The organism is Paractinoplanes atraurantiacus (assembly GCF_900215205.1).
In the GTDB taxonomy this organism is placed as follows: domain Bacteria; phylum Actinomycetota; class Actinomycetes; order Mycobacteriales; family Micromonosporaceae; genus Actinoplanes; species Actinoplanes atraurantiacus.
In genome coordinates this window covers 110,173-166,509 of sequence record NZ_OBDY01000021.1, presented here as the reverse complement: position 1 = coordinate 166,509, position 56,337 = coordinate 110,173, and the positions used below count along the sequence as shown (strand labels likewise).

General features: G+C 71.0%; 51 protein-coding genes (1 of these 51 only partly in view). 27 read left to right on the top strand and 24 right to left on the bottom strand.

Features of this window, described 5'->3' with window-relative positions; genetic code table 11:
- Positions 1-84 precede the first annotated feature (84 nt).
- Positions 85-582 carry a DUF456 domain-containing protein gene (locus CRP55_RS35330; RefSeq protein ID WP_097326063.1) on the top strand — a complete coding sequence of 166 codons (498 nt, stop codon included), beginning with the start codon at positions 85-87 and terminating at the stop codon, positions 580-582.
- Here the strand turns inward: CRP55_RS35330 and CRP55_RS35325 are convergent.
- Together CRP55_RS35325 and CRP55_RS35320 are read right to left on the bottom strand one after the other, a co-directional pair.
- Positions 571-1,830, bottom strand: coding sequence for a D-alanyl-D-alanine carboxypeptidase family protein (locus CRP55_RS35325; protein WP_097326113.1), 1,260 nt, complete (start codon positions 1,828-1,830; stop codon positions 571-573). The genes CRP55_RS35330 and CRP55_RS35325 overlap by 12 nt on opposite strands.
- Complete coding sequence (locus tag CRP55_RS35320; protein ID WP_097326061.1) at positions 1,830-2,261, bottom strand: hypothetical protein; 432 nt, start codon at positions 2,259-2,261, stop codon at positions 1,830-1,832. Before CRP55_RS35320 ends, CRP55_RS35325 begins: the two co-directional genes overlap by 1 nt.
- Before the next feature lie 204 nt (positions 2,262-2,465).
- Between CRP55_RS35320 and CRP55_RS35315 the strand changes: the two genes are divergently transcribed.
- Entirely contained in the window at positions 2,466-2,816 is a 351-nt protein-coding gene (locus CRP55_RS35315; protein WP_097326060.1) for a histone-like nucleoid-structuring protein Lsr2, read from the top strand.
- A gap of 17 nt (positions 2,817-2,833) precedes the next feature.
- On the opposite strand, the gene CRP55_RS35310 is transcribed toward CRP55_RS35315, so the two are convergent.
- The 4 genes from CRP55_RS35310 to CRP55_RS35295 all read right to left on the bottom strand — a co-directional run bounded on the left by CRP55_RS35310 (position 2,834) and on the right by CRP55_RS35295 (position 5,945).
- Positions 2,834-3,748: an LLM class flavin-dependent oxidoreductase gene (locus CRP55_RS35310; RefSeq protein WP_097326059.1), complete on the bottom strand. Its 915-nt coding sequence runs from the start codon at positions 3,746-3,748 to the stop codon at positions 2,834-2,836.
- Positions 3,749-3,762: 14 nt separating this feature from the next.
- Positions 3,763-4,230: a MarR family winged helix-turn-helix transcriptional regulator gene (locus tag CRP55_RS35305; protein ID WP_097326057.1), complete on the bottom strand. Its 468-nt coding sequence runs from the start codon at positions 4,228-4,230 to the stop codon at positions 3,763-3,765.
- A gap of 88 nt (positions 4,231-4,318) precedes the next feature.
- Positions 4,319-5,455, bottom strand: coding sequence for a PP2C family protein-serine/threonine phosphatase (locus CRP55_RS35300; protein WP_245923577.1), 1,137 nt, complete (start codon positions 5,453-5,455; stop codon positions 4,319-4,321).
- A 97-nt stretch (positions 5,456-5,552) separates the two neighbouring features.
- On the bottom strand, positions 5,553-5,945 hold the full coding sequence (locus CRP55_RS35295) for an ATP-binding protein (protein WP_097326055.1): 393 nt from the start codon (positions 5,943-5,945) through the stop codon (positions 5,553-5,555).
- Positions 5,946-6,088: 143 nt separating this feature from the next.
- Between CRP55_RS35295 and CRP55_RS35290 the strand changes: the two genes are divergently transcribed.
- Together CRP55_RS35290 and fgd are read left to right on the top strand one after the other, a co-directional pair.
- Positions 6,089-7,927: a sigma-70 family RNA polymerase sigma factor gene (locus CRP55_RS35290; protein ID WP_097326054.1), complete on the top strand. Its 1,839-nt coding sequence runs from the start codon at positions 6,089-6,091 to the stop codon at positions 7,925-7,927.
- 10 nt (positions 7,928-7,937) lie between these two features.
- Positions 7,938-8,939 (top strand): glucose-6-phosphate dehydrogenase (coenzyme-F420), encoded by a 1,002-nt coding sequence (gene fgd / locus CRP55_RS35285; protein WP_097326053.1) that lies wholly within the window; start codon positions 7,938-7,940, stop codon positions 8,937-8,939.
- Here the strand turns inward: fgd and CRP55_RS35280 are convergent.
- Positions 8,926-10,737 (bottom strand): glycosyltransferase, encoded by a 1,812-nt coding sequence (locus CRP55_RS35280; protein ID WP_179855460.1) that lies wholly within the window; start codon positions 10,735-10,737, stop codon positions 8,926-8,928. The two genes, fgd and CRP55_RS35280, sit on opposite strands and share 14 nt — an antisense overlap.
- Before the next feature lie 236 nt (positions 10,738-10,973).
- On the opposite strand from CRP55_RS35280, the gene CRP55_RS35275 reads away from it, so the two are divergent.
- Positions 10,974-11,846 (top strand): LLM class F420-dependent oxidoreductase, encoded by an 873-nt coding sequence (locus CRP55_RS35275; RefSeq protein ID WP_097326051.1) that lies wholly within the window; start codon positions 10,974-10,976, stop codon positions 11,844-11,846.
- Positions 11,843-12,499 carry an HAD family hydrolase gene (locus tag CRP55_RS35270; protein ID WP_097326049.1) on the top strand — a complete coding sequence of 219 codons (657 nt, stop codon included), beginning with the start codon at positions 11,843-11,845 and terminating at the stop codon, positions 12,497-12,499. The genes CRP55_RS35275 and CRP55_RS35270 overlap by 4 nt, the downstream gene beginning before the upstream one ends.
- On the opposite strand, the gene CRP55_RS35265 is transcribed toward CRP55_RS35270, so the two are convergent.
- Positions 12,447-13,610 (bottom strand): FAD-dependent monooxygenase, encoded by a 1,164-nt coding sequence (locus tag CRP55_RS35265; protein WP_097326048.1) that lies wholly within the window; start codon positions 13,608-13,610, stop codon positions 12,447-12,449. The genes CRP55_RS35270 and CRP55_RS35265 overlap by 53 nt on opposite strands.
- 78 nt (positions 13,611-13,688) lie before the next feature.
- Here CRP55_RS35265 and CRP55_RS35260 point away from each other — a divergent pair, with 78 nt between their 5' ends.
- The 4 genes from CRP55_RS35260 (at position 13,689) to CRP55_RS35245 (ending at position 16,702) form a co-directional block, all read left to right on the top strand.
- Complete coding sequence (locus CRP55_RS35260) at positions 13,689-14,339, top strand: TetR/AcrR family transcriptional regulator (protein WP_097326046.1); 651 nt, start codon at positions 13,689-13,691, stop codon at positions 14,337-14,339.
- A 75-nt stretch (positions 14,340-14,414) separates the two neighbouring features.
- On the top strand, positions 14,415-16,085 hold the full coding sequence (locus CRP55_RS35255) for a sodium:solute symporter family protein (RefSeq protein WP_097326045.1): 1,671 nt from the start codon (positions 14,415-14,417) through the stop codon (positions 16,083-16,085).
- Positions 16,086-16,097: 12 nt separating this feature from the next.
- Positions 16,098-16,361, top strand: a complete 264-nt coding sequence (locus tag CRP55_RS35250; RefSeq protein ID WP_097326044.1) for a hypothetical protein — start codon at positions 16,098-16,100, stop codon at positions 16,359-16,361.
- Between the two features lie 89 nt (positions 16,362-16,450).
- Positions 16,451-16,702 (top strand): hypothetical protein, encoded by a 252-nt coding sequence (locus CRP55_RS35245; RefSeq protein WP_097326043.1) that lies wholly within the window; start codon positions 16,451-16,453, stop codon positions 16,700-16,702.
- A 2-nt stretch (positions 16,703-16,704) separates the two neighbouring features.
- Here the strand turns inward: CRP55_RS35245 and CRP55_RS35240 are convergent, their stop codons facing one another.
- Entirely contained in the window at positions 16,705-17,799 is a 1,095-nt protein-coding gene (locus CRP55_RS35240) for a PQQ-dependent sugar dehydrogenase (RefSeq protein ID WP_097326041.1), read from the bottom strand.
- Positions 17,800-17,915: 116 nt separating this feature from the next.
- Between CRP55_RS35240 and CRP55_RS35235 the strand changes: the two genes are divergently transcribed.
- The 6 genes from CRP55_RS35235 (at position 17,916) to CRP55_RS35210 (ending at position 27,353) form a co-directional block, all read left to right on the top strand.
- Entirely contained in the window at positions 17,916-19,391 is a 1,476-nt protein-coding gene (locus CRP55_RS35235; protein WP_097326040.1) for an alpha/beta hydrolase, read from the top strand.
- Between the two features lie 48 nt (positions 19,392-19,439).
- The gene (locus tag CRP55_RS35230) at positions 19,440-20,630 is read left to right on the top strand and encodes an MFS transporter (RefSeq protein ID WP_097326039.1); all 1,191 of its coding nucleotides are present in this window, start codon (positions 19,440-19,442) and stop codon (positions 20,628-20,630) included.
- A gap of 13 nt (positions 20,631-20,643) precedes the next feature.
- Positions 20,644-22,401 carry an ABC transporter ATP-binding protein gene (locus CRP55_RS35225; RefSeq protein WP_097326110.1) on the top strand — a complete coding sequence of 586 codons (1,758 nt, stop codon included), beginning with the start codon at positions 20,644-20,646 and terminating at the stop codon, positions 22,399-22,401.
- Between the two features lie 64 nt (positions 22,402-22,465).
- The gene (locus CRP55_RS35220; RefSeq protein WP_097326037.1) at positions 22,466-24,382 is read left to right on the top strand and encodes an ABC transporter ATP-binding protein; all 1,917 of its coding nucleotides are present in this window, start codon (positions 22,466-22,468) and stop codon (positions 24,380-24,382) included.
- A 326-nt stretch (positions 24,383-24,708) separates the two neighbouring features.
- Positions 24,709-26,526, top strand: a complete 1,818-nt coding sequence (locus CRP55_RS35215) for a gamma-glutamyltransferase family protein (RefSeq protein WP_097326035.1) — start codon at positions 24,709-24,711, stop codon at positions 26,524-26,526.
- Positions 26,527-26,828: 302 nt separating this feature from the next.
- Positions 26,829-27,353 (top strand): peptidase M23, encoded by a 525-nt coding sequence (locus tag CRP55_RS35210; RefSeq protein ID WP_097326033.1) that lies wholly within the window; start codon positions 26,829-26,831, stop codon positions 27,351-27,353.
- A gap of 159 nt (positions 27,354-27,512) precedes the next feature.
- On the opposite strand, the gene CRP55_RS35205 is transcribed toward CRP55_RS35210, so the two are convergent.
- Positions 27,513-28,520 (bottom strand): hypothetical protein, encoded by a 1,008-nt coding sequence (locus tag CRP55_RS35205; RefSeq protein ID WP_143235118.1) that lies wholly within the window; start codon positions 28,518-28,520, stop codon positions 27,513-27,515.
- Positions 28,517-28,858 carry a PadR family transcriptional regulator gene (locus CRP55_RS35200; RefSeq protein ID WP_097326029.1) on the bottom strand — a complete coding sequence of 114 codons (342 nt, stop codon included), beginning with the start codon at positions 28,856-28,858 and terminating at the stop codon, positions 28,517-28,519. The genes CRP55_RS35205 and CRP55_RS35200 overlap by 4 nt, the downstream gene beginning before the upstream one ends.
- An 80-nt stretch (positions 28,859-28,938) precedes the next feature.
- On the opposite strand from CRP55_RS35200, the gene CRP55_RS53430 reads away from it, so the two are divergent.
- Positions 28,939-29,115, top strand: a complete 177-nt coding sequence (locus tag CRP55_RS53430) for a hypothetical protein (RefSeq protein ID WP_179855459.1) — start codon at positions 28,939-28,941, stop codon at positions 29,113-29,115.
- On the opposite strand, the gene CRP55_RS35195 is transcribed toward CRP55_RS53430, so the two are convergent.
- The 5 genes from CRP55_RS35195 to CRP55_RS35170 all read right to left on the bottom strand — a co-directional run bounded on the left by CRP55_RS35195 (position 29,112) and on the right by CRP55_RS35170 (position 34,991).
- Positions 29,112-31,241, bottom strand: a complete 2,130-nt coding sequence (locus CRP55_RS35195) for an ATP-binding protein (RefSeq protein WP_097326027.1) — start codon at positions 31,239-31,241, stop codon at positions 29,112-29,114. The genes CRP55_RS53430 and CRP55_RS35195 overlap by 4 nt on opposite strands.
- Before the next feature lie 96 nt (positions 31,242-31,337).
- Positions 31,338-31,958 carry a tRNA (guanosine(46)-N7)-methyltransferase TrmB gene (gene trmB / locus CRP55_RS35190; RefSeq protein WP_218854779.1) on the bottom strand — a complete coding sequence of 207 codons (621 nt, stop codon included), beginning with the start codon at positions 31,956-31,958 and terminating at the stop codon, positions 31,338-31,340.
- A 60-nt stretch (positions 31,959-32,018) separates the two neighbouring features.
- Positions 32,019-32,417 carry a hypothetical protein gene (locus CRP55_RS35185; protein ID WP_097326023.1) on the bottom strand — a complete coding sequence of 133 codons (399 nt, stop codon included), beginning with the start codon at positions 32,415-32,417 and terminating at the stop codon, positions 32,019-32,021.
- 171 nt (positions 32,418-32,588) lie between these two features.
- Positions 32,589-33,464: a TolB family protein gene (locus CRP55_RS35180; RefSeq protein WP_218854778.1), complete on the bottom strand. Its 876-nt coding sequence runs from the start codon at positions 33,462-33,464 to the stop codon at positions 32,589-32,591.
- A gap of 924 nt (positions 33,465-34,388) precedes the next feature.
- Positions 34,389-34,991, bottom strand: a complete 603-nt coding sequence (locus CRP55_RS35170; RefSeq protein WP_179855461.1) for a hypothetical protein — start codon at positions 34,989-34,991, stop codon at positions 34,389-34,391.
- 193 nt (positions 34,992-35,184) lie between these two features.
- On the opposite strand from CRP55_RS35170, the gene CRP55_RS35165 reads away from it, so the two are divergent.
- Together CRP55_RS35165 and CRP55_RS35160 are read left to right on the top strand one after the other, a co-directional pair.
- Complete coding sequence (locus CRP55_RS35165) at positions 35,185-35,880, top strand: nucleotidyltransferase domain-containing protein (RefSeq protein WP_245923576.1); 696 nt, start codon at positions 35,185-35,187, stop codon at positions 35,878-35,880.
- A complete protein-coding gene (locus CRP55_RS35160; RefSeq protein ID WP_097326019.1) occupies positions 35,871-36,665 on the top strand; it encodes an alpha/beta hydrolase in 795 nt (264 codons plus the stop codon). Before CRP55_RS35165 ends, CRP55_RS35160 begins: the two co-directional genes overlap by 10 nt.
- On the opposite strand, the gene CRP55_RS35155 is transcribed toward CRP55_RS35160, so the two are convergent.
- A complete protein-coding gene (locus CRP55_RS35155) occupies positions 36,598-37,503 on the bottom strand; it encodes a proteasome assembly chaperone family protein (protein ID WP_097326017.1) in 906 nt (301 codons plus the stop codon). The two genes, CRP55_RS35160 and CRP55_RS35155, sit on opposite strands and share 68 nt — an antisense overlap.
- Before the next feature lie 208 nt (positions 37,504-37,711).
- On the opposite strand from CRP55_RS35155, the gene CRP55_RS35150 reads away from it, so the two are divergent.
- Positions 37,712-38,425, top strand: coding sequence for an EcsC family protein (locus CRP55_RS35150; protein ID WP_097326015.1), 714 nt, complete (start codon positions 37,712-37,714; stop codon positions 38,423-38,425).
- Positions 38,426-38,486: 61 nt separating this feature from the next.
- Entirely contained in the window at positions 38,487-39,077 is a 591-nt protein-coding gene (locus tag CRP55_RS35145; RefSeq protein WP_143235116.1) for a fibronectin type III domain-containing protein, read from the top strand.
- On the opposite strand, the gene CRP55_RS35140 is transcribed toward CRP55_RS35145, so the two are convergent.
- The 5 genes from CRP55_RS35140 to CRP55_RS35120 all read right to left on the bottom strand — a co-directional run bounded on the left by CRP55_RS35140 (position 39,061) and on the right by CRP55_RS35120 (position 44,671).
- On the bottom strand, positions 39,061-39,894 hold the full coding sequence (locus tag CRP55_RS35140) for an NAD-dependent epimerase/dehydratase family protein (RefSeq protein ID WP_097326010.1): 834 nt from the start codon (positions 39,892-39,894) through the stop codon (positions 39,061-39,063). The two genes, CRP55_RS35145 and CRP55_RS35140, sit on opposite strands and share 17 nt — an antisense overlap.
- The gene (locus CRP55_RS35135; protein ID WP_179855458.1) at positions 39,891-41,444 is read right to left on the bottom strand and encodes a cytochrome P450; all 1,554 of its coding nucleotides are present in this window, start codon (positions 41,442-41,444) and stop codon (positions 39,891-39,893) included. Before CRP55_RS35135 ends, CRP55_RS35140 begins: the two co-directional genes overlap by 4 nt.
- Positions 41,441-42,853 carry an AMP-binding protein gene (locus tag CRP55_RS35130; RefSeq protein WP_097326008.1) on the bottom strand — a complete coding sequence of 471 codons (1,413 nt, stop codon included), beginning with the start codon at positions 42,851-42,853 and terminating at the stop codon, positions 41,441-41,443. The genes CRP55_RS35135 and CRP55_RS35130 overlap by 4 nt, the downstream gene beginning before the upstream one ends.
- A gap of 103 nt (positions 42,854-42,956) precedes the next feature.
- Positions 42,957-43,691, bottom strand: coding sequence for a glycosyltransferase family A protein (locus CRP55_RS35125; protein WP_097326006.1), 735 nt, complete (start codon positions 43,689-43,691; stop codon positions 42,957-42,959).
- On the bottom strand, positions 43,688-44,671 hold the full coding sequence (locus CRP55_RS35120) for a 3-oxoacyl-ACP synthase III family protein (RefSeq protein WP_097326105.1): 984 nt from the start codon (positions 44,669-44,671) through the stop codon (positions 43,688-43,690). The genes CRP55_RS35125 and CRP55_RS35120 overlap by 4 nt, the downstream gene beginning before the upstream one ends.
- 64 nt (positions 44,672-44,735) lie before the next feature.
- Between CRP55_RS35120 and CRP55_RS35115 the strand changes: the two genes are divergently transcribed.
- From CRP55_RS35115 to CRP55_RS35105, 3 genes are read left to right on the top strand one after another with little or no spacing between them, the layout of a single operon-like run.
- Positions 44,736-46,310, top strand: a complete 1,575-nt coding sequence (locus CRP55_RS35115; RefSeq protein WP_097326004.1) for a Na+/H+ antiporter — start codon at positions 44,736-44,738, stop codon at positions 46,308-46,310.
- Positions 46,307-46,573, top strand: a complete 267-nt coding sequence (locus tag CRP55_RS35110) for a UBP-type zinc finger domain-containing protein (protein ID WP_097326002.1) — start codon at positions 46,307-46,309, stop codon at positions 46,571-46,573. Before CRP55_RS35115 ends, CRP55_RS35110 begins: the two co-directional genes overlap by 4 nt.
- Position 46,574: 1 nt before the next feature.
- On the top strand, positions 46,575-47,480 hold the full coding sequence (locus tag CRP55_RS35105) for a ketopantoate reductase family protein (protein ID WP_097326001.1): 906 nt from the start codon (positions 46,575-46,577) through the stop codon (positions 47,478-47,480).
- On the opposite strand, the gene CRP55_RS35100 is transcribed toward CRP55_RS35105, so the two are convergent.
- Positions 47,463-48,680: a glycosyltransferase family 4 protein gene (locus CRP55_RS35100; RefSeq protein ID WP_097326104.1), complete on the bottom strand. Its 1,218-nt coding sequence runs from the start codon at positions 48,678-48,680 to the stop codon at positions 47,463-47,465. The genes CRP55_RS35105 and CRP55_RS35100 overlap by 18 nt on opposite strands.
- An 11-nt stretch (positions 48,681-48,691) precedes the next feature.
- Positions 48,692-50,542, bottom strand: a complete 1,851-nt coding sequence (locus CRP55_RS35095) for a glycogen debranching enzyme N-terminal domain-containing protein (RefSeq protein ID WP_097325999.1) — start codon at positions 50,540-50,542, stop codon at positions 48,692-48,694.
- Between the two features lie 223 nt (positions 50,543-50,765).
- Here CRP55_RS35095 and glgX point away from each other — a divergent pair, with 223 nt between their 5' ends.
- The 3 genes in view from glgX to treZ are tightly spaced (each overlapping or abutting the next) and all read left to right on the top strand, a layout consistent with a single transcriptional unit that may run on beyond the window.
- On the top strand, positions 50,766-52,877 hold the full coding sequence (glgX, locus tag CRP55_RS35090) for a glycogen debranching protein GlgX (RefSeq protein WP_097325998.1): 2,112 nt from the start codon (positions 50,766-50,768) through the stop codon (positions 52,875-52,877).
- On the top strand, positions 52,877-55,147 hold the full coding sequence (gene treY, locus CRP55_RS35085; RefSeq protein WP_097325996.1) for a malto-oligosyltrehalose synthase: 2,271 nt from the start codon (positions 52,877-52,879) through the stop codon (positions 55,145-55,147). The genes glgX and treY overlap by 1 nt, the downstream gene beginning before the upstream one ends.
- Positions 55,144-56,337, top strand: partial view of a malto-oligosyltrehalose trehalohydrolase gene (gene treZ, locus CRP55_RS35080; protein WP_097325995.1) — the 5' portion only. The gene runs 540 nt beyond the window's last position; 1,194 of the gene's 1,734 nt are visible here — the first part of the coding sequence; its start codon is at positions 55,144-55,146; the stop codon falls past the right edge of the window. Before treY ends, treZ begins: the two co-directional genes overlap by 4 nt.

Below are 56,337 nucleotides of genomic sequence, written 5' to 3'. Positions count from 1 at the left end.
GCCTCGGCCGGTTCCCGGTGCAGTCGTAAAGGGGTGCAGCGTGGTTGCTCTCGCTCACTTGAGGGTTTCTGACACCGTGGGGGCATGGATCTGAGCGACTCCCATGGGGTCATCACGCTGATCTCGGGGCTGGCGATCGCGGTGGGGATCGTCGGCGTGGTGATCCCGGTGCTGCCCGGGCTGCTGCTGAGCTGGGCCGGGGTGCTGCTCTGGGCGCTGCTGGGCTCGGACAGCGCCGGGCGCTGGGTGGTGCTGGCGGTGGCGACGCTGGTGGCGCTGGGCGGGGCGGCGGTCAAATATCTGGTGCCGGGAAAGCGGCTCAAGAGCGTGGGCGTGCCCAATACGGCGCTGTTCGCCGGCGGCGTTCTCGGGGTGATCGGCTTCTTCGTGATCCCGGTGATCGGCATCGTGATCGGCTTCGTGCTCGGCGTCTATCTGGTCGAGCTCCAGCGCCTCGGCCACGAGCGCGCCTGGCCGTCGACCAAGCACGCCCTGGCCGCCGCCGGCATGGCCATGCTGATCGAGTTCACGACCGCCCTGGCCGTCGGCGTCATCTGGGTCTTCGGCCTGCTACTGACGTGACTTCCGAGGTTTTCTTGTACGTCTGCGCTGGGTGAGCAAGAGCAGTAGGGGAGTGGCCGCCAGCAGGAGCGCCACCGAGGCGGCGGCCGCGACCGAGAGAAGCTGCGGTGAGGTCGGGCGGGTGTCGGCGGCCGCGGCGGCCTGGTTGCCGGTGGTGGCCGGCTCGGGGATCGGCGACGGGGCGGCGCTCTTCGCGGCCGTCTCCTCCGGGGTGACCAGCTTGCCGACCGAGGCATCGTCCGGGAGCGAGAAACCCCAGTCGAGCAGCGCGGCGCCCTGGTCGTAGCCGCGCTGCGGCCGCGCCTCGGCGCCGAGCAGGGTCACCACGAGGCGCCGGCCGTTGCGCTGGGCCGCGCCCACGTAGCTGTGCCGGGCGAGCTGGGTGAAGCCGGTCTTGCCGCCGAGCGCGCCCGGGTACTTGTAGATCAGCTTGTTCTCGTTCTGGAACTGGAAGCCGCCCTTCTTCAGCGCCGGCTGCGCCGGCATCTGGGCGACCTTCGTCAGCGCGTACTTGCGGAAGTCGGCGTTGGCGAAACACACGCGGGCGATCAGAGCCAGGTCGTACGCGCTGGTGAACTGCCCTTTGCCGTCGAGACCCGACGGCGTCACGGCGTGGGTCTGGAAAGCGCCGAGGCGCCGGGCGGTGTCGTTCATGGCGGCCACCGTCTTGGCCACGCCGTCCTTGCCGCCGCCACCGGCCAGCCGGGCCAGCGCGTTGGCCGCGTCGTTGCCCGAGTTGAGCAGCAGGCCCAGCCAGAGCGTGGAGATCGTGTACTTGCCGCCGACCACGAGGCCGACGGCCGAGCTGCCCGGCTCGATCTTCAGGTCGTCGGCGGTGACGGTGATCTGCTTCTTCGGGTCGAGCTTGCCGATCGCGGTGGCCGCCAGCAGGGTCTTCTGCACGCTGGCCGGGGTCTGGTAGACGTGCGGGCCGCAGCCGCCGAGTACCTCGCCGGTGTCGAGGTCGGCCACCATCCAGGTGGTCGCGGTGACCGCCGGCGGCTGCTTCACGCCGGCCGGGATCACCAGGCCGTGGGTGGCGAGGGCGTCGCCGCCGATCGCGAAGCCGACCGGGTCGTCGGCCGGCGGCACGGGCCGGGCCGGCACACCGGCCGGCGGCGCCACCTTCGGCTTGGGGCAGGGGATGGCCGGCGCGGCGGCTGCGGCGGCTTGAGCGGCTTCAGCGGGGGACGCCGCGACCGGGATGAGCAGGGCGACGGCCGAGAGGGACGCCAGGATGGAGCGGATCAAGGCCAGGAAACTCCAGCTTCGAGTCGCTTCGTGAGCAACTGGGCGAGGGGCAGCGTCTCGCCGTCGCCGCCACCGGCGCCGACGATCAGGCGGGGGACGCTCGGCGACAGGTCGGCCCCGGCGAACCGGGCCCGCCACGACGCCGGCACGGTGAGCACGTAGTACTCACCGTCCTCGCCGACGGCGACGGAACGATTCGATTTCAGGTACCACCCGCGCACATGAGTTCGGTACGTGGATCGTCCGTCGAAGGTTCGAGCCATCAACGTTTGTGGATGAATATCACGCTCGGCGGCACGCCGCACGAAGTCGGCCAGCAGCGCCGCCGCCTCCCGGGCCTCGGCCGCCCGGCTCTCCTGGATCGCGGCCGCATGACCGGCGACGGCCTGCCGGCGCTTTTCCCGCCAGTCGTCGTCGCGCTCGCTCATGCCAGTGACCCTAAGTGATGCGCCGCCGCGGGGCCAACCGAGCTATCCGCCGCCGATTACCGGTAATGACGGGCCGCCATTTGAATACCGGCCCGGTGTCCGCGTCAAAAGAATGGCGAATTATTCGAGAGAAACAGTTGCGCGGGAACCCGCGGCGAGCAACACTTGCACCGCGGTTGGTCGGATTACTACTCGGGAGTCGTCATGGCGCGGCAAGTAATCACCACTCTGATCGACGATCTGGACGGAAAGAAGGCCGATCGCACGGTCGAGTTCAGTCTGGACGGTATTAACTACACGATCGACCTTTCCGAGGCCAATGCGGGTAAGCTCCGCAAGGCTCTCGACCCGTACATCAGCGCGGGCACCCGGCTCGGCCGTGCCTCGACCGGGCGCATCCCGGCTCGTCGCGGCCCCGGCGGCCGCACCGCCAGCTCCCGCGACGAAAACCGGCTGATCCGCGAGTGGGCCGTCGCCAACGGACACCAGATTTCCGAGCGCGGCCGCATTCCGCAGGGTGTCACCGACGCCTACCGCGCCGCCAACGGCCGCTGATTAGGCCCACCCGCTGATTAGGCTCCGCCCGCGCGGAGCCTCGGCAGCCGGGAAGCGACCGATTCCAGCACCTTTTCGTCGCCGGCGTACCAACTCCGCTCGCGCGGCCAATGGGTGATGACGTCGGTGAAGCCGAGGTCGCCCGCGCGGCCCACCGCGTCGGTGAAGGCCTCCACGCTGCTCATCGAATAGACCGGCGACGAGTCGAGGTTCAGATAGCGCGGGATCGCGTCGCGGGCGCGGCCGGCCTCGTCGAGCGCCTCGTCGAAAGCTGAGGAGAGCCGGGCCACCGACTCCCACCACTTCTCGGCGCTCTCGGGCACGCTGAAGTTGGCGCCGCCGGCCACCCCGGCCACGCCGGTGGTGGCCCAGCCGTCGCCGTGCCGGGCCGCGAGCCGCAGCGCCCGCTTGCCGCCGGCCGCCACGACGAAAGGCGGCCGCGGCCGCTGCACCGGGCCGGGATTGCCGCGGGCGTTCACGGCTGTGTAGTAATCGCCCCGATAATCGACCGGCTCGTCGCCGAGCACGCGGTCGAGCAGATCGAGGAACTCGGCGAAGCGGTCGACGCGCTGCCCGGGGGTGAGCTCGGGCGTACCGATGACCTCGGCGTCGAAGCCGACGCCGCCCGCGCCCAGCCCGAGCATCAGCCGGCCCTGCGAGATGTCGTCGATCGCGGTGACCTCGCGGGCGAAGTGCACCGGGTGCCGGAAGTTGGGCGAGGCGACCCAGGTGCCGAGACGGATCCGCCGGGTCACCATGGCCGCGGCGGTCAGCGTCGGCACGGCGTCGAACCACGGGCCGTCGACGAGGTCGCGCCACCCGAGGTGGTCGTAGGTCCAGGCGTGGTCGAAGCCGTACTCCTCGGCGCGCTGCCAGCGCCGCCCGGCGACGGACCAGCGCTGGTCGGGGAGGATGACGATGCCGATGCGCATCGGACGACGCTATCTCACGCCGTGCGGCGGTCCTGACCGGCTCCCTGGCCGGCGTCGCGGTGCGCCGCCTCGGCGAAAGCCTCCAGGGCCCGCACCAGCTCCTGCTGGGCGGCGGCGTCCATCCGGCCGAGCACCTCGCCCAGCGCCTTGCGCCGGCTCTCCCGCAGCTGGTCGAGGAGCCGGCGGGCGGCCGGGGTGAGCATCAGCCGCACCTCGCGGCGGTCACGCGGGTCGGGCACCCGGCGCAGCAGCCCGGTCGCCTCGAGCCGGTCGCACAGGCGGCTGGCCGAGGAGGGCACCACCTCGAGGGTCTCGGCGAGCCGGCTCATGTTGGTCTGCCGGTTGGCGGAGACGATCATGAGCACCCGCAGCTGTGCCGGCGGCACCGCCGGTGTCTGCGCCAGCCGGGCCGCGTCGAGGACGGACACCAGCGAATCGGCCGTCGACTCGACAGCCGCGGCAACGTCGGTGTGCCGGTCCATGTCGGAACTTCCTCGTTCTGCAGACGTGCTCGGCCGTACGCCCGGGCCTCTACCCGGTGAACGGGTGGATCATGCCGTTTCCTGGCAGCTATCGCAGCCAGTCCAGGCAGACGATCACCGCGTCGTCCTCCGGTTCGACGTCGGCATGGTAATCGCGCAACGCTCTCATGACGGTACCCACTGCCTCGGCCGGTGGCTGCAATCGCGTCCGGCGTAATGCGCTCAACAGGGCGGAAGTGCCGTACTCGGGGCGGCCGGCGGGGGTGGCGGCGTGCACACCGTCACTCACCACGAGCAGGCGGTCGCCCGGTTCGAGCTGGAACTTCTGGGTCTCGTACCGGCCGTCGCCGAACATGCCGAGCGGCAGTTGCTGCTCGAGGTGGACCGTGCGGATGTCGCCCTCGTGCGCGATGAGGGCCCGCGGGGAGCCGGCGTCGACCGCCTCGACCGCGCCGTCGGTCAGGTCGATCTCCAGCAGCAGGGTGGACACGTGCGAGGCGCCGCCGTAGCGGGAGTAGACGGCGTCGGAGGCGAGCTCGGCCTGCTCGACGATGTTGGCGCCGGAACGGCGGGCGTTGCGCATCGCGTTGACCGCGATGGTGGTGAGCAGGGCCGCCTCGATGCCGTCGCCGTGGCCGTTGAGCACGGTCAGGGTCAGCCGGTCGCCGGTGAGGGCCCAGTCGTAGTGGTCGCCGTACATCGCGTACGCCGGCTCGAGCTGGCCGGCCAGTTTGAACCGCTCGCCGCCGAGCGAGCGGCCGGGCAGCAGCGCCCACTGAAGCTCGGCCGCCATGGTGAGGCGCTGCCGGCGGGAGACCTGGTGATACCGGTCGGTGTCCTTCTCGGCGGCGCGCAGCGCGACGGCCAGCTCGTCGGCCGGGCCGGTCAGGTGCTCGACCAGGTCGGGCGCGGCCGGCTGGTCGAGCTCGACCCGCAGCACGCCGAGCCGGTCGCCCCACACCGTCAGCGGCAGCAGCACCTGGCCGGAGGCGGCGTCGGCCAGCGGCAGCTGACTGCCGAACACGCGCTGCTCGAGTCGCCCGCCCGGGGCGCCCTCGGGGTCGATGACCGGCCAGAGCGAGGTCATGGTCAGGTCGCTGAGGAAGATCTCCATCCCCGTCACCGCGGGGAGAGTCGTGCGCAGATGCTCGGCCGCCACCTCGGGCAGGCGATCGGGTGGGGCCGCACGCAGAAGCGAGCCGACATGTGCCGGGCGGGTGGTCACGCGATCGTCCTTCCTGTCAGTGTGCGTGGGAGCCCATGGCAATAGTTGCCGCAGAGCAAGCATCATAGGTGCTTGCCCGCGGCCGTGTGACAAGAGGTCAGGCGAACGACTTCTCGAAATGAATGAGGCTGCCGCGGCGGGGTACCGAGTGCATCCGCACGTTCTCCCCCAGGGCCTTGATCAGCATCAGGCCACGCCCGTGCTCACTCGACGAGGACGGCACACCCGGCGCGTCGGGATCGAACCCCGGGCCGTCGTCGCTCACGTCGATCGAGCACCGGTCGTCGGCCACATCGAGACAGACCTCGAAGGTGTCCGTGCCGCTGGCGTGCCGCACCACGTTCGAACACGCCTCGGTGATCGCGATCTCCAGGTCGTCGGAGTCACGCCGGTTCACGTGCAGGACGTCGAGAGCGGAGCGCAGCAGCCGGCGTACGGCGGGAACGCTGCCCGCCTCACGAGGAAGGGCCAACCGGACTGTCATACGCATGTGGTCCTGTTTTCCCGGCCGGGCCGCACGTTAATCTCATCGGCCCCGAACTCGGCTCATCCGATCCGGCTCGGAAAACGTGTTATCCCAGGAAGACCCGGGCGTCTCCCTTTCCGTACCGACGCCCGACGAAAGGCAGGATCATGGCGGACCAACCCGACATCGCCACCGTTGTCGCCGCACGCGCCGGCGACCCGGTGGCGGTCGACCGCCTGGTGGCCGGCTACCTGCCGCTGGTCTACACGATCGTCGGGCGGGCCCTGGAGGGTCACGCCGACGTCGACGACGTGGTGCAGGACGTGATGTTGCGGGTCCTGCGCAACCTCGGCGACCTGCGCGAGCCCGAGGCGTTCCGGTCCTGGCTGGTCGCGATCACCGTGCGGCAGGTGCGCGAGCGCTTCCGGGCCCGCCGCGGCGCCCCCGAGGCGCTGCTGCACGAAGACCTGCGCGACCCCGGCGCCGACTTCACCGACCTGGCGATCACTCGGCTCGAGCTCTCCGGCCAGCGCCGGGAGACCGCCGAGGCGACCCGCTGGCTCGACGAGGACAACCGTGAGCTGCTCTCGCTGTGGTGGCTCGAGGCCTCCGGCGAGCTGACCCGCGACGAGATCGTCGCCGCCACCGACGTGACCCGCCAGCACGCGGCGGTCCGCGTGCAGCGGATGAAAGGCCAGCTCGAGACGGCCCGGGTGGTGGTACGGGCCCTCGCCGCCACGCCGCCCTGCCCCGACCTCCAGGCGGTCACCGCCGAGTGGGACGGGCGGCCGAGCGCGCTCTGGCGCAAGCGCATCGCCCGGCACACCCGCGACTGCCGCTACTGCTCGCCGTCGTGGAACGGCCTCGTGGCGGCCGAGCGGCTGCTGGCCGGCATGGCCCTCGTCCCGCTGCCGGCCACGCTGCTCGGCAAGGGCCTCACGGCCGGTGCCGGTGCCGGTGGCGCCGCCGCGGCCAAGGCCGGGGTGGGCGCCCACGCTGCTGCCAAGGTCGGTATCGGTCTCTCGCAGAAGGTGCTGACCGCCGCCCTGGCCACCACGGCGGTCGTCGGCGGCGGCGTCGCCGTCGTGGTCACCCAGCAGCCCGACCCGCCGAAAGCCGTCACCGCCGCGGTGGCCGCCCCCGCGCCGGCGCCCACGACGACGCGCCCGGCGCCCACCCCGACCCGTACATCAGCCAAGCCCTCACCCACCCCCTCCAAGACGCCCTCGCTGAAACCGACCAGCGCGGCCCCGATCGTCATCCCGGCCAAGAACAGCAGGAAGAAAGGCGTCGGGGTCTGGAAGTTCACCGGGTCCAAGGCGGCCCTGGCCGACGTCGGCGCCGGCTGGTACTACAACTGGGGCCCGAACAACAACGACGTGCCCGGCCCGTCCGGCGTCGAGTTCGTCCCGATGGTCTGGGGCAAGGCCAACGTCACCGATGCCACCCTGTCCGAGGTCAAGAAGGAGGGCGATGTCCTGCTCGGCTTCAACGAGCCCGACATGGGCGGGCAGGCCAACATGACCGTCGAGGACGCGCTGGCCGCCTGGCCCAAGCTCCAGGCGACCGGCATGCGCCTGGGCAGCCCTTCGGTGGCGTACGGCGGTGACACCCCCGGCGGCTGGCTCGACCGATTCATGAGCGGGGCGAAGGACAAGGGCTACCGCGTCGACTTCATCACCCTGCACTGGTACGGCTCCGACTTCAGCGCGGCCGCGGTCAACCAGTTCCTGGGGTACGTCGACGCGGTGCACAAGCGGTACGGCAAGCCGATCTGGGTCACCGAGTTCGGCCTCATGAATTTCTCCGGTACGCCGAAATATCCGACCCAGGCGCAGCTGGTCACCTTCATCAAGGGCACGACGAAGGGCCTGGAGAGCCGTTCGTGGCTCGAGCGCTACGCCTGGTTCGGATTGCCGGCCGTCGGCGACAGCGTCGACTTCGGCCTTTACAAGGATGGCGACAGTCCCACGGAGGCCGGAGAGGCGTACAAGGCCGCGGGTTAGTCTCAGATTCATGATTCGGTTCGGGTACAAGGCTTCGGCGGAGCAGTTCCCGCCGTCGGAACTCCTCAACTACAGCGTCCTGGCCGAGGAGCTCGGCTTCGACTCCGTCTTCGTCAGCGACCACCTCCAGCCGTGGCGGCACGACGGCGGCCACGCGCCGGCGGCGCTGCCGTGGCTGGGCGCGCTCGCCGCCCGCACCGAGCGGATCCTGATCGGCACGAGCGTGCTCACGCCGTCGTTCCGCTACCACCCGGCCGTGGTGGCCCAGGCCTTCGCCACGCTGGGCTGCCTGGCCCCGGAGCGTGTCGTGCTCGGCGTCGGCTCCGGCGAGTCGCTCAACGAGGTGCCCCTGGGCATCCCGTGGCCCGACGGCAAGGAGCGTTTCGCCCGCCTCAAGGAGGCCGTGCAGCTCATCCAGAAGCTGTGGCGCGAGGACCGGGTGACGTTCGACGGGCAGTTCTACCAGACCGAGAACGCCACGATCTACGACAAGCCGGAGATCCCGGTGCCGATCTACATCGGCGCCTCCGGCCCGTCCGCGACCCGGCTCGCCGGCCGCATCGCCGACGGCTTCATCACCACCAGCGGCAAGGGCCGGGAGCTCTACACCGACACGCTGCTGCCGGCGGTCCGCGAGGGCGCCGAAAAGGCCGGCCGCAAAATCGACGACCTGGACCTGCTGATCGAGGTGAAGGTCTCGTTCGACGACGACCACGAGAAGGCCCGCCAGGACACCCGGCACTGGGGCGCGCTGGCGCTGACACCGGACGAGAAGACCGGCGTCGAGGACCCGATCGAGATGCAGCGCCTCTCCGACGAGCTGCCGGTCGAGCGCACGGCGTCACGCTGGATCGTCTCGTCCGACCACGACGAGCACGTCGAGAAGATCACCGAATATCTCGACATGGGCTTCAAGCACCTGGTCTTCCACGCCCCCGGCCCCGACCAGGAGCGTTTCCTGCGCCTCTACAGCGAGAAGATCCTCCCGCAGCTGCGCGCTAAGGCTTCTTGACCGACCGCAGCCGGCCCCGGCGGCCGCCGGCCGAACCCGCACCTTCGCCGTTGATGACGCGCAGGTCGGGCTGCGACTGGCGGCCGGCGATCCGCCGCCGCCGAGCACCCACCTCACCGGGCTGCTTGGGCGCCCGAGGCAGGGGAAGCCAGGCATCCTCGGCGCTGCGAGGCTGAACGTCCGGCCCGAGCAGCGGCTCAGGATGCGAGGCCGGATAGGGCGAGATGGGGTGATTGTGACCGCGCCGGTCCCGCCACAGATCCCGCGAGGGCGGCGAGGTCCTGGGCGACGGACTCCAGATCGGCTCCCCAGATCCCCGCCGATCGGCCTGCCGCCAGACCTCAGCGGTCGCCCGCTCCCGCCCCCCGGCCGCCCCGTCGCGGCCCATCAAGCCATCGCGGCCCGCCAAGCCTTCGGGGCTCAGGAAGCCGCCCCGGCCCATCGAGCCTTCGGGTCCCGTCGAGCCCTTGGGGCGCATCGGGCCTTCGCGGCCCGCCGAGCCTTCGCGGCCCGCCGAGCCTTCGCGGCCCGCCGGGCCTTCGCGGCCCGTCGAGCTGTTGCCGCCGGCCCAGGCTTCTCGGTCTCGCCTTTTCGAGCGCTCTCCGCGCGCCCAACCTCTTCCGCGTTCCGGATTTTCCCGATTTGTCCGGCGGGGTGAGCGGTCGGCAGAGCGAGGCTCGGGGGTGATCCGATAGCCCGGGCCGTCCTGTTCCAGGCGGAATCCCGCGCCGTACTGGACCGGAGGAATCGCCGGGGCCGCGGTGGGGAAAGGGGCTGCGCCTGGGGAAGGGGTGGTTCCCGGGGAAGGGTCGGTGGGACGGGTGGTGCCTGGGGAATGAGCGCTGCGTAGGGGATGGGTGGCGCTTGAGGAAGGCGATGCACCGGAGGAACGGGCCGCCCATGCAGAAGGGGTCCCGCCTGCAGAAGGGGCCGCACCTGTGGAAGAGGTCGCGCCTGGGAAAGAGGTCGCGCCTGGGAAAGAGGCCGCGCCTGCGGAAGGGGTCGCGCCTGAAGGGGTCGCGCCTGGGGAAAGAGTCGCGCCTGTGGAGCGGGGCGCGCCTGTGGGGAAGGGCGCGGTTGGTGAAGGGGCGACGGTCGAGAACGGGGTTTGTGGGTGGTGGACGGCGCGGCGCTCGCGTAGGGCTGTGCGCAGCCAATGGTGAAGATGGGGGCGGTCGGCTCGCTGGGTGCGGCGGATCGGGGGGAAGGCGACGCTCGGGATCTCGGTGACCTCGAGGCCGACGGCGGCGGGGCGGATCGCCAGCAGCGGGGCTATCTCGGGGCCCTCGCCCCAGGTGGCGCCGGAGCGGAGGGACGGGTCGGGGAGGTTCAGGTGGTCCATCGCGTCCCGCCAGAACGCGGTGTAGCCGAAGCCGGGGTCGGTGCGGTGGGTGCCCAGCAGCACGTTCAGGCACCAGATCAGGATCAGGTCGGCCCAGCGGCGGAAACGGCCGCCGGTCAGGTCGCGGCCGCCCGCCGCGTAGCGGGAGCCGAGCGCCACGTCGGCCCCGGCCACCAGGGCCTCGACGAAGCGTGGGATCTCGGCCGGGTCGGTCGAGCCGTCGCCGTTGAGGGTGACCACCACGTCGCCGCGGGATGCGGCGATCCCGCACGCGAGCGCATTACCGGGGCCGGGACGGGTAGGAGACACCACGACGGCGCCGGGCCGCAGGTTCCGCGCCGCTACGGCGGACGCCGAGCCTGTCTCGGCCACCACCACGACCTCGTCGACCGGCGGCAGGCCGCGCAGCATCAGCGGCAGGCCGGCGGGGTCCCGGACGGGAAGGACGACGCTCACGGAGGGTGATGATGGTCGGGCGCGTTTCGTCGCTGGGGGAAGCGGCGAAGGAAGCATGGCGGTGCTCCTCAAGCTTGTTCCTGATCTTCGAAGCTACCGGCCGGCAACCGTTCGGCAACTCGTCGGTTCGGCCGAGGAAGATCGTTCCCGTGGCTCGAACCGGCCGTTGAGCGGACACCCTGCGTACAAAAGCATGATTAGGTTTTGTCGGAGCGTCGCTTGCGAAGGGACCCGCTGTGAAACTTGGCCTGCACATCTCGAACTTCACCTGGCCTGAGGGGGCGCCCCGACTGGGAGCGGTGCTCGGCGACGTCGCCTCGGCCGCCGACGAGGCCGGCTTCGAGCGGATCAGCGTCATGGACCACCTGTGGCAGATCGGCCCGATCGGCCCGCCCGAGTGGGACATGCTCGAGGCCTACACCGCGCTGGGCTTCCTGGCCGCGCACACCAAGCGAGCCAAACTGCTGACCTTGGTGACCGGCGTCGTCTACCGCGAGCCGGGCCTGCTGGCCAAGGCGGTGACCACGCTCGATGTGCTTTCCGGCGGCCGCGCGATTCTCGGCATCGGCGCCGCCTGGAACGAGGAGGAGTCGATCGGGCTCGGCCTGCCGTTCCCGCCGACCAAGGAACGGTTCGAGCGGCTCGAGGAGGCGCTGAGGATCTGCCGGCAGATGTTCGACGGCGACGAGACGCCGTTCGAGGGCACCCACTACCGGCTGGGCCGGCTGCTGAACTCGCCGCGGCCGCTGAGCCGGCCCCGCCCGCCGATCCTGATCGGTGGCGGCGGTGAGAAGAAGACGTTGCGGCTGGTGGCGCAGTATGCGGACGCCTGCAACCTCTTCCCCGGGCCGCAGCTCCAGCACAAGCTCGACGTGCTCAAGCAGCACTGCGAGGACGTGGGCCGTGACTACGACGAGATCCAGAAGACGGTGATGGTGCCGTTCGACCTGGGTGAGAAGGGCGAGAAGGCCGGCGAGATCATCGCGACGCTGACCCGGCTGGCCGGCATGGGCTTCCAGGTCGGGCACGGCGGTCTGCGCAACGTGTGGGACACCAAGCAGTTCGAGATCTTCGCCAAGGAGATCGTGCCGGCGGCGGAGGCCCTGTGACCATCTCAGCGGTGATCTTCGATCTCGACGGCGTCATCATCGACACCGAACAGGTGTGGGAGGACGTTCGGCGGTCGTACGTCGCGTCGTACGGCAAGTCCTTCCTTCCCGATTCTCAAGATCGCATGATGGGCATGAGTACGGGGGAGTGGTCCACCCACCTCGCCGAGGAGGTAGGCGTTCCCCGTACGCCCGCTCAGGTCGCCGACGATGTGCTCGGTCAGATGGCACTCCGGTACAAATCAGATTTGCCGCTTATTCCGGGCGCAGTGGAAACGGTGAAGCGGCTGGGGGAGCGCTTCACGCTCGGGCTGGCCAGCTCGTCGGCCCGCGTGCTGATCGACCAGGTGCTGGCGACGGCCGGCCTGACCGACGCCTTCAAGGTGACCATGTCGACCGAGGAGGTGCCGCGGGGTAAGCCGGCGCCGGACGTCTATCTGGCCGTTTGCGACAAGCTCGGCGTCACACCCGAAGACTGTGCGGCCATCGAGGACTCCAGCAACGGGCTGCGCTCGGCGGCCGCCGCCGGGATGGCCGTGATCGCCGTCCCGCACGGCGTCTACCCGCCGGCGGCGGACGCGCTCGCCGGCGCCGCGCTGGTCATCGACCGGCTGCCGGACCTGACGGCCGAAGCGGTCGCGGCTCTGCGGTGAGCTCCAGGTTCGTGGCCCGGTCGGCCGCGATCTTGAAGGTCAGGTCGAGGAACCACTTGCGGTTGTTCAGGTAGTTCCGCAGGTTGATGCCCCGCTGCGTCTTGGGGGCGAGGAACCGGCCGGTCGTGTCGCCGCCCTTCTGGGTGCCGCGCGCGAACCGGCCGATCCTCTTCTCGTACGCCGGGAAGGCCACCCGGTGGTCGCCGCCCGCCGCCGCCAGCTCGGCCGCGAGCACGTACGCGCAGACCAGCGCCGTCCCGTTGCCCTGGCCGCCGATCGTGGCCCCGTTGGCCGCGTCGCCGACCAGCGCGACCCGGCCGCGGGTCCACTCGGGTGCGTCGACCCGGCAGATCTGGTCGAAGTAGAGGTCGTCGCCGATCGCGGCCAGCAGCTCGGGCGCGTGCCAGCCCATGCCGGCGTAGCGGTCGCGCAAGATCTCCTTGGCGGCGCCGGGGTCGTGCCGGTCGTACTCGATCTTGTCGGAGGCGAACGCGGCGAAGGCGCCGTCCCGGCCCGTGCTGATCATCCGGCCCGGCTCGTTGTAGAGGACGAAGTCGTCCTCGATCGTCGGCGTGCTCCAGGTCGCCACGTAGTAGCCGAGGTGCTTGACGAAGCGCTCCTCGGGCCCGAAGGTCAGCCGCCGCACCCGCGAGTGCACGCCGTCGGCGCCGACCACGAGGTCGAAGGTGCGCTGCTTCCCGCTCGTGAAGGTGACGTCGACGCCGCCCTCGTGCTCGTCGAGCGCGGCGATGCTGTCGCCGAACAGATAGTCGGTGTGCTCGGCGCCGGCCGCGACGAGAACACGGGCCAGGTCGCCCCGGCGCACCTCGAGGTCGCCTCCGGCCAGCCCGGCCGGCCACTCCATCAGCCTGGCGCCGTTCGCGTCGACGAAGCGCATCGCCGTGCCGCCGGTCTGCACCGCGCGCAGGTCGTCGAGCACGCCCATCCGCTCCAGCAGCCCCATGTGCAGCGGGCCGCGGAAGTCGACCGCGTTGCCGCCGGTGCGCAGCTCCGGCGCGATCTCGACGATGGTGGGCTCGATGCCGAAGCGGCCCAGCCAATAGGCCAGGGCCGGTCCGGCGATGCTCGCGCCCGAGATCAGAACCTTCATGATGTCTCCCCGTACAACTGTGTCCGATGGACTCGGTTATTTCTGTGTACGGTAGACACTGTTTGAGAGGAGAGCAAGATGTTTTTCTGGGAGGAGCGCCCCCGGACCCGCGGCCCGAAGCCGGCGCTGACGCTGGAGCAGATCGCCGGCGCCGCCGTCGCGGTGGCCGACGCCGAGGGTCTCGCCGCCGTGTCCATGCAGCGTGTGGCGGCCGAGCTCGGCTTCACCAAGATGTCGCTGTACCGCTACGTGCCCGGCAAGACGGAGCTGGTGGCGGTGATGCTGGAGCACGCCATCGGCGAGCCGCCGCCGCTGACGGGAGAATGGCGGGCCGCGATCACCTTCTGGGCCGAGGCGCTGCTCGACCGGTACTCGGCGCATCGGTGGGCGCTGGAGGCGACCGTCGGCGGCCGCCCGATCGGGCCGAACGAGCTCGGATGGATGGAGAGCGCGCTCGCGGTGCTGCCGGCCGGGATCGCCGGGGCCGAGCGGATGGACGCCGTCGCGACCGTCGCCGGTCATGTCCGCATGATCGCCGGACAGGCCGGCACCGCCGAGAGTGAGTTGACCGCCACGATCGGGCTGGTCCTGCGTGAGTACGCCGATCGATTTCCGGCGCTGACCGCCGCGGTCACCGAAGCGGCCGCGCACGGGGGTCAGGACCAGGCGTTCGGCTTCGGGCTGGGCCGCATCCTAGACGGATTGGAGCTGCTCGTTCAAAGCCGGTAACGCGAAGGACACATCCAGGTGTGAAAGATCTTCATCTCGGGTAGCCCATGGCGACTTTCGCCATGGAGGTGGCCTGTGGAGGTACTTGCGGCGAGCGGCCTACGGCTCGACCTCGACATCTTCGATTACCTGATTCTGATCCTCTACTTCGGCACGGTGCTCGGTGTGGGCTTCGCGGCGCGGAGAGCGATCAAGACGAGCGCGGACTTCTTCCTGTCCGGTCGCTCGATGCCCGCCTGGGTCACCGGCCTCGCGTTCGTCTCGGCGAACCTGGGTGCGCTGGAGATCCTGGGCATGGCCGCCAACGGCGCCCAGTACGGTCTGATGACCCTGCACTACTACTGGATCGGCGCCGTGCCCGCCATGGTGTTCCTCGGCATCGTGATGATGCCGTTCTACTACGGCTCCAAGGTGCACAGCGTCCCCGAGTTCCTGCGGCGGCGCTTCAACAACTCGACCCACCTGTTCAACGCGGTCAGCTTCGCGGTGGCCCAGGTGCTCATCGCCGGCGTCAACTTGTTCGCGCTGGCCCTGATCCTGCAAGCGCTGCTCGGCTGGCCGTTGTGGGTCTCGATCGGCCTCGGCGCCGCCATCGTGCTGATCTACATCGGCATCGGCGGTCTCTCCTCGGCCATCTACAACGAGGTGCTCCAGTTCTTCGTGATCGTGGCCGGTCTGCTCCCGATCACCATCGTCGGCCTGGTCAAGGTCGGCGGCATCGACGGCCTGTTCGAGAAGGTGCGCCAGAGCCCGCTCGGCGAAGCCGGCCTTCACACCTGGGCCGACACCGCCACCAGCGACAACCCGCTCGGCGCGAACTGGATCGGCATCATCTTCGGCCTCGGCTTCGTGCTCTCGTTCGGCTACTGGACGACCAACTTCGCCGAGGTCCAGCGGGCCCTGTCGGCCAAGGACATGAGCGCCGCCCGGCGTACGCCGATCATCGGCGCCTTCCCCAAGCTGGTGATCCCGGTCGTCACGGTCATCCCCGGCCTGATCGCCCTGGTCACCGTCAAGGGCCTGGGCGCGGAGGAGGGCGACCTCACCTACAACAACGCGATCCCGCTGCTGATGCGCGACCTGCTGCCCAACGGCGTGCTCGGTGTCGCGGTCACCGGTCTGCTGGCCTCGTTCATGGCCGGCATGGCGGCCAACGTGAGCGGTTTCAACACGGTCTTCACGTACGACATCTGGCAGCCCTACATCCGCAAGGGCCGCAGCGACGACTACTACCTGAAGGTGGGTCGCTGGGCGACGTTCGGCGGCGTGGTCATCGGCATCGGCACCGCGTTCATCGCGGCCGGCTACGACAACATCATGAACTACATCCAGGCGCTGTTCTCGCTGTTCAACGCCCCGTTGTTCGCGACCTTCATCGTCGGCATGTTCTGGAAGCGGATGTCGGCCTGGGCCGGCTTCTGGTCGCTGCTGCTCGGCTTCCTGGCCTCGCTCGCGCTCTACCTGGGCCACATCACCGAGACCATCCACTTCAACTCCGACCTGGAGGAGAGCTTCTGGGGTGCGGGCGCGGCCTTCGTGACCGCGGTCGTCGTGGCCATCCTGGTCACGCTGTTCACCCCGCCGAAGCCGGAGGAGGAGCTCCGCGGTCTCGTCTACGGCCTGGCCGGCTCCAGCACCAGCGGCGAAGTGATCATCTCGGGAGACAAGGTGTGGTGGCGCAATCCGGTCCTGCTCGGCGCGATCGCCGTCGTCCTGGCCTTCGTCCTGTACATCCCGGTCTGGTAAGGAGAACGCGTCATGGCTGAAGACCAGAAGAAGGTGTCCGCGGCCGCACGTCTCTTCGACGTCCGGCGTGTCATCGGCGGCCTCTTCGTCGTGTACGGCGTGATCGTCACGCTGCTCGGCATCTTCGACAACCAGTCGGAGATCGACAAGGCGCAGGGCGTACGGATCAACCTGTGGATGGGGCTGGCGATGCTGGCCCTGGGCCTGTTCTTCCTGCTCTGGCTGCGGCTCAGCCCGCCCAAGCCGCCCGAGACCAAGGACGCCGAGGACCAATGATTGTCGAGGCGGTGTGACCCGGTTGCGGTCGGGTTGCACCGCCCCGGCAAATCTTGGAACCGGGGTACCCAGCGTCCGATAGACAGGGCATGGAACGCGTCGCCCCCATCAGCTACGCCACCGGCGGAGGCTCCCGATCCGCCGGGTGGCAACAACAGGTCAGAGTCGACTACGTGGTCAACAAGGTCATGCAGACCCACCGAGGTCGAGCCGAGGACTCGGTCGCGCAGGCCATCCACGACCAGCTCCGCGCCGTCGGCGTGGTGCCCAACGGCCGCCAGATCGCGGTGTACGCCGCCGCGATCTCGGCCCTCCCCGAACTACCACCCAACAAGAAGTAGCTCTAGGCCGCGGGGAACCGCAGGATCCGGTCGTCACCGTCCTGCGGATCCCCGCGGCCGTCGCGGTTGGAGGTGGTCAGCCAGAGCGCGCCGTCCGGCGCCGTGGCCACCGTCCGCAAACGCCCGTACGTCCCGGTGAACTCGGCCCGCGGCTCGCCGCCGCTCAGGGGAACGACCCACAGGCGCTCGCCGCGCAGGCCGGCCACGTAGAGATCGTCGCCGGCGACCGCGGCCCCCGACGGTGAGGCCTCGTCGGTCGTCCACTGCACGAGCGGATCCACGTACCGGCCGTCGCCGGCCTTGCCCTCGGCCTCGGGCCAGCCGTAGTTCTTGCCCGGCTCGATGACGTTGACCTCGTCCCAGGTGTTCTGGCCGAACTCGATGCCGTACATCTTCTCGTCCGGGCCCCAGGCCAGGCCCTGCACGTTGCGGTGGCCCATCGACCAGACCGGCGAGCCCGCGGTGGGGTTGCCGGGCGCGGCGGCGCCGTCCCGGGTGATCCGCAGGATCTTGCCGTTCAGGTCGTCGCGGTCCTGCGAGGCGCTGCCGTCGCCGGCGTCGCCCGTGCCCACGTAGAGGAATCCGTCGGGCCCGAACGCGATCCGGCCGCCGTTGTGGATGCCCGCCTTGTCGATCCCGTCCAGGATCACCTTGCTCTTTTTCTCCGCGTCGAATCGGACAATTCGGTTGTCGTCGGCGGCGGTGAAATAGGCGTACACAAACTTGTTCTGGTCGTAGTCCGGGTCGACGGCCACGCCGAGCAGGCCGCCCTCGCCCTGCGCCGACACGCCGTCGACGTGATAGGCCGTCGTGGGGTCGCCGCCGCCGGCCGGAATCCGCAGGATGTCGCCGCTCTCCCGCTCGCTGACCAGGGCACTGCCGTCGGGGAGGAAGGCGAGACCCCACGGAACCTCGATGCCGGTGGCGATGGTCTGCGGGTTTCCGATCCGCACGCCGCCTTTGTCGGGGCCGGCGGAAGCCGAGGGCGAGGGTGCGGCCGAGAACGTGGCCTCACCTCTTGGTGTGCTCTCCGCTTCCGAGCACCCCACGAGCAGCGCTGTTCCGGCGGCGGCGACGGCGAGACGGGTCCGAATCATGGCTACACGGTGCCACGCCCCGGCGAACTTCACCCATTCGCCAGACTCGCCATCGGGGTTCGTCCGAAGATGGGGCCGCGCGGTCCGACGGCCGCGCAGGGCGGAGATGCAGCGCGGTGCGAGCTACGGCGCGACCCTTCCGGGCCGCGATTCTCACGGTCATCACCTTGCTGACGTACGGGGTGACGCCCACCCGGGCCGCGGCGGCCACCTACGTCATCACCTGGAAGACCTGCCCCGAGAACGAGGCGGTCCAATGCGGAACCATGCGGGTCCCCGCGAACTGGGCCGACCCGTCCGGCCCGACGGCCATGCTCACGATCGCCCGGCGCAAGGCGGCCGACCCGGCCCGCCGCCTCGGCGCGCTGCTGGTCAACCCGGGCGGCCCCGGCGGCTCGGCGGTCGACTTCACCCTCGGCGCCACCCAGTTCTTCGGCGAGGACCTGCGGGCCCGCTTCGACATCGTCGGCATGGACCCCCGCGGTGTCGGCCGCAGCACCCCCGTCCTCTGCTCGCGCGACCTGGTCGACGCCCAGCCCGACCCCTTGATCAATTCCCAGCGGGAGTACGACGCGACCCTCGCGTACAACCGCAAGCTCGCCGCCGATTGCGCCTCCCGCACCGGCCCGGTCTTCCCCCACGTCGACACGGCGAGCGTGGTCCGCGATATGGACGCGGTACGCGCCGCCCTGGGCGAACAGAAGATCAGCTTCTACGGCGCGTCCTACGGCACCCTCATGGGACAGCAGTACGCGCAGCTCTACCCGGCCCGGCTGCGCGCCCTGGTCCTCGACAGCGTGATGGATCACGGCGCCGGCCTGACCCGCTTTCTGACCGAGGAGACGGACGCCGCCGAGGACGCCTTCCACCAGTTCGTCGCCTGGTGCACCCGGGACACGCAGTGCATCCTGCGCGGTCAGGACGTCACCAAGGTGTGGGCGAACGCGGTCGCTCGGGCCCGCGCCGGGACGCTCCAGAACCCGTACGACCCGCCCAAGCCTTTGACCCTCGCCGAGCTGATCGGCGCCGCCTTCGCCGCCTTCTACGAGCCGCAGTGGTATTCCTTCGCCTACTACCTACGTGACGCGCTGGCGGCCAAGCCCACGGCCCGCAAGGCGCCGGCGCCGCCGGTCGACCTGATCGACCACAGCTTCCCCGCCGTGATCTGCGAGGACTGGCACCTGCCGGTGACGGGCTTGGCCGACCTGCGGCGCCACTTGCAGGCCCTGGCCAAGCGTTCCCCGCACATGCTGATCTCGCCGCTGGCGTTGGCGGCGATGACGGGCTGCCTGGGGTGGCCGTCGCCACCGGACAACCCGCAGCGCCCGGGCGGGCCCCCGCCCGCCACCATCCCGACGTTGCTGGTGAACTCCCGCCACGACCCGGCCACGGCCTATGCGTGGTCCCAGCGGGTGGTCAGGCAGCTGGGCCCGAAGGCGGCTCTGCTGACCTACGACGGCTGGGGCCACGTCATCTACAACCGGAGCCCGTGCGTGGCCGGCGCCGTCGACAAGTACTTGACCACCCTTGCCCTGCCGGCCCTCGGAACGACGTGCCCGTCAGTCGAACCGCAGCCGTTCGGAGTCGGCTGAGCCGGGGTACAGGATGCGGCGGGACCGAGCGACACGGGGGCCGCCGCGATGACCTTGACCCGCTACGTGGGCGCTGCCGTGTGCGCCCGTCTCGCCGACGAGGGCGCCCGGGTGGCGATCCTGCTGCTCGCGCTCGACCGCACGGGCAACGAGGCGCTCGGCGGGCTGTTGATCGCGGCGCTGATGGTGCCGCACGTCGTGGCGGCGCCGATCACGGGCGCCCTGGCCGACGCCGTCCACCGCCGCCGACTTCTCTACTTCCTGGCGTTCTTGGGGTACGGCGGTTCGCTGCTCGCCGGCGCGGAACTGATCGGCCACTCGACGGCGGCCGCGGCGGCGCTGCTGATCCTGGCCGGTTGCTGCGCGCCGCTGCTGATCGGCGGCCTGAGCAGCCTGCTCCCCGACCTGGTGCCGGGCCGGTTGGAACGCGCGTTCGGCTTCGACGTGATGTCGTACAGCATCGCCGGCATCGCCGGCCCGGCCCTGGCCGCCGTCCTGGCCGACCTGGCCGGCGCCTCCTGGTCGGTCGTAGGCCTGGTCACCCTGGTCGTGGCCGGCGCCGTCCTGGTGGCTTCCCTCCCACTGCCGAACGTCGAGGGCGACCGCAGCCGGAAGCGGATCCAGTCGCCCCTGGCGGCGTTCACGGTCATGGTGCGGCGGCCCCGGCTCGGGGCCGTCACTCTGGGTACGGTCTTCAGCATGCTCGGGGTGGGAGCGCTGCCGCTGGTGGCGGCGCTGCTGGCCGAGGAGACCGGCCGTCACGAGCTGACCGGGCTGGTGCTGTCGGCCGGGGCCGCGGGTGGGCTGCTCACCTCGCTGCTGCTCACGAGGTGGCCGATCCGGCGGCGGCCGCCCGAATGGGTGGTCGCGGTCTCGCTGGCCGCCACCGCCGTGCCCTTCCTTCTGCTGATCCTCTTCCCCGCGGGCTGGGCCGGGCTGCCACTCTTCGCGATCGCGGGCGCGCTGGGTGTGCCGGTCTCGGTGGCCGTCTTCGCCGTACGGGATCAAGAATCGCCCCCGGAGATCCGCACCCAGGTCTTCACCCTCGGCGCCGGGGTCAAAGTCACCGCGGCCGCCACCGGCGCGGCCGTGGCCGGGCTCGCCGCGCCCGCCGGAGTCGTCGCTCTGCTCGCCGGGATCGCGGTCTGCCAGATGCTCGGCGCGCTGGCCGTCGTATTGGTGCCGCGGGTCACGCCGGTGTCGTCGCGCGCCGAGAGTATTGTTAGCCAGGCTAACTAGATTGGAGGCGCCGTTGAGTCGTCGCGCGCCCCGGGCGTCCATCGATCCGGATGTTCGCAAGACCTGGCTGCGCCGGGCGCTGCCGCTGGTCAAGGCCCACAAGACCCTGCTCATCACCTCGCTGACGCTGTCGTTCGCGGGCCTGATCGTGCAGGTGCAGATCCCCAACCTCGTGCGGATCGGCATCGACGACGCGGTGGTCGACCGCTCCGGCGAGCTGACCACGTACGTCTGGTGGATCGTCGCCCTCGCCCTGGTCCAGGGCTTCATCAACTATCTGGCCCGGCTCTATCTGCTGCGCACCGCGTACGAGATGGAGTACGACCTGCGCAACATCGTCTACTCGCATCTGGTGCGGATGCCGTTCGGCTTCTACGACCGGGTGCAGACCGGCGAGCTGATGTCGCGCTCCGGCTCCGACATCCGCGCCGTGCAGATGTACCTCGCGTTCGGCCCCTCCATCCTCGTGCAGTGCCTGATCGCGGTCGTCGCCTTCGGGCTCATGCTCTCGATCAACGTTCCGCTGGCCATCGTCGCCATGGTGACCATGCCGATCATCGGCGTGCTCGGCGTCAGCATGCGCAAGGCGATCTTCCCCGTGTCGTGGCTGATCCAGGCGCGCCTGGCCCAGCTGGCCACGGTCGTGGACGAGAACATTCAGGGTGTACGCATCGTGAAGGCCTTCGCGGCCGAGGGGCGCCAGCTGCGGTCGCTCGCCGAGAGCGCCGACCGGATCCGCTGGGCCTACCGCCAGGACGCGCGGATCCGCAGCCGGTGGAACCCGATGCTGGACAACCTGCCCCGGCTCGGGCTCGCCCTGGTGCTGCTGGTCGGCGGCCTCATGGTGATCGACGGGCACACCACAGTGGGCACGATCGTCGCCTTCAACTCGTACATCCTGATGCTCCAGCCCCCGTTCCGGATGCTCGGCATGATGATCATGATGGGTCAGCGGGCCTCGGCGTCGGCGCGGCGCATCTACGAGATCCTCGATACGCCGTCGGACGTCGTGGACGGCCCCGACCCGGTCGTCGTGCCCTTGCGCGGCGATCTTGCGTTTGAAGACGTCGTCTTCGCGTACCCCAATGGGACCGTCGCTCTTGAAGGTCTGACCCTGCGCATCAGGCCGGGGGAGACCGTGGCGGTGGTCGGCGGGACCGGCAGCGGGAAGTCGACACTGGGGCGGCTGACCGCGCGGTTCTACGACGTGACGTCCGGGCGCGTGACCATCGACGGGCACGACGTGCGTGACTTGAGCCTCGCGTCATTGCGCGAGCAGGTGGGCATCGTGCCCGACGAGCCGTTCCTGTTCTCCCTCTCGATCCACGACAACATCGCGTACGGCAAACCGCACGCCTCCCGTGACGACGTCATCGCCGCCGCTGTGGCAGCCGGCGCCGACGAGTTCATCCGGAACCTACCGGAGGGGTACGACACTGTGGTCGGTGAGCGCGGCTACACGCTCTCCGGCGGACAGCGCCAGCGGGTCGCGATCGCCCGGGCGCTGCTGGTCAACCCGCCGATCCTGGTGCTGGACGACGCGACCAGCGCCATCGACGTGACGGTCGAGCAGATGATCCACTCGTCGCTGCGGGACAAGATGCGGGGCCGGACGACGTTGATCGTCGCGCACCGCCTCTCCACCATCAGCCTGGCCGAGCGCGTGGTCCTGATGGCCGACGGCCGCGTGATCGCCGACGGCACGCACGAGTCGCTCCTGGCCACCGAGCCCCGATACGCCGAAGTTCTAGCAGCGCAGGTGACGGCATGACCGACTGCACCGGAGCGAGCGCAGCGGGTGTAGGGCCAGGAGGGCACGCCCAAGGAGGCTCAGCATGAGCATGTTCGGTGGTGGCTTCGGCGGCTTCAACGTCGGAGGGCGCCCGTCGATGGGCGCGGCCGGCCGCAAGGGCAGCGGCCTGCCGTTCGCCGGCATCCCCGACGACCTGGCCGAGGGCGTGGCCAAGCTTGAGTCGCGCGAGCCCGAGCACGGCGACCCCGGCGTCCGCTACGACCCGAAACGCGACGACGGCGCCCGCATCTCGATCGGCCGGCTGCTGACCGGCCGCCCGGGCCTGCTGCTCGCCGCCTCCCTGGCCATCCTGGTCGAGACGCTGCTGTTGCAGGCCGGCCCGTACCTGGTGCAGGTCGGCATCGACCACGGCATCACCGACCGCGACGTCCGCGTGCTGATCATCGCGACCGCCTGTTTCGTCGCGGCCATCCTGCTCACCGGCGTGGCCACCGCGGTCCGCATGCGCAAGAGCGGCCTGCTCGCCGCGGCCGCCACCCGTGACCTGCGGATCCGCATCTTCGCCCACCTTCAGCGCATGTCGCTCGACTACTACACGCGGGAGAAGGCCGGCGTCACCCTGACCCGGATGACCTCCGACGTGGAGTCGTTGCAGAGCCTGCTCCAGGACGGCTTCGCCCAGTTCCTCATCCAGGGCCTGACCATGGTCGTGGTCACCGGCGTGCTGTTCCACTACAACGCCGAGCTGGCCATCATCACCTTGGTGCTGGTCGTGCCGCCGCTGACGATCGCCTCGCTGTGGTTCCGGCACGCGGCCGACCGCGGCTACAACCGCCAGCGCGACACGATCGCGGCGATGTTCGCCGACCTGGCCGAGTCGCTCAACGGCGTGCGCGTGGTCACCGCCCACAACCGCCAGGAGCGTAACGTCGTCGCCCACCGCGAGGTGGTCGGCTCGTACCGCGACGCCAACGACTGGACCGGCCGGATCAACGCCATCTACGGCCCCGGCACGTCGGTGATCGGCCTGATCGCGATGGCCGTGATGCTGCTGCTGGGCGGCCGGATGGTGCTGCGCGGCGAACTGACCGTGGGCGAGCTGACCGCGTTCGTCCTCTACATCAACTCGTTCTTCCAGCCGGTGCAGCAACTGGTCCAGCTCTACACCCAATATCAACAGGGCAAGGCGGCCATCGGCAAGATCCGCGGCCTGCTCTCGTCCGAGCCCTCGGTGGTCCCCGGCACGCGGGTTCTGCCGCCGGTCGAGGGCGAGATCGTCTTCGACGGCGTGACGTTCGGCTACCTGCCCGACCGCCCGGTCCTTCAGGGCGTCGACCTGCGCATCGCCCCCGGCGAGACCGTCGCCTGCGTCGGGCCGACCGGCGCCGGCAAGTCCACCCTGGCCAAACTGGTGACCCGCTTCTACGACCCTTCTTCAGGCAAAATCACGATTGATGGGTACGATCTCCGCGACGTCACCCTGGACTCGTTGCGCCGCCAGATCGGCGTCGTCCCGCAGGAGCCGTTCCTGTTCGCCGGCACGCTCCGCGACAACATCGCCTTCGCCGGCCCGTCCGCCACGGACGAGGAGGTCTGGGCCGCCGTGGACGCGGTGGGCCTGCGCGATCTGGTCGAGCGTTCCCCCGAGGGCTTGGACACCCCGCTGCACGAGCGGGGCCAGTCGGTCTCGTCGGGCGAACGCCAGCTCCTGGCCTTGGCCCGAGCGTTCCTGGCTTCCCCGCGCGTGGTGGTCCTCGACGAGGCCACCTCAAGCCTGGACCTGCGCTCCGAACTGCGGGTGGAGGCCGCCCTCGACGCGCTGCTGGAAGGCCGAACCGCCATCCTGGTCGCCCACCGTCTCTCCACAGCGATGCGCGCCGACCGCATCATCGTGGTCGACGACCACCGCATCATCGAGTCCGGCTCCCACACCGAACTGGTAGCCGCCGGCGGCGCCTACGCCGCGATGTTCGAGACCTGGGCGGCCCACTCCCACTAGATACCGGCTCCCTCCTTCGCGCCCTCGCTCCTTCGCGCCCTCGCTCCTTCGCGCCCTCGCTCCTTCGCGCCCTCCGTTCTCCGCGCCCTCCGTTCTCCGCGCCCTCCGTTCTCCGCGCCCTCCGTTCTCCGCGCCCTCCGTTCTCCGCGCCCTCCGTTCTCCGTGCGCTCCCTTCTCCGTGCGCTCCCTTCTCCGCGCCCTTCCTTCTTCGCTCGCTGGGAGGGTGCGGCGCACGAAGCGGCGATGTTCTCGCGTCGAACGGGCGCATTCGCGGTGAGTCTGGTAGGCAGGGATAGACCGTCAGCTCTGCCTACTTCGGAGGATCGATGCGGATCTTGCCGGTACTAGCTGCGCTTTCCCTGTCGGTGACGGCGCTCGCCGCGCCGTCACCGGCTCTGGCCGGCGCCCCCACTCTCGGGTTTGGAACCACCGGGCACGGCGGCGCACCCCCACTCGGACCTACAGCCACCGGTTACGGCGGTGCCGTCGCCACCGTCGACCCGACCGCGACCGCCGTCGGCCTCGACGTGCTGCGCCGCGGCGGCAACGCCGTCGACGCCGCCCTGGCCGCCGCCGCGACGCTCGGCGTGACCGAGCCGTTCTCGGCCGGCATCGGCGGTGGCGGCTTCTTCGTCTACTACGACGCCCACAAACGTTCTGTCTCCACCATCGACGGCCGCGAGTCCGGCCCGGCCACGATGAAGGAGACCCACTTCATCGACCCGGCCGACGGCCTGCCTTACGACTTCCCGGAGGCTCGGGTCTCGGGCCTTTCCGTCGGTACGCCCGGCACGCTCGCCACCTGGGACACGGCCGCCCGCAAGTGGGGCACCCGTTCGCTGGCCAGCCTTTTGCAGCCGGCCGCGAAGGTCGCCGACCGCGGCTTCACCGTCGACGCCACCTTCCGCCAGCAGGTGGCCGACAACGCCGCCGCCTTCGGCCAGTTCCCGTCGACCAGCGCCATCTACCTGCCCGGCGGCGCACCCCCGGCCGTCGGTTCCACGCTGCGCAACCCGGATCTGGCCGACACGTACCGCTTGATCGCCCGCAAGGGCATCGGCGTCCTCTACAACGGCCCGGTCGGCGCCGACATCGTCCGGACCGTGCAGAAACCGCCGGTGGCCACCACCCCGATCGGCACCTGGGCCTACCCGATCCGCCCCGGCACCCTGACCACCGCCGACCTGCGCAACTACCGGGTGCGTACGCCCGCACCGACCCGCTCCGACTTCCGCGGCCTGACCGTCTACGGCATGTCGACCCCGTCCAGCGGCGGCGTGGCGGTGAGCGAGGCCCTGAACATTCTCGAGAGCAAGAAGGTCACCCCGCAGAACGCCCTGCACTACTACCTGGAGGCGTCGGCCCTGTCGTTCGCCGACCGCAACCGCTACGTGGGCGCGTACACCTCCCCGGACGTCCTGAGGAAACTGGTCTCCGACAGGTGGGCCGCCCAGCGCGCCTGCCAGATCTCCCCGACCCGCGCCCTGACGAAGCCCGTCCCGCCCGGCGACATCACCGCTTCCGGCTGCACGCCGGCCACTGTGGGCGGCCCGACCGAGCAGGGCATGAGCACCACGAACCTGACGGTCGCCGACAAGTGGGGCAACGTCGTCGAGTACACGTTCACCATCGAGCAGACCGGCGGCAACGCCATGGTCGTCCCCGGCCGCGGCTTCCTGCTGAACAACGAGCTGACCGACTTCAACTTCACCAACACCCAGGCCCCCGCCGCCGACCCGAACCTGCCCGGCCCCAACAAGCGCCCGCGCAGCTCGATGTCCCCGACGATCGTCCTGAAGGACGGCAAGCCCTTCCTGGCCCTGGGCTCGCCCGGCGGCGCCACCATCATCACCACAGTCCTCCAGATCCTGGTCAACCGCCTGGTCCTGGGCCAGTCCCTCCCCGCTGCCATGGCCGCCCCGCGCGCGTCCCAGCGCAACTCGGCCGGCATCCAGGCCGAGCCCGCCTTCCACACCACGTACGGCCCGGCCCTGACAGCCCTGGGCCACACCTTCGGCCCCGACGTCCCCGAGCTGGGCGCCGCCACGGCCATCGAGCTGACCCCCCGAGGCAGCTTCATAGCCACAGCCGAACCCGCCCGCCGAGGCGGCGGCGCCGCCGCAGTGGTCCACCCCACCCGCTGACCCGCAACCACCGCCACCCAGCGCGCCGGGCCCAACCACTGCGGCTCGGCGCGCGGGGTCCAACCACTGCATCCCCAGCGCGCCGCGCCCAACCACTGCGGCTCGGCGCGCGGGGTCCAACCACTGCATCCCCAGCGCGCCGCGCCCAACCACTGCGGCTCGGCACGCGGAGTCCGACCACTGCGGCCCAGCGCGCCGGGCCCAGCCACTGCGGCCCAGCGCCGCTGAGCTCGAGGGGCATGGCCGCAAGACCGGGCATGCCCCTCGATGCTTGAGATCGACAACCGGTACTCTTCGCCGTCGTGCGCCCGCTTTTCGTGATCGCCGTCGCCGTCCTGGCCGGCTTCATCATCAGTCCTCTGCTGCGTGCCAACGCCGCCTGCACGCCGAGCCCCGCGGCCTCGGCGTCCACCGTGGTCCTGACAAAGTGGAACGACGAGCAGGTCGCCAACGCCCGCCTCATCGTCACGATCGGCAACGAGCGGCGCATCCCCGACCGGGGCGTGGTGATCGCGGTAGCCACCGCCCTCCAGGAGTCCAACCTGCGCAACCTGCGCGGCGGCGACCGGGACTCGATCGGACTGTTCCAGCAGCGCCCCAGTCAGGGCTGGGGCACCCCTGCACAGCTCTCCGATCCCGCCTACCAGACCCGCAAGTTCTACGACAAGCTGCTCACCATCGACGGCTGGCAGACGATGCGCCTCACCGAAGCCGCCCAGGCCGTCCAGATCTCAGCCTTCCCGAACGCCTACGCCAAGCACACCACCTCCGCCACTCGTCTCGTCGAGGCCCTGAGCACCCCGGCCCCCTGCGTGTCCGAGGGCTGAGCGCTCCGGCCCCGGGGTGTCCGAGGGCTGAGCGCCCGGCCCCGCGTGTTAGGCAGCCGAGCGCCCGGGCCCCGCGCGTTAGGCGGCCGAGCGCTCACCCGGCGCTTCAGGCGGCCGAGCTTCCGCCCCGCGCGTTGAAGGGCTGCTGCCGGTCGGCTGTCAGGTGTGAGTCCTGTCGTAGCGCTGAGCGCCCCGGACCGGGCTGCCGCACGCCTCGCAACGCGTGTGGACGGTCAGGCGCCGCTGAAGCCCGAGCGCCAGGAGCAACAGCCCGGCCCCGGCGACTGTGACGAGCACGGCCGTCGCGGCCAGCGAGGAGTAGGTCACGTTCCACTCGCCGTAGAGGTTGCCGGTCAGTGTGCGCGTCAGCTCCTGAAGCGTGATCAGGCCGATCGGGCCCAGCAGGATCAGCAGCGCCCAGCCGCCGCGGCCGTGCCCGGTCACCCCGAGGCCCACCGCGATCGCGATCGCCACGGCCAGCAGGATCAGCCCGGTCGCTGTCATCGTGTAGGTGCCCGACTCGCCGAGGTAGCCGATGGCGTAGTCGAACCCGGGCCGGCTGATCGCGGCCGCCGCCGCTCCGGCCGCGAGGGGCAGCAGCCGCTCGATCAGGGAGAGGCGACCGGTGCCGAGGGCCAGGAACCCCAGCGCGAACTGCGGCAGCAGCACGTAGAGCGGCGGCCGGTACACCCCGGTGACGGCGGAGAGCGGCACCACGGCCACCGTCGCCAGCAACGCGACACCGATCGCCGCCCGCGACCACTGTGGGCGCACCGAGAACAGGAAGGCGGCCAGGAGCCACACCGCCCACACGATCGCTCCGAGCGAGGAGAACGGGCCGAACCGAGGGATCTCCCACGTGATGTCCGGCGGCAGGGGAGCCGACTCGACGACCGCCCAGATCGCGGCGAGCGCTGTCGCCGTCGCCATGGCGAGCAGCCCGGCGAGGCGCAGGCCGGGGCGCAGCTCGGTGACCTCGGTGGCCCGCAGATGCTGTCGCGCCCCGCCCGTGGCCAGGTCGGCCACGTCGCGCGGTGATGGTCGTCGTTTGCCGGGCGGCGCGAGCTCGAGATAGGTGCCGACGATCTCGGCCTCTCGCTCGTGCCGGTAGCCGGCGGGGTAGAAGAGCCGGACCAGGAGCTGATAGCGGTGTTCGAGGGTGCTCATGCCCATCCTTCGTTGAGCCGGGGGATCTTGCGCAGGCGTTCGGTGGCCGCCTCGACGTTGCGGCGCATGCGTTCGGTCTCTTCCACAAGGGTCTGGCCGCCCTGTTCCGACAGCCGGTAATACCGGCGCAGCCGGCTGTCGACCACCTCCTCGTGGTCGACCTCGACCAGGCCGGCGTCGACGAGCCGGTCGAGCGCGCCGTACAGCGTGCCCGGCCGCAGCGTCACCCGCCCGTCGGACAGGCGGCTCACCTCGGTGATGAGGCCATAGCCGTGCAGAGGCTCGCCGGCGAGGGCGGTCAGGATCAGGAAGGTCGGTTCCCGCAGCGGTGTTTCCACGTCCCGTAATATATCGGCTGCGAGGGTATAGTGGAAGCCGGCGAGCGAATGACCCAGCTGAACGGGGGTACAAGCCATGCATGAGCGACGAGAGGACCGCAGGCGGCGCCAGCACCGATCAACACGTCACGGGTGTGGAGGAGACCGGCGAGTTCACCACCGACAAGGCGCCGACCGACGCCACCCCGGCCGACGGCAGCACGAACGCCGGTATCAACGAGACCAAGGCGAACGCGGAGGAGGAGCCGCCCGATTAGGAGCGGGCGACGAGCGGCAGCCGCACCAGCACCGTCGACCCCGGCCCGTCGTGGTCGACCAGTTCGATGCTGCCGTGGTGCTTGCTGACCACCGCGCGGCTCAGCGTCAGCCCCAGGCCCGTGCCCGGGATGGCTTTGTCGCGGGTGCGCGCCGTCCGGTAAAGCCCGGTGAACATCTTGTCCCGTTCGTCGTCCGACACGCCCAGGCCGGCGTCCGAGACGGCCAGCTCGGCCGCGTGCCCGGTCGCCCGCAGGGTCACCCCGATGTGGCCGCCGTCCGGGCTGTACTTGACCGCGTTGCCGAGCAGGTTGTCCACCACCTGCCGCAGCCGCTTGCGGTCGCCGGGCAGCATCAGCTGGTCCGGCAGCTCGTCCTCGATCACCAGCGGGGCGCCGTCGACCGCGGCCCGCGCCTTGGCCACCGAGTCGCGCACCACCTCGGCCAGGTCCATCGGCATCAGCTGCACGTCGGCGTGCCCGGTGTCGAGAGCGTTCAGCTCCATCAGCTCGTTGATGATGTCGCGCAGCGAGTTCGTGTTGCGCTCGATCACTTCCAGCAGGCGCGGTCCGTCCGTGACCAGCGACTTCTCGTCCGCCTCGCGCAGCAGCTCTGTGTAGGCGCTGATCGACGTCAAGGGTGTGCGCAGCTCGTGGCCGACGAGCGCCAGGTACTCGTTCTTCGTACGGATGAGTTGTCGTTGAAGGTCCTCGACAAGCCTTTTCTCCACGAACTGGCCGATGTGCGCGGCGATCCCCGACATCAGGGCCAGCAGCTCGTCCTCCGGATCCTCGACCGTGTCGGCGAAGACGGTGAGCACGCCCAGCGTCTCAAATCCCTCCCGCACCGGGATTGCCAGCGCTGTGTGCAGCCGCGACGTCATCGCCGTCTCCTCCGAGATCAAGCTCTGCGGCTGCCCCACGTCGCGGATCCACAGCGGCTTGCCGACCTGCCACGACCGCCCGGCCAGGCCGGTGCCATAAGGAAGGTCGACCGGCGTCTCGATGTCCTCCTGCCAGCCCGGGGCGCTCCACCGGGCCGCCGAGCGCACCACCGCGGCCGCCTTGTCGACGAGCCAGAGCTCGGCGTGCACCCAGTCGAGCGTGCTCACCACCGACTCGAGCACCCGCGGGCCGGCCGCCTCGATGCTGGGCGCCTCGGCGAGCGCGGTGATCACCGCCAGCTCGCACGTGCGGAACCGTTCCACCCGGCGCCGCCGGGTCACGTCCTGCACGGCCTGGACAGCGCCGACAGTGTTCCCGTCCGGGCCGACGATCGGGTGCGCGTCGACCAGATAGTGCCGCGAGCGCCCGTGCTGCCCGTGCAGCACCACCTCGGCGTCGGCCACGTGGTTGCCGCGCAGCGCCCGGAAAAGGCCCAGGTCGGCCCGCCGGATCGGCTTGCCGTCGGCGTCGGTGAGCTGGTCGAGCGTCTCGTCGGAGAGCCCACTCTCGCCCCACAGCTTGCGCATCCGCTCGTTGACGAAAACGATCCGCCCCTCGTCGTCGCACGCGGTCACCCCGTCGTGGAGGCTGTCCAGCACGGCGTCGAGAAACCGGCGCTGCCGGTCGATCTCGTAACGGTTGAGCTGCTCGGTGATCAGCAGGGTGCTGACCTGCGCGGCCTCGGCCACCGAGGCGATGTCCGCGGCCGACCACTGCCTCGGCTTTTCGTCGACCGCGCAGCAGATGCCGAGCACGGCACCGGTCTGGTCGCGGATCGGATGACCCAGGTAGGCCCCGTTCGACTCCAGGCTGTCCGCCGGCACGCGATCGTCGGCCCGCACGTCGTCGATCACCAGCGGGGCGTCGCCGCTGACCACGAGACCGGCCAGGGAGTCCTCGAGGGGCGTGTCGGCGACGTCCTCCCACGGGATCTTGAGCCCGTAACCCCCGTACAGCCGAAGCTTGCCGCCCTGCACGAAATGGATGAGCCCGACCGGAGCGTGCGCGGCCCGTGCCACCAGCGCCGCCAGTTGATCGGCGGCCCCACTGGTCAGCACGCCACGATGCAACTCGCCCACCTGCTGCATGAGCCCCTCGGGCCGCCACGGCAGTCCACCCCCGGCCCCGGCGGTCGGCTCAGTCGCCGTCTCTCCGCCGCTCAGGCCAGGGTCGTCTCGCCGCATCGCCTACCTTCCGGCCCGCCTCCGTTCCCTTCACCCTATAAGGTGCCAATAGCCAAAAAGACCCAATTCCGGTTGTACGAGGTCAGCGCGCACCCGTCATGCGCGGCGGCGGTAACGCAGGTCCGCGATGGGCCGTCCCGCCTGCGTGCCCCGGCGCTCGAACTTGGTCTCCGGCCGGTCACCGCGGTCGGTGTCGAGCCGTTCCAGCCCCGGGTCCGCGTCGAGCGTCTCGGCCATCGCCTCGGCGTAATGCGGCCAGTCGGTCGCGCAGTGCAGCACCCCGCCCGGGCGGAGTCGTTCGCGCAGCAGGGCCACGTTGTCAGGCCGTACGAGACGCCGTTTGTGATGCCTTGCCTTGGGCCACGGATCCGGGAAGAAGATGTGGACGGCGGCGAGAGACCCTGGTGCGAGCCGGTGGACGAGCTCCATGGCGTCGCCCCGGGCCACCCGCAGATTGGTCAGGCCGAGCTCGCCGGCCAGCGCGAGCAGGTTCCCGATGCCCGGCGTGTGCACCTCGATGCCCAGATAGCCGCGCTCGGGGTCGGCCGCCGCCATGGCCGCCATGGTGTCGCCCATGCCGAAGCCGATCTCCAGCACCACCGGCGCGTCCCGCCCGAAGAGCTCGGGCAGGTCCAGCGGCGTGCGGTCGCCGTCCTCGACGGTCAGCCCGATGCTCGGCCACAGCTCGGCGTGGGCGTCGGCGTGCCGCGCGCTCATGCGGCCGCGGCGCGGATGAAAGGTCCGGATGGGTGGATGTTCCTGCACCACACCAGTTTTTCAGGCGCTGACGTCGATCCGGCGAGCGGCCGTCGTCTGGGCGAGATAGGCCAGGGCCTTGTCCATGTACGGCGCCACCGGATTGGGGCCGCCCGTCCGCTCGTACCGCCGGTTGAGGTCCTTGACGTAGAGCGCCGACGCCTCCTGACCCGGCGCGAGCCGCCCCGCCGCCCGCTCGGCCGCGATGATCGCCGCGAAGGCCGTCGGGTGGTCCTTGGCCGGGTCGAAACCCGGCCCCACCCGCTGCCCCGTCACCTGGAAGATCAGCTCCCGGTCGGCTCCGGTCAGCGCGTCGAAGTCGCTGCGCGGTGCCGCGGGCTTCTCCGCCCGGGCGGCGCGGTGCACAGGAGTGACCGGGGGGTGCGGGGTGCGTGCGGTGCCGAGACCGGAGACGCTCATGAAACTCCTCCATCAGAAAGCCGCGGCCGGTCGCAACCTCGTCGCGATCGGTCGACACCCTCATCGGCAACCTCCGCCGACCTGCTTAGCCCCACCGGCCCCGGAGCGCGGGCCGTCAGGGGCTCAGCGCGCCGGCCGCACCGTTCGCAGCAAGCTCGCGGCAGCGGTGGCTCAGCGCACCGGCTGCACGCTCGGCTGCGACCCCGAGCGGAACGGCTTGCGCGTCCCGTCGCTCAGGCCGACCACCATCACCCACGAGCCGCCCGCGTTCTGCCCGGTCGCCACGGCACGGGCCTTGTCGACGTACGCCATCTCGCGGTCACCGGCGCCACCGACGGTCCGCTTGGCCCGCGTGGTGGTGTCGTATTCGACGAGGTGCACCGGCTCGTTCTGCGCCTGCGTCTCACCCTCCTGGTAGGCGGTCCAGGCCAGCTTCTTGCCGTCCTGCCGCCAGCTGGGCACGACCGCGAACCCCCGGTTCTGCAGCGACCCGCCCCCGTACGCCGCCACGGTCTGCTCCCCGCCGGTGGCCACGGTCCCCACACTCAGGCAGGCGTCGTAGACCGACTCGCAGCTCCCACCCCGAAACGCCACCTGCTTGCCGTCCGGCGACCAGGCCACCGCGTCATCCGCGGCCAGCCGCTCACTGAGCGACCCGGCCCGGGACGTCACCGGCGCCGGCTCCGCCGGCAGGTCCTCCCCGCGACAGTCCCGCGGGAACAAGACCTCGGGCTGCGCCTTGGCTTTAACCGCAATCCGGTAAACCCCGGGCCCACCCGAGCAGGACAGCGACGAGAACGCGATCCACTTCCCGTCCGGCGACCACGAGGGCCCCGCCGCCGGCCGGGTGGTCAGCCGCCGCTGCCCACTCCCGTCCGCGCGCATGACCCAGAGCAGCCCACCCTTGAGATAGGCGATCTGCTTCCCGTCCGGCGCCCACCGGGGCCGAGCTTGATCGCCCCCGCTGGTGAGCCGCTTCTCCGACCCACCCTTGCTGACGTAGATGTCCCCGCCCCGCACGTAGGCCACCAGGCTCGGCAGGCTCATAGTGCCGGCAGCCGACGCGCCAGCCGTCGCCGCTACCTCGTTCGCGCGCGCCACCGCCGGTTGCACCAGCGTGCCCGCCGCAACGCCCGCCATCGCCAGGCCCACTACTCGACCGAATGCTCCCATGACGAACGCCCCCCGACGCACCTCTGCCGCGCTGTACACCGAGAGCATCGTCGCAACCGTTCTGCACCTAAGACATTCCTCAACGGAAACCCCGAAAAATCCCCCGGACGGCAGCGATCGGGGGTAGCGGCACGCCCGCCACGAGAATCGCCACAGCCGCGAACGACGGCATGCACGAGATCGACGATGCGGAGCGGCGCCGCAGCCGTCGGAAAGGGGGCGCCGCGCTGACCCGACCACAACGGCGCCCGCGCGGCCCAGCGAGAGCCGGCGCTGTCCACCGCGGTTCGGTGCGGCGCAGCACGGTTCGGCGCGCAGGGGTGCTGGGCCCGGCAACGGACCGGCGCATGGCAGCGGCGCCGCGATCCTCAGGCCCACCACGTAGGAGAAGCCGACGCGGCCCAGCGCGGGCAGCGGGCGGGACGGCGCGGCGCGGTGCGGCGGCCGCGCGGGGCGGTGCGGCGGCGGCGCGGGGCGGTGCGGCGGCGCGGGGCGGTGCGGCGGCGCGGTTCGGTGCGGCGGCGGCGCGGGGCGGTGCGGCGGCGGCGCGGGGCGGTGCGGCGGCGGCGCGATGTGGTGGCGGGCGGCGGCGCGGGGCGGTGCGGCGGCGGCGCGGTGCGGCAGCGGGTGAGTGGCCAGGTGGGGCGGCGGGAGGCCCGGTGGTGGCGCGGGGGCAGCGGAAGGCCCAGTGGTGATGTGGTGCGGGGTGTGGTGGGTGGCTGGGTGGGTGGGGCGCGGCCGCCCCGGAGGACTTGGGCGGTCGGGAGTGGGGCGGCCGCGGGACGGTGGGTGGGTGGGTCAGGCTGGGGCGCCCCACATGGTGGTGAAGGCGGCGGCCTCGCCGGAGAGCCACGCCTCGATGTCGTTGGGCTTGGCGGAAGGGTCCATGCGGTGGGTGGTGCCGCGGCGGAGGTCGACCAGGACCGGCTCGGCGTTGGGGAGGATCTGGTCCATGTGGCGGGCCATCAAGTGCAGCGTGGCCGTCACGGCCTCGGGGGTGGGCGGGTCCTCGTCGAAGTGGAGGCGGACCGCCTCGCGGCGGCCGTCTTCGTAGCGGAGGCCGAAGTGAGGGTTGATTTTCACGGCCAGGGGGCCGACGGTGGCCAGGGCGTCGCGGGTCTGTGCCAGGCCGACCTGCTCGGGGTCGCCCAGTGACGTCAGGTAGGTCTTGGCGCCGGCGCTGACCGACTCGTACAGCGGCTTCCAGCGCTCCTTGACCAGATCGACCACGCCGGACAGGTAGCTGCCGCCGGTGCGGAAGGCGATGTCGGCCTTGAGCGCCTTGACGAGCTGGCCGTGCGGGTTGAAGCCGGAACGGCGCTCGCGTGCGCGCCGCAGACCGCCGACGAAGGTGGCCTTGGCCGGGCCGGTGCGAGTCACATAACGGGTGAAACCGAGCATGGTCGCATACGGCGGGATGACGGGCACGGGGTTGGTCGAGGGAACGCTCAGCACGGACGAGTTCACGTCGATCTCCTAAACTCGAGCACCCGAAACAGGCTGAAGATCAGCAGGTCAGAGGGCCTCTTTCGTACATACATTCTAATCGACGGGTACGACATTCCCAAGCCCGGGCGCGGGCACAATGGTCGATATGTCGGTGGATGCCGTGAAGAACTTCGGTGACGAGCTGCGACGCCTCGGGCTGGCCACCGATCTGATGGTCGCGGGCTCCCTGGCGACCGGCGACTACGTGCCGCACGTCAGCGATCTCGACCTCGTGGCACTGGTTGCCGGGAGCCCGCAAAGACCACAAATCACCCGGCTCCACCGGCGGGTCGACCGCGAGGAGCGGTTGAATCTCGGCTGTGTCTATGTGGACGTCACGACCGTCGGCGACGTCGGAAAAACGCACCCGACCTGGACCCACGGTCGCCTGGTCGACCGGATCCTGTCCGGAGTGACCCGGGCCGAGCTGGCCCGCCACGGCTACGCGGTCTTCGGCCGGGAACCGCTCGAGGTCTTTCCCGCGGTCACCGCCGATGACATCCGGGACGCCGCGCGGGCCGAGCTCACCGGATATTGGGCCTGGGCGGCGCGCCGGCCCTGGCTGTGGCTCGATCCGGAACTCGCCGATCTCGGGCTGACCTCGATGGCCCGGGCCCGGCACGCGCTGGAGCGCGGGGAACTGCTGACCAAGAGCCGGGCCATCGGCGAGGCGCGCGCCCCGCACTGGCTGCGTGAGCAGCTACGCGCGCGACGGCAGGGCCGCCGGATCGCCTCGCCGCGGGTGCGAACGGGGTGGATCGCGTGGCGCGACGCCAGGCGTACGGTCGCTCAATGGCCCTGATCCGTGTTGATTTCGCCTCTGAAGCCCTGGAGCTGGACACCTCGATGACCGTCGTGCTGCCCGAGGAAGGGGTGGCGCCGCCGCCGCTGCTCTACCTGCTGCACGGGCTCACCGATGACGACACCGCCTGGACGCGGTTCACCTCGATCGAGCGGTACGCGACCGCGCACGGGCTCGCCGTTGTCATGCCGCAGGTTCATCGCAGTTTCTACGCCGACGAGGCGTACGGGATGAAGTTCTGGACCTTCCTCAGCGACGAGCTCCCGCGGCTCGTGCACCGGTTCTTCAAGGTCACCGATCAACCGCGGGAGACGTACGTCGCCGGGTTGTCCATGGGTGGCTACGGCGCCCTCAAGTGGGCGTTGCGACAGCCCGAACGGTTCGCGGCCGCGGCCAGCCTTTCCGGGGCGCTCGACCTGGCCTACCTGCAGGAGAACGACGACCGGCCGCACATTCGCGCCCTGATGAGCCGGGTCTTCGCCGGCCGCGGGACCGATGGGACCGACGACGACCTGTTCCACCTGATCCGCGGGGCGCGCGCGGAAGAGCTGCCGCGGCTGATGCTGCGCTGCGGCACCGAGGACCATCTGGCCAAGCTCAACGAGCGCTTCGTCGGGGCGTGTGCCGACGCGGGAGTGACGCTGGACTCAGCGTTCACTCCCGGCGATCACGATTGGGCCTACTGGGACCGGGAGATTCAGGAGGTCCTGAGCTTTTTCATGAATCGTCGCGGCCCTGCTCGGCCAGGAAGCGCTCCAGTTCCGCCCCCAGCTCCTCGGCCGTAGGCAGCGGACGATCCGTGTCGGCGAGCAGGTTGGTCTCGCGGCCGCGCAGGAAGGCGTCGTACTGCGCCTCGAGCGAGGCCACCAGGCGGGTCGCCTGCTCGTCGTCGGCGATCTGCTTGTCGACGTCGTCGCGGACGGCCCGGGCCGCCTCGCGCAGGTCGCCGGTCGGCAGGGCCAGGCCGGTGCCCGAGGAGAGCGAGTCGAGCAGCAGCTCGGCCGCCGCCGGATATGTCGTCTGGGCCAGGTAGTGCGGGACGTGGGCCGCGTAGCCCATCGCGCTGTGGCCGGCCTCGCCGAGCCGGAACTCGAGCAGGCCGCCGACGCTGCCGGGCACCTGCACCCGCTGCAGCCACGGCTCGCGGTCGCCGAGCAGCGACTTGTCGGTGGCGTGGGCGGTGACGCTGCCGGGGCGGGTGTGCGGCACGGCCATCGGAATCGCGTTCAGCCCCACTGTCACCCGGACGCCGAAGCGCTCGGTCAGCGCGATCACCGCGGTGATGAACCGCTCCCACTGCAGGTCGGGCTCGGGCCCGGTGAGCAGGAGGAACTCGGTGCCCAACTGGTCGCGTACGAGATGAAGGGCCAAGGTCGGCTCCTCATAGCTCTCCCAGTGGTCCTCAACGAAGATCATCGGAGGGCGACGAGAGCGGTAGTCGAGGAGCTGGTCGACGTCGAAGGTCGCGATCACGCGGCTCTCGAGGCTGTCGAGCAGACTTTCCCGGGCCAGCTGGATCGCGCTGCCCGCGTCGACGAACCCGGTGAGCGCCTGAACGAGGACCGGCTCGTCGAGCTCGGGCAGGTCGTCGGCCAGCTCGTAGAGCTCGTGTGGGTCGAGCACGTCGAACGCCTCCTGTTGTGGACCAAAGCGGGGTACCCGGTGCGAACAAGCCTGCCCCGGCTTTCATTCCGCGCGACCGGCATGTGCCCGTCGACACATGAAAAACGTACCGAATCGGTGATGTGCCCCTGACCTTCGGGCAGAGAAGATCTCGGACAAGGCACAACTGAAGATCCGCTCTCGCGTGCACGTGCATCCGCACGGCACAATGGCACAGGAACGTTCCCTTCCCCCCTCGGAGCGATCTGTGACCGAAGCCCCGCAACGTCCCGTACTCGCCGAAACCGCCGAACCCCCCGGCTCCCTCTGGTCGCGCATGAAGGCCGACCCGCAGTACGCGCCGGAGCACCTCGCCCTCGAAGCCGTCCGCCGCCTCGGGCCCGAGGCCGCCGAGTGGACGCGCCTGACCCGCGCCGACCACCCCGAGCTGACCCCCGACCAGCTCGCCGACCTGGCGATCAAGAGGTTCACCACCCTCGCCCGCATCTCCGGGGCCGCCGCGGGCGCCACCGGTCTGCCCGGCGCGGTCCTCGACGTCGGCGTCCTCGCCTGGAATCAGGCTCGCATGGTGCTGCATGTGGCCGCCGCCTACGACCACGATCCGACAGCCCCCGAACGCGCCACCGACCTGCTGGTCCTCCAGCGCGTGCACAAGGCCGCGCAGACCGCCCGCCTGGCCCTGGGCGTCGCGGCCGGCCGTGAGCGGGCCAGCCGTCTGCTCGGCGAGGCGACCGCCCGTCCGCTCAGCGGCGCGATGGTCCGGCTCGGCGTCAAGCTGGCGGGCATGGCCGGCGTGCAGAGCGCCAAGAAGATCTTCGCCAAGATGATTCCGGGCGCGGCCGTGGTGCTGGGCACGTGGGCCAACTCGGCGGCGACGAAGAATTTGGCCGTACGCACCCGCGAGCTCTACCGACGCGACTAAGAAGACGCCGTCCCCGGCCGAACGGAACCCCTGACGGGAACCGAACGGACGGAGGCTGCGAGTGCGTCGTCGTTGGCTGGGCACGGTGGGACTGGGCACGCTGGCGCTGATGCCGTTGCTGGCCGCATGCGGCGGCGGCGACAGCACGTCGACCGCGCAGCCCACTCCGGGCACGACCTTCGTCCGCGTGGCCAACGGCAGCGCGACACCGTCCCCGGTGGTGACCGGCGCCAAGTCGACCGCGACCCCGTTCCCCACCGGCTTCCTGCCGCTGCCGAGCACGACGCCGACGCCCACCCCCAAGGGCTCGTTCTCGTGCCCGCCGAACAAGCAGAACCCGATCAACGGCGCCACCGCGGTCGCGGGAGCGACGTCGGCCACGGTCACCTGGTACAACCCGGGCGGCGACAACCTGGTCGACTACCGGGTGACGGCGATCAGCCACGACGCCATGCTCGGCGAGCAGCGCGACATCGGCTGGACGGTCGTCACGCCGGGCCCCGCCTGCGAGATGATGAGCGCCACGGTCACCGGCCTCGACCGCTCGACCCGCTACGAGTTCTCGGTCGACGCGGTCACGACCCGCCTGGGCAGCGACGGCACGATCGCCAAGACGGTGGCCCGCTCCGAGGTGGTCAGCACAACCGCGTGAGAGGGGCGTAACCGCGCGCCCGAGCCCGCCCGATGTCCAGCACCAGACCATCAGTGACTTGATCGATTGAGTACGGGGTGAGCACCGGCTCGCGCCGCAACGAGCTCACGGCGGCGACAAGCCGGGCGGCCCCGGCGGGCACATGCCGCACGGGCACCCCGAGCACGGCCCGGACGGCGGCGTCCCGCCGGTAGACGACGTCGTCGGCGATGTTGTAGGCACCGGCCTCCCAGCGGTGGGCGGCCAGGCAGGCGCCGGCCAGGTTGCCGACAGCGGTCAGGCTCAGCGGAACATCGGGCCCGGGCAGCCAGGCGAAGCCACCACGGACGGTCTTCCGCAGGCGGGGCAGCAGATGAGGATCGCCGTCCCCGTAGACGGCGCGGGGCCTCAGCACGACCTTCCCGGCCGCGAGGGCGAGGCGTTCGCCGGCGGCTTTGGTACGCCCGTAGGCGGTCCGCTGCCGGTCGGTGGGCCGGTCCTCGGTGACCGGGCCGTCGTAGGGCCCCGGCCGGTAGACGCTGGCGCTGCTGACCCACACCACGGGCCGGTCACCGGCGGCGGCGAGAAGCCGTTCGGTCCCTTCGACATTCACACCGTGAAAATCCCCGCGCCGAGAGTCTCCGACGGCGGCGGCCAGGTGCAGCACGACGTCGATATCGGAAAAGTCGGGAAGGCTCTGGGTGGCATCCCAGGGGATGTGCCGGCCGACCGGCCCCGGCCGCCGCCCGTAGCAGCTCACCGCATGCCCTTCCGCCGCCGCGAGCCGAGCCACGGCCGAACCGCAGAACCCGCTGGCCCCCGTCACCGCGACCCTCATCCGAGGCCACCTGCACGGTCCGCATCGCCGACATGCCGCTCGCGCGTGTGTGCGCAGCCGGCATCGCCCGAATGCGCATCGCTCCGGCCTGCGCCAAGTTCATCGCTTGCATGCGCTCCGCGCGCTGCGCTCTCATCGCCGGACAGCGCCTCCGATCCAGCCGGGTGAGGCGATACGGGTGCGGGCCGCTCATCGCTTGCATGTGTTTTGAGCAGAGGGTGGTGAGATCGGTGCGCTTGGGGCATGGGTCGATGGGGTTGGCCGGTCGGGTGGAGGGGCTGGCTTCCGTGCGCGTCGGGCCTGCGCTGCTGAGGAAGCCGGGATGCGTCGGCGGAGGGGCTGAGGGTTGCTCGGATGGTCAAGGAACGCCAACCCGGCAGGGCGGATCGGCGGTCGGCCCGGGACCGGACGACGGTGGGGCGGTAGGGGGCCAGGGCGGCCAGGACGTCCTCCATCTGGGTGCGGGCGAGGCGGGCGCCGGGGCAGGCGTGCGGGCCGGCGCCGAAGACCAACTGGGAGATGTGCGCCGGCGCCGGGTCGGCCGGGCAAGGGTCGCTGCGGTGGGCGCCGGCCGCGTGGCGGGCGATCAGCAGCATGCGGTCGCCGGGGCGTACCGGGCAGCCGCCGACCTCGGCCCCGGCCGCCGCCACCCGCGGCAGCAGGGGAGTGGGCGCGGTGACCCGCAACAGTTCGTCGGCCAGTGCCGCCGACGAGGCGTGCTCCCAGAGTCCGGCGTCGCACGCCCACGCCACCGCCCGCGGAATGGCCGCCACGGTGGTGTTGATCGCTGCGACGGCCAGCATCGCCGCGAGCGCCACGTCGTCCCGGTCGGTTGCCGCAGTCCGCGGTGCGCCCGCAACGCCCCGGCTGGTCTTGCCGCGTGGGCAGGCCTCATGCCGTCGGCCGGCTTCGTCGAGGTCGAGCGCGGCGGACTGTCGGGTGACTCGGTCGAGGTCGAGCGCGGAGAACTGTTCTTTCGGACTGAGCAGGTTGAGCAGTTCGGTGGCGGCTCTCTCGGCTGATTGTTCGGCCCTTTTGGGGGCTAGGCCGGGCAGGTGGGCGCGGGCCGCGGCGGCGGCTGCCTTCCGGGCGGCCGCGGCCAGGGCCATCGGGTCGACGTCGATCTTCAGGAGGGCCGCGGCGGTGGCGCCGGCGATTTCGGCGGTCAGGGGGACCAGGTCGAGGTCTTTCCCGGTAGCCAGCTCCGGCAGGCGTTCGGCCAGCAGGGTGGTCCAGATCGGGCGGAGGCGGGCCACGCCGGCGGCGCCCAGCAGGCCGGCGGTGTCGCGGCGGGTGTCGCGGTGCTCCTCGCCCTGCTGGTCGAATAGCGCGCCTCGGCCCGCCAGCGAGCCCGCGGCGCCACCGGTCGTGCCTTCGGCCGTGCGGTCCAGGGGGACTTTGGTCAGGGCCTTGCGGTACGCCTCCCGGTCGTGCACCAGCACGTTGCCGCCGAGCCGCAGCGCCGGGCGATGGCGGGTGGCGGCCAGCAGCGCGAACAGGATCGGATGGCCGGCCAGGTAGACCCGCCGATCACGGCTGCGGGCGCTCACCGGCGGGCCGCCAGCAGGGCGGTGGCCCGGCGGTCGGGTTTGCGGGAGCGGCCGGCCAACGGAATCTCGGCGAAGACGAGCCGGTCGGGGCGGGCCGAGCCCATGCGGGCCAGCGGGTCGCGCAGGGCGGCCCGCACCGAGCGCTGGTCGGCTCCGGCCGAGGTCTGCACCACGGCCACCACCTGTTCGTCGCCGTCGCCGGCCGGGACCCCGACCAGCAGGGCCAGTTCCACGCCGGCGATGTGCAGGGACGGCTCGTACAGGCCGGGATAGATGTTCTCGGCCCTGCGCAGGATCATGTCCTTCGCCCGGCCGCCCAGGACGATCGAGTGATCGTCCAGCACCCGGCCCATGTCGCCGGTCGCCACCCACGCGAAGGGGTCCTCGCCCAGGTAGCGGTCGGCCGCGGTCGGGCCGGCGAGGAACAGCGCACCGTCGTCGCCGACGCGGGCGGTGACTCCGGGGAGCAACGGGCCGACCAGGTCGCCGTCGCCGGTGAAGGACGCCTTGGCCGATTCCTCGACCGCGGCGGCCGGGAAGACCTCGGTCAGCGCGTAGACGCCCCACGCCTCCGAGGCGCCCGAGCGGCGTACGGCCGAAAGCAGTGAGGCGCTGACGGGTGCCGAGCCGCTGTAGACGCGCCCGGTGAAGCGAGCGCCCGCGGCCAGCCCCGCACGGACCTGCGGCGGGGTCAGATAGGTGGCCTGCGGGTTCAGCTCCCGGACCTGGCGGGCCAGGGCGCGCCGCGACGGGAAGGCCACCGGGGCGCCGCCGGCCAGCGAGGGCACCAGCACGAAGAACGTGCCGCCCAGCACCGGGGCGCCGGGCACCGGGCGGACCAGGTCGCGGACGGCCGTCATGCCGGCCGAGATCGAGCGGCGGGTGTGCACCACGGCTCTCGGGCGGCTCGTCGTGCCCGAGGTGAAGACGATCACGGCGTCGCCCTCACCCTCGTACGGCTGGGGGAGACGGCCCGGAAGGGGGCGCAGCGCCGGCGGCGAACCGGGAAGCCGGCGGCCGACGGTTCTCACCGGCGCTATCGCGCCGAGCTCGGGCAGGGCGAGGTGGGCGCGCCGGGCCAGGCGGGCGGCCCATCCGGCCACGGCCTGGGCGGCGGCGTCGGCCAGCACCAGCTTGGGCGCGGCGAGGGCCAGGCGGGCCCGCAGGACGTCCGGGCCGGCGGTCGGGTCCAGCACGGCGATGCGAAGACCGAGGTGGTACGCGGCCAGCAGTATCGCCAAGGAGCGCGGCCCCGGCCGTACGGCCAAGGCAATGGTGTCGCCCGGGGTGAGATGAGCCAGGGCCACGGCGTAACCGCGGACGAGCCCGGCCAGCTCACCTCGGGTCGCGCCGGGCAGCGCGGGCCGGTCGTCGCCCTCGCGCAGGGATTCGATCAGTTCGGCGAGCATCGGCGAGGGCTCCGGGCGTCGGGAAGACGGAGGTGAGGCGGGGAAGGCGAGCATCGGCGAGGGCTTCGGGGATCGCGGAGGGAAAACATAGGGGAGGCGGGCATCAGCGCGGATCCGCCGTTCGGAGGCCGCTTCCGCGGTCCAGGTACCACTTGGCGGTGCCCACGACGCCGTACGCCCGAATTCGTCGTGTGGAATTGGCGACGACCATCTCGCGGCTGTGGGTGATGGCGTGGGTGGTGCGCCGGACGCGGTTGAGGAAGGTGCGGTCGGTGGGGGAGGGGCGGCGCGGCATGCCGCCGCACGCCTCGTAGAGCTCGGCCGTGATGGCCATGTTGTTGCCGGCGTGCATGCGGTACGGGGCCTTGAACTCCGGTTTGCGGTGTGCCGGCCTGATGCGGCCGAAGAAGGCGGCCAGGACGACCAGCAGGCGGAAGAAGGCGCGGCCGGCGGGGCCGTGCTCGTCCGCCCGAGCGGTGATCTTGCCGCAGGCCATGCCGTTGCTCGTGGTCAGCGCCTTGCGGGCGGCGGCGACCCAGCCGGGTGCGGGAAGGCAGTCGGCATCGGTGCGGGCCAGGTGGACGGCGCCGGACGCGATGGCGTGCCGAAATCCGGTGTCGACCGCACAGCCGACGCCCTTGTCGGTCTCGATCAGCAGCTGGACCGGGAACGGCGCCTCGAAGGAGCGGACCACCGATGCCGTGCCGTCGCTGGAGTTGTTGTCCACGACCAGCAGGGTGAAGTCGATGTCGGTCTGTGCCGCCAAAGCGTCCAGTGTCGCCTTTATCCGGCTTTCTTCGTTGTACGCGGGCACGACCACCCAGAGAGCGGCGCTCACGAGACCTCCCACACCATGGTCATGAGGCTGACGCCGCCGCCGAGGCCGACCAGCAGCACGCGGTCGCCCGGGTTGAGATCCGGATATGTGCGGGCGAGTTGCACACCCAGCGTGGCCGAAGCCATGTTGCCGAGCTCGTCGACCGTGACCACGAGCTTGTCCTGGGGAACACCGGTGACCTCCACGAAGCGCGACAGGTAAGGCAGCGTCACCTGGTGCACCAGCACCTTCGCATATGAGTCCCAAGAATGATCGAGACGGTTCATCACTCGGGAGATCAGGCCCGGGCCGATCTCCTCGAACACCGCCCGCAGGCGGCGGCCGTCGCCGGAGAAGTACGTGTGCTCGTCGCCGCGCGGATGCCGCGACCCGCCCCCGAAGATGCCGCCGACCGTCCAGTGCTCGGAGTGGGTCTCCGCGTCCACGTCCAGAATCCCGCCGGTAGCCACCGGCTCGACCAGCACGGCCGCTCCCGCGTCGCCGAACGTATATCCGGCCAGGGCCGTACGAGCCTGGGAAAAGCTGGTCAGAGAGGGGCGCATGGCCCGGGTCGGCGTCTCCCCGGTGACGACCAGCGCGTTCCGGGCCCGGCCGGCCAGGATCATCGAGCGGGCCAGGTCGATGCCGTTGAGGAAGCTGTTGCAGGCGTTCGTCACGTCCAGCGCGTGCGCCCGGCTGCCCAGCGCGGCCTGCACCACGTGCGCGGTCGCCGGCTCGGCCATGTCGCGGGTGGCGCTGGCGAACAGCAGCAGGTCGATGTCGAGCGGATCGCGGCCGGTGTCGGCCAGCACCTTGGTCGCGGCGTCGACGGCCAGATCCGACGCGTACTCGTCGTCGGCCGCCACCCGGCGCCGGGTGATCCCGGTCGCCTGTTCGAACATCCGCGGCGGCAGCTTCGGTGCGACCCGCCGCTGCAGCTCCGCGGTGGTGACCTCGCGGGCCGGCAGGGCGTACGCGATCCCGGTTATTCCCACATTCATGGGCGACAGCCTGCCGTACGAACGTGATCGGGTCGTGAGCACGAGTACTTATAAGCTTCCCGCCATGGAGAGCATCGTCGACGTGGTCGTGTTGGTGGCGATCTCGGTGGTCGGCGCCGCTCTGGCCCGCCGCCTGGGGTTCGTCGCGCCCCTCGTGCTGTTGGTGGCCGGTCTCGCGCTGTCGTACCTGCCGGGTTTCCCCGAGGCCCATCTCGAGCCCGAACTGGTGCTGATCGGCATCCTGCCGCCGCTGCTCTACGTGGCCGCGCTGGAGACCTCGGTGCCCGCGTTCCGCCGGGCCCTGCGCCCCATTCTGCTGCTGGCCGTCGGACTGGTGCTGGTCACCGCGTTCGTCGTCGGCACCGCCGTTCACCTGCTACTTCCCGAGATTCCGTACGCCGCCTGCGTCGCTCTCGGCGCGGTCGTGGCCCCGCCCGACGCCGTGTCCGCCACGGCCATCGCGCGCCGGGTCGGCCTGCCGCGCCGGGTGGTCACGATCCTCGAGGGCGAGAGCCTGCTCAACGACGCGACCGCCCTGGTGATGGTCCGCATCTCGGTCGGCGCGCTGGCCGGGGCCGCGGTGGGCTTCTGGCCGATCGCCGGCGAGGTGGCGCTCAAGGCCGGCGGCGGTCTGGTCATCGGTTTCGTGGCCGCGTTCCTGGCGGCCAAGCTCCACCGCAAGATCGAGGACTCGCTGCTGGACGACGCCGTGTCGTTGCTCACGCCGTTCGTCGTGGTGATCATCGCCGAGGAGGTGCACAGCTCCAGCGTCGTGGCGGTGGTGATCGCCGGGCTCTATCTGGGCCACCGCCGCCCGTACCTGCTGTCGGCGACCTCGCGCCTGCAGATGGACGCCATCTGGCGGATGATCAACTTCCTGCTCGAGGGCGTGGTCTTCCTCATGGTCGGCCTCCAGCTGCGCAGCATCGGCGAGAGCATCGAGACGCCCGTGGGCACGACCATCCAGGTGAGCATGGCCGTGGTGCTGGCGGTGATCCTGATGCGGTTCGTGTGGATGTACCCGGCGACCTATCTGGCCCGGCTGCTGCCGAAGGTCCGCAACCGCGAGGAACGGCCGCCGGCTTCGGTGCCGACCGTCATCTCGTGGGCGGGCATGCGGGGCGTGGTGACGCTGGCCGCGGCACAGACGCTGCCGGTGCCGGGCGAGAACGGGGTGCCCGACTATCCGCGCGACCTGTTCATCTTCGTCGCGTTCGTGGTGATCGTGGTCACGCTGCTGTTGCAGGGCACGACCCTGCCGTGGCTGGCCCGGGTGCTGAAGGTCCGCGAGGACACCACCACCGAGGACGCCCTGGCCGAGGCCGGGGTGCAGCATCAAGCGAGCCGGGCCGCGCTCGAAGCACTGGAGAAACACGCCGACGGCGCGCCCGCCTCGGTCGTCGACCGGCTGCGCGCTCTGGTCGACAGCCGCTCCAACAACGCGTGGGAGCGGCTGGGCAATCAGCAGCAGGAGACGCCGTCGGCGGCGTACGGTCGGCTGCGGCGCGAGATGATCAGTGCGGAGCGGCGCGTCTTCAAGGTGGCCCGCAACGAGGGCCGCATCCCCGAAGAGGTGCTGACCCGCGCCCAGCGCGATCTCGACCTGGAAGAGTCCCAGCTGCTACGGAGTGAAGATTGACCTGCCTGCATCTCAAGGAGTCCGGCGATCCGGCGCCTCAGTCGGCGTACGAGGACGGCTGCCCCGAGTGCGTGGCCGCCGGCCATCACGACTGGGTCCACCTGCGCGTGTGTCTCACGTGCGGCAAGGTGGCCTGCTGCGACTCGTCGCCGCGGCGGCACATGTCCGCCCACCATCAGGAGTCCGGCCACCCGGTGATGCGCTCGTTCGAGCCGGGTGAGAATTGGAAGTGGTGCTTCGACGACGAGCTTCTAGGCTACTGACGTGCGCATTCTCTTCGTCGGCGCCGGCGCGACCGGCGGCTATTTCGGCGGGCGTCTCGCGGCGGCCGGCCGGGACGTGACGTTCCTGGTCCGGCCGCCGCGAGCCGCCTCGCTGAGCGAGCGTGGCCTCAAGATCATCGGACCGGACGACACGATTGCCGTACGGCCGAGGACAGTGACCGCCGGGCAGATCGACGGCCCGTACGACATCGTCGTCATCGCCGTGAAGAGCTACGGCCTCGAGCAGGCGATGATCGATCTGGCGCCCGCGGTCGGCCCCGAGACGGTCGTCATCCCGCTGCTGAACGGCATGCGGCACGTCGACGAGCTGGTGGGCGCCTTCGGCCCCACCCGCGCCTGGGGCGGCGTCTGCATGATCCACGCCAGCCTGAACGCCGACGGCGACGTGGTGCAGATGACCGGCCTGCACAAGCTGAGCTTCGGCTCGCTCGACGGCACGGAGCGGCCCGACGTCGAGGCGGCGCTCAGCGGCACCGAGTTCGACGCCTTCGCCTCACCCACGATCGTGCAGGACATGTGGGAGAAATGGGTCTTCCTGGCCAGCCTGGGCGCCGCCACCACCCTGATGCGGGCCACGGTCGGCGACATCAACCGGGCCCCCGGCGGCAACGCCTTCGGCGCCCGCATCGCCGCCGAGGCCATGGCCATCGCCACGGCCGCCGGCCACACCCCGCGCCCGGCCGCCGTGGCCGTACTGCAGAACGGCTTGTCCACCGACCAGCCCATGACCTCGTCGATGTACCGCGACATGATGGCCGGCCTCCCGGTCGAGGCCGACGCCATCCTGGGCGACTTCGTGGCCGAGGCCGACAAGCACGGCGTCCCGGTCCCGGCCCTGTCGGCCGCCTACACCAACCTCGCCATCTACTCAGCTCAGCGGGGTTAGCTGGGCCAGCACGCTCTCGGCCTCGCGGGTGACGCGGCCGGCGTCGTGGTGGCGGGCCCGGTCGTAGGTGTCGAGGGTGGCGGCGGCGATGCCGGGCCAGGCGAAGTCGTCGCGGACCTTGAGGCGGCCCCGGCGGGCCAGGCGGCGGGCGAAGTCGCGGTCGCTCAGCACCGTGTGAACCGCGTCGGCCAGGGCGCCGGGGGAGCCGGGGGTGAACTTCACGCCGGTCACGCCGTCGTCGACGATCTCGGCCAGGCCGCCCGTGTCGGCGACCGCGATCGGGGTGCCGGCGGCGGCCGCCTCCAGGGCGACCATGCCGAACGGCTCGTAGATGCTCGGCACCACGTAGCAGTCCGAGGCGCCCATCAGGGCCGTCAGGTGGTGGCCGGTCAGGAAGCCGGCGAACGTCACGCCCTCGGTGGCCAGCGCCTCCAGGTCAGCGCGGTACGGGCCGTCGCCCGCGATCACCACGCGCAGGCCTGGGTGCTTTTCCCGAAGAGCAGGGACGGCGGCCAGCAGGTGCTGCACGCCCTTCTCGTAGACGAGGCGGCCGGCGAAGCTGATCAGCGGGCCGTCCGAGTCGGCGAAGCGGCGGCGGGCCGCGGCGACCGCGCGGGGCCGGGCGAACCAGCGCAGCTCGTCCACACCGTTGTAGACGACGTCGACGCGGGCGGCCGGGACGTCGAAGAGCCGCCGCACCTCGTCGCGCATGTAGTCGGAGCAGACGATCGTGCGGACCGCCTCGTGGGCCAGCCAGCGCTCGATGTCGTCGATCGTGCGGTTGTGGGCGTGCGGCAGCCAGCCCTGGTGACGGCCCGACTCGGTGGCGTGGATGGTCGCGACCAGCGGGATGTCCAGGTGGTCGCGGACGGTCACGGCGGCGTGGGCCACGAGCCAGTCGTGCGCGTGCACGACGTCGTAGGAGCCGGTGCGGGCGGCGCGCAGGGCGGCCCGGGTCAGCGTGTGGTTGAAGGCCATGGCCCAGGCCAGCAGGTCGCCGTCGCGGACCTCGAAGCGGGGCGCGTCGTCGGGGGCGCGGATGATCCGGACGCCCTCCGCGTACTCCTCGCGCAGCGTGCCCGGGGTGTGCCGGGTGACGACCGTGACCTCGTGGCCGGCGGCGGCCAGGGTGGTGGCGAGCGCGTGGACGTGCCGGCCCAGGCCGCCGACCAGCAGCGGCGGGTACTCCCAGGAGAGCATCAGGATGCTGGTCACGGCTCGTACCTCTGTTCTGCGCGAAGTAGTTCGGCTACGGAGCGGGCGGCGAACGGGCTGCCCGTGGCGCGGTGCGGCGGGTCGCCGTCGGCGGTCTCGCTGACCGATCCCACCCCCCACTCGGACACGTGGGCCTTGAGACCGGTGAGCAGGCCGTCGGTCGGCAGGCCGGCGGCGGCGCACGCGTCGGCGTACGGCCCGATCAGCCACGGCCAGACCGTGCCCTGGTGATAGGCGATGTCGCGCTCGTCGCGGCCGCCGCGGTGCACGCCCTGATAGCCGTACTCGCTCGGCGCGAGGGTCCGCAGCCCGAGCGGCGTCAGCAGCGCCTCCCCGATCGCGAAGAAGGAGCTGCCGCGCATCGGGCCGTGCGGTAGCGACCAGGCCAGCAGCTGGTTGGGCCGCAGCGTCGGATCGTCGTGGTGAGCGCCGGCGCCCAGCGGATAGGTCGCCGCCGGACCCTCGATCACGTCGTAGAGCCAGCCCTCCGGCGCCCGGAAGCGGTCGAGGAACGCGTCCCGGGCCCGGGCGTGCCGCGCGCGCAGCGACGCGTCGTCGAGGCCCGCCTCGACGTGCAGGTCGGCCATGGCGGCCAGGGCGTTCACCCACAGCGCGTTGATCTCCACCGGCTTGCCGACGCGGGGCGTGGCCGAGTCGATGAAGCCCTCACGCAGCCGTAGCAGCCCGTCGCCGGGGTCAAGGTCGAGCGGGCCGGCGCCGCCCAGCCGTTCGCCGAGCAGCCGGCCGAGCGGCTCGATGAGTGAAGCGGCGAGATCGCTGTCGCCGGTGCGGCGCACATGCCGGTCGACCGCGTGCACCAGCCAGAGCGGCGCGTCCGGTGAGTCTCTCGGTGGGGTCCAGGTCAAAGGCGCGTTTTCCGTACGGGTGATGAGCAGCTCCCGGCCCTCGTCCTCGCGCCCGGTGTCCAGGAACAATCCCTCGTACGCGGTCATCGTGTCGCCGAGGTAGCTGCCGAACCACGGATAGCCGGCCACCACGTCCGGCCCGTCCGGCGTCCGCACGACGAAGGTGTCCGCGGCCAGCACGAGCGTCTCATCGGCCTTGGCCGCCGCGACCAGCCTCCGGGCCCGCGCCCGGGCCTCGGTGATCACCGCCGTGGCCGGCGGCGGCCGCAGCCCCAGGTCGCCCGCCCAGGCCGAGATCTCCATGCTCGCGCCTGGGTTCACCCGCGCGAAGTACGTGCCCGCGTGCCAGAGGTCCTCGACGGCGGGCAGGCCGCGGGCCTGCTCCTCGCGGGCGTAGGCGCCCAGGTGCCATTCGCCGGCGGGCTGCCAGCCGGGACCGGCGATCCGGTACGCCTGCTCGACGATCACGCCGTCGGCCACCTGCTCGGCCCTCAGCGCCGGCCCGGAGGCGTGCCGCTCGGTGTGGGCGTCGCGCCACGTGCACATCGCGGCGACGGCCAGCCCGACCGGCCCCGGCGCCGAGACCACCCGGTGGGTGACGCCCACCGACGGGTGGCCGTGCCGCATGGCCAGCTCCCTCTCGATCACCACGTCACCGACGCGCCAGCGCCAACGCGGAACCCCGTCCACCAGCGCGAACGTCTCCAGGTAGCGGTGACCTTCGGGTGCGACGGCGCCGGAGGCCCACTCGTGGGTGTAGAGCGGCACTTTCGTTCCCGAGGGCAGCGTCACCGTCAGGTCGAGCGCGGCCAGCGCGGTGTGCCGGATCGCGGTGGCGGGATCGGCCACCGTGAGCAACGAGTGGTATCGGCGGGTCCGCAAGCCCGGAACGGTGCCGGTGGCGAACCCACCCGTGCCGTCCGTGACAAGCCATTCCCGGGTGGTGGAGCCGCAGTCGTGCGGTCCGAAAATGATCGGCACGCCGCATCTATGCTCAGTTTCGGCGGTGGCAAACCATGTCGCGCTTACCTGTTCGGCGGGTAACCGGGCGGTCGCGCAGACGCCACAGCGGCCATCGGCGACAATGACGCTGACGTGACCTCAGATGATTACGCCACCCGATCGCGGGGCAAACAGGCCCCGCCGCCGGTACGCCATCAGCTGTGGTCGCAGCGCACCGACGGTCGAGGGGTGGGAGCACGAAATGCAGGTTTGGCCTGGTCACCGGTACCCGCTGGGCGCCACGTACGACGGGACGGGCACGAACTTCGCGATCTTCGCCGAGGGGGCCGAGGCGGTCGAGCTGTGCCTGTTCGACCCGTCCGGTAACGAGCGGAAGGTCCAGCTGCACGAGCAGGACGCGTTCGTCTGGCACGCCTATCTGCCCGGCGTCGAGCCGGGGCAGAGGTACGGCTATCGGATGTACGGCCCGTACGACCCGTCCCGCGGTCTGCGGTACAACCCGCACAAGCTGCTGCTCGACCCGTACGCCCGGGCGGTCGACGCCGACATCGAGTGGCATCCGTCGCTCTACGCGTACGACTTCGAAAATCCTGACCAGATGTCGGATCTCGACAGCGCCCCGTACATGTCCAAGGGCGTCGTCGTGAACCCGTACTTCGACTGGGGAAACGACCGGCGGCCGGACATTCCGTACCACCACTCGGTGATTTACGAGACCCACGTCAAGGGCCTGACCGAGCGGCACCCCGAGGTCCCCAAGGACATGCGCGGCAGCTACTCCGCGATCGGGCACCCGGCGATCATCGAGCACCTCAAGAGCCTCGGCGTGACAGCGGTCGAGCTGATGCCCGTGCACCAGTTCGTCCACGACAACCGGCTGCACGACCTCGGCCTGCGCAACTACTGGGGCTACAACACGCTCGGGTTCTTCGCGCCGTACCACGGCTATTCGTCGACCGGGACCCTCGGGCAGCAGACCCAGGAGTTCCGCGGCATGGTCAAGGCCCTGCACAAGGCGGGCATGGAAGTCATCCTCGACGTCGTCTACAACCACACGGCCGAGGGCAACCACCTGGGCCCGACGCTCAGCCTCAAGGGCATCGACAACCGGACGTACTACCGGCTCGTCGACGACCAGCCGCAGTTCTACATGGACTACACCGGCACGGGTAACAGCCTGAACGTGCGCAGCCCGCAGAGCCTCCAGCTGATCATGGATTCGCTGCGTTACTGGGTGACCGAGATGCACGTCGACGGCTTCCGCTTCGACCTCGCGTCGACCCTGGCCCGCGAGTTCTACGACGTCGACCGGCTCTCCACCTTCTTCGAGGTCGTGCAGCAGGACCCGGTCGTCGGGCAGGTCAAGCTCATCGCCGAGCCGTGGGACGTCGGCCCCGGCGGCTACCAGGTCGGCAACTTCCCGCCCAACTGGACCGAGTGGAACGGCAAGTACCGCGACACGGTCCGCGACTTCTGGCGCGGCGAGCCGGCCACGCTGGCCGAGTTCGCGTCGCGCATCACCGGCTCGGCCGACCTCTACCAGGACGACGGCCGCAAGCCCTTCCACTCGATCAACTTCGTGACCGCGCACGACGGGTTCACGCTCAACGACCTCGTCGCCTACAACGACAAGCACAACGAGGCCAACGGCGAGGAGAACCGGGACGGCGAGAGCCACAACCGGTCGTGGAACTGCGGCGTCGAGGGACCGACCGAGGACAAGCAGGTGCTGCAGCTGCGGGCCAAGCAGCGGCGCAACTTCCTAGCCACGCTGATGCTCAGCCAGGGCGTGCCGATGATCTCGCACGGCGACGAGCTCGGCCGCACCCAGCAGGGCAACAACAACGCCTACTGCCAGGACAACGAGCTCTCCTGGATCGACTGGGGCAACGCCGACGAGACGCTGCTCGAGTTCACCCGCAAGCTGACCGCGTTCCGCCACCGCCACCAGGTGTTCCAGCGCCGCCGCTTCTTCACCGGGCTGCCGGTGACCGCGCGCGGCGGCGGCGACCCGCTGCCCGACCTGGAGTGGTTCACCCCCGACGGCCGGCAGATGGCCGGCGACGACTGGGGCAACGACTTCGGGCGGGCGGTCGCGCTGTTCGTCAACGGCGAGGGCATCCGCGAGCGCGGCCAGTACGGGCAGCGGCACGTGGACAGCTCGTTCCTGCTGTTCTTCAACGCGCACGACGCGCCCATCGAATTCGCCACTCCGCCGGCTGAGTACGGCGAAAAGTGGGAAAAGGTCATCGAGACGGCCGAGCCGTCCCCGGATCGCCCGTCGGTCGTCGAGGCCGGCAACAAGATCTGGGTGCCCGACAGGTCCCTCATCGTGTTGGACAGGACGGTTTAATGACGCCTTCCGGAACCTATCGAGTCCAGGTTCGCCCCGATTTCCCGTTGAGTGCCACCGCCGACTTGGCCGACTATCTGGCCGACCTCGGCGTCTCCCACCTCTACACCGCTCCTCTGCTCACCTCGACTCCCGGTTCCGAGCACGGCTACGACGTCGTCGACCACTCCAAGGTCAATCCGGCGATCGGCGGCTGGGACGGTTTGCGGGCTTTGTCCCAGGCTCTCAAGAACGCCGGCCTGAACCTCGTCGTCGACATCGTTCCCAACCACGCCGGGGTGGCTGTTCCGCACGCCAACCCGACATGGTGGGACGTCCTGCGCCGCGGCCAGGAGTCCGAATTCTCGGATTTCTACGACATCGACTGGTCGCGCGGACGGCTGTTGATCCCGGTCCTGGCCGACGATCCTGACGCCCTTGATCAACTTAAGATCGAGGATGGGGAGCTGCGCTACTACGACAAGCGCTTCCCCATCGCCGAGGGGACGGGCGAGGGCACGGCGCGGGAGGTGCACGAACGGCAGCACTACGAGCTGGTCAACTGGACCCGCGGCGACTCCGAGCTCAACTACCGCCGGTTCTTCGCCATCGTCGACCTGGCCGGCCTGCGCGTCGAGGACCCCCGCGTCTTCGACGCCACCCACGCCGAGATCCTGCGCTGGCACCGTGAGGGCATCGTCGACGGCATCCGCGTCGACCATCCCGACGGCCTGCGCGATCCCGGGGCCTATCTCGACCGCCTGCACGAGGCCGCCCCCGGCGCCTGGCTGGTCATCGAGAAGATCCTCGAGCCGGGCGAGGAGATGCCCGACTGGCCGGTCGCCGGCACCACCGGCTACGACTCGCTGGCCGAGGTCGGCGGCGTCTTCGTCGACCCCAGCACCGAGGCCTTCTTCGACACCCTCGACCGGCACCTGACCGGCAGCGAGCGCTCCTGGCAGGACCTGGTCCACGAGGCCAAGCTCACGGTGGCGACCACGCTGCTCGCGGCCGAGCTGGCCCGGATGGCCCGGCTCGTGCCCGAGATCGAGGCCGCGCCCCGGGCCCTGGCCGAGCTGGCCGCCTGCTTCCCGGTCTACCGCTCCTACCTGCCGTACGGCTCCCGGCACCTGGCCAAGGCCCGCTCCGAGGCCGGCCGCCGTCGTCCCCAGCTGATCCCGGTGCTCGACCAGCTCACCGCGCGGCTGCGCAACCCGGCCGACGAGCTGGCCGTCCGGTTCCAGCAGTTCACCGGCGCCGTCATGGCCAAGGGCGTGGAGGACACCGCGTTCTACCGCTACACCCGTTTCACCGCCCGCAACGAGGTCGGCAACGACCCGGCCAAGTTCGGCGTCACTCCCGACGAGTTCCACGAGGCCAACGACGAGCGCCACCGCAAGTGGCCCGACGCGATGACCACCCTGTCGACCCACGACACCAAGCGCAGCGAGGACGTGCGGGCCCGGCTGGCCGTGCTGGCCGAGGTGCCGGGGGACTGGACCGAGGTGGTTCGCCGGTGGGTCCGGGTGGCGCCACTCTCCGATCCGGCGCTGGCCCACCTCATCTGGCAGGCCGCCGTCGGCGCCTGGCCCCTCGAACGGGAGCGGCTGCAGGCGTACGCCCTCAAAGCCGCGAGGGAAGCGGCCACCGGGACCACCTGGCAGCACCCCGACGAGGCCTTCGAGACCGCGCTGCGCGAGATGGTCGACAAGATGTACGACGACCCGGCGCTGCACCGCGAGCTGACCGATTTCGCCGCCTCGATCACGCCGCCCGGCTGGTCGAACTCGCTCGGCCAGAAGCTCGTGCAGCTGACCATGCCGGGCGTGCCCGACGTCTACCAGGGCACCGAGCTGTGGGACTACTCGCTGGTCGACCCGGACAACCGCCGGCCGGTCGATTTCGCCCAGCGGCGCGAGCTGCTGGCCCGCATCGACGACGGCTGGCTGCCGCCGGTCGACGACACCGGCGCGGCCAAGCTGCTGGTCACCAGCCGCACCATGCGGTTGCGGCGGCAGCGGCCGGAGCTGTTCACCTCCTACCGCCCGGCGTTCGCCGACGGCCGGGTCGGCGAGCACGCGCTGGCCTTCGACCGGGGTGGCGTGGTGGCCGTCGCCACCCGGCTGCCGGTGGGCTTGTCACGTCACGGCGGCTGGGGTGACACCACCTTGTCACTCGATGGTCACAGCTGGCTGGAAGTATTCACGAATACGAGCTACGGCGGGAACAAGCTGCAGGTTTCCGAGCTGTTGCGCACCTACCCCGTCGCCTTGCTGGTGAAAGAGACATGACGCTATTCGAAGTCTGGGCGCCGGAGAAGACTGTCCGGCTGCGCCTCGGTGAGGACGAGCTGGCGATGGAACGCGGCGACGACGGGTGGTGGCGGCTCGACGTGCCGTCGGCCGGGCCCGGCGCCGATTACGCGTACGTCCTGTCCGGCAACGCCACCCCGCTGCCCGATCCGCGCTCGCAGTGGCAGCCCCAGGGCGTGCACGCGGCCAGCCGGGTGTACGACCAGTCGGCGTTCGAGTGGACGGACAAGTCCTGGACGGGCCGTCAGCTCCCCGGGTCGATCCTGTACGAGCTGCACATCGGCACGTACACGCCCGAGGGCACCTTCGACGCCGCCATCGAACGGCTCGACCACCTGGTCGAGCTCGGCGTCGACCTGGTCGAGCTGCTGCCGGTCAACTCGTTCAACGGCGAGTACAACTGGGGCTACGACGGCGTCTGCTGGTACGCGCCGCACGAGGTCTACGGCGGTCCCGACGGGCTCAAGCGCTTCGTCGACGCCGCGCACCGGCGCGGGCTCGGTGTCGTGCTCGACGTGGTCTACAACCATTTCGGGCCGTCCGGTGCGTACGCGCCGATGTTCGCCCCCTACCTCAGCTCGGCCGGCTCCAACCCGTGGGGCGACTCGATCAACCTGGACGGCCCGCACGCCGACGAGGTGCGCCGCTACATCATCGACAGCGCGCTGATGTGGTTGCGCGACTACCACGTCGACGCGCTGCGGCTCGACGCCGTGCACGCGCTCGTCGACCACTCCGCGGTCAACCTGCTCGAACAGCTCGCGGTCGAGGTCGAGTCGCTGTCCACCCACGTCAACCGTCCGCTGTCGCTGATCGCCGAGTCCGACCTCAACGACGCCAAGCTGATCACCCCGCGCGAGGCCGGCGGTTTCGGGCTGCAGGGCCAGTGGGCCGACGACGTGCACCACGCGCTGCACACGCTGCTCACCGGCGAGCGGCAGGGCTACTACGCCGACTTCGGGTCGCTGGACTGCCTGCAGACGGTCCTGGAGGGGGCGTTCTTCCACGCCAACACGTGGTCGAGCTTCCGGCAGCGCCACCACGGGCGACCGGTGAACCGCCCCCTGATCCCGGGTCACCGCTTCGTGACGTACCTGCAGAACCATGACCAGATCGGCAACCGGGCCGTCGGCGACCGGATCTCGGCCACGCTCTCGCCCGGCCTGCTG

What these genes read in the sequence shown, in the direction of transcription:
- CRP55_RS35265 (WP_097326048.1), bottom strand. Translation starts at nt 13,610, where the DNA reads ATGAAGGTTCTGATCTCGGGCGCGAGCATCGCCGGACCGGCCCTGGCC.
- CRP55_RS53430 (WP_179855459.1), top strand. Translation starts at nt 28,939, where the DNA reads ATGAGCGACGAGAGGACCGCAGGCGGCGCCAGCACCGATCAACACGTC.
- CRP55_RS35240 (WP_097326041.1), bottom strand. Translation starts at nt 17,799, where the DNA reads ATGATTCGGACCCGTCTCGCCGTCGCCGCCGCCGGAACAGCGCTGCTC.
- CRP55_RS35250 (WP_097326044.1), top strand. Translation starts at nt 16,098, where the DNA reads ATGGCTGAAGACCAGAAGAAGGTGTCCGCGGCCGCACGTCTCTTCGAC.
- CRP55_RS35165 (WP_245923576.1), top strand. Translation starts at nt 35,185, where the DNA reads ATGTCGGTGGATGCCGTGAAGAACTTCGGTGACGAGCTGCGACGCCTC.
- CRP55_RS35195 (WP_097326027.1), bottom strand. Translation starts at nt 31,241, where the DNA reads ATGCGGCGAGACGACCCTGGCCTGAGCGGCGGAGAGACGGCGACTGAG.
- CRP55_RS35260 (WP_097326046.1), top strand. Translation starts at nt 13,689, where the DNA reads ATGTTTTTCTGGGAGGAGCGCCCCCGGACCCGCGGCCCGAAGCCGGCG.
- CRP55_RS35245 (WP_097326043.1), top strand. Translation starts at nt 16,451, where the DNA reads ATGGAACGCGTCGCCCCCATCAGCTACGCCACCGGCGGAGGCTCCCGA.
- treY (WP_097325996.1), top strand. Translation starts at nt 52,877, where the DNA reads ATGACGCCTTCCGGAACCTATCGAGTCCAGGTTCGCCCCGATTTCCCG.
- CRP55_RS35185 (WP_097326023.1), bottom strand. Translation starts at nt 32,417, where the DNA reads ATGAGCGTCTCCGGTCTCGGCACCGCACGCACCCCGCACCCCCCGGTC.
- CRP55_RS35230 (WP_097326039.1), top strand. Translation starts at nt 19,440, where the DNA reads ATGACCTTGACCCGCTACGTGGGCGCTGCCGTGTGCGCCCGTCTCGCC.
- CRP55_RS35130 (WP_097326008.1), bottom strand. Translation starts at nt 42,853, where the DNA reads ATGCTCGCCGAACTGATCGAATCCCTGCGCGAGGGCGACGACCGGCCC.
- CRP55_RS35305 (WP_097326057.1), bottom strand. Translation starts at nt 4,230, where the DNA reads ATGGACCGGCACACCGACGTTGCCGCGGCTGTCGAGTCGACGGCCGAT.
- CRP55_RS35160 (WP_097326019.1), top strand. Translation starts at nt 35,871, where the DNA reads ATGGCCCTGATCCGTGTTGATTTCGCCTCTGAAGCCCTGGAGCTGGAC.
- CRP55_RS35120 (WP_097326105.1), bottom strand. Translation starts at nt 44,671, where the DNA reads ATGAATGTGGGAATAACCGGGATCGCGTACGCCCTGCCGGCCCGCGAG.
- CRP55_RS35310 (WP_097326059.1), bottom strand. Translation starts at nt 3,748, where the DNA reads ATGCGCATCGGCATCGTCATCCTCCCCGACCAGCGCTGGTCCGTCGCC.
- CRP55_RS35170 (WP_179855461.1), bottom strand. Translation starts at nt 34,991, where the DNA reads ATGCTCGGTTTCACCCGTTATGTGACTCGCACCGGCCCGGCCAAGGCC.
- CRP55_RS35100 (WP_097326104.1), bottom strand. Translation starts at nt 48,680, where the DNA reads ATGCTCTCCTGGGAGTACCCGCCGCTGCTGGTCGGCGGCCTGGGCCGG.
- glgX (WP_097325998.1), top strand. Translation starts at nt 50,766, where the DNA reads ATGCAGGTTTGGCCTGGTCACCGGTACCCGCTGGGCGCCACGTACGAC.
- CRP55_RS35320 (WP_097326061.1), bottom strand. Translation starts at nt 2,261, where the DNA reads ATGAGCGAGCGCGACGACGACTGGCGGGAAAAGCGCCGGCAGGCCGTC.
- CRP55_RS35140 (WP_097326010.1), bottom strand. Translation starts at nt 39,894, where the DNA reads ATGAGGGTCGCGGTGACGGGGGCCAGCGGGTTCTGCGGTTCGGCCGTG.
- trmB (WP_218854779.1), bottom strand. Translation starts at nt 31,958, where the DNA reads ATGAGCGCGCGGCACGCCGACGCCCACGCCGAGCTGTGGCCGAGCATC.
- CRP55_RS35330 (WP_097326063.1), top strand. Translation starts at nt 85, where the DNA reads ATGGATCTGAGCGACTCCCATGGGGTCATCACGCTGATCTCGGGGCTG.
- CRP55_RS35205 (WP_143235118.1), bottom strand. Translation starts at nt 28,520, where the DNA reads ATGAGCACCCTCGAACACCGCTATCAGCTCCTGGTCCGGCTCTTCTAC.
- CRP55_RS35150 (WP_097326015.1), top strand. Translation starts at nt 37,712, where the DNA reads ATGGCACAGGAACGTTCCCTTCCCCCCTCGGAGCGATCTGTGACCGAA.
- CRP55_RS35180 (WP_218854778.1), bottom strand. Translation starts at nt 33,464, where the DNA reads ATGAGCCTGCCGAGCCTGGTGGCCTACGTGCGGGGCGGGGACATCTAC.
- fgd (WP_097326053.1), top strand. Translation starts at nt 7,938, where the DNA reads ATGATTCGGTTCGGGTACAAGGCTTCGGCGGAGCAGTTCCCGCCGTCG.
- CRP55_RS35115 (WP_097326004.1), top strand. Translation starts at nt 44,736, where the DNA reads ATGGAGAGCATCGTCGACGTGGTCGTGTTGGTGGCGATCTCGGTGGTC.
- CRP55_RS35220 (WP_097326037.1), top strand. Translation starts at nt 22,466, where the DNA reads ATGAGCATGTTCGGTGGTGGCTTCGGCGGCTTCAACGTCGGAGGGCGC.
- CRP55_RS35295 (WP_097326055.1), bottom strand. Translation starts at nt 5,945, where the DNA reads ATGCGTATGACAGTCCGGTTGGCCCTTCCTCGTGAGGCGGGCAGCGTT.
- CRP55_RS35215 (WP_097326035.1), top strand. Translation starts at nt 24,709, where the DNA reads ATGCGGATCTTGCCGGTACTAGCTGCGCTTTCCCTGTCGGTGACGGCG.
- CRP55_RS35290 (WP_097326054.1), top strand. Translation starts at nt 6,089, where the DNA reads ATGGCGGACCAACCCGACATCGCCACCGTTGTCGCCGCACGCGCCGGC.
- CRP55_RS35315 (WP_097326060.1), top strand. Translation starts at nt 2,466, where the DNA reads ATGGCGCGGCAAGTAATCACCACTCTGATCGACGATCTGGACGGAAAG.